Below are 48,120 nucleotides of genomic sequence, written 5' to 3' on the forward strand. Positions count from 1 at the left end.
CGGCGCCGTCGTCGAAGCGGTGCAGTGGGCCGGTCGCGGCGGCGAGGGCCGCGTCGGACCGTTCGTACCGTTCGTCCGAGCCTGACGGGAGGTCCAGCCGTCCCTCGGTGAGGGCGGTGAGGGCCGCCACGGCCTGCGGCGGCCCGGCGGCCGGTTCGGCGCAGTGGAGGCACCGTGGATCGGCGGGCAGCGGTTCGCGGCGGCCGGTCAGGGTGAGCGGGTCCTGGACCACGAGCGCGGATTCGAGACCTGACGGTTCCGCGCCGGCGAGGTGCCGGAACAATTCGAGGGCGAGTTCACTCCCGGCCGCCGCCAGGACCGCCGGATAAATCTCGGGAATTTCCTCCGATGAAATCCCGTGGGACATCCGCGCGAGTTTCTCCCGCGCACACCCCCAACAGGAGGTCCCTTTTCGGGGAACCAGGGGCCCCTTGACGAGAAATCTTCCGGACCGTTCCGCGGAGACGAATACGGCACCGACCGAACGGGTCCAGGAGAAGAGATCCTCGCGGAACTCGGCGTCCCCTTCCCCGGGAGTGAGGATGACGGCGTCCGGGGCTGGTCCGGCGCACCCCCGGTCCGGCGCGCCGACGGAGCCCGCGGGCAGCGGAACGACCCGGGCCGGGGTGCCTGCGCCGGCGAGTCCGGCGAGCTCGGCGTCCCACGGGGCGGGGACGGCCGCTTCGCCGCACCGGCCGCCGACCGTGATGTCCGTCGCCCCGTTGCGCAGGAGGGAGAGGACGGCGCTCGCGGCGTCCGGCCCGTCTCCGACGACCAGGACCCGGGCCGCACGCCACTGGCGGAAGCGCTCCCTGGGGCGTTCGCCGTCGTGCCGGAGGAAGGAGATCTGTTCGGCGAAGCGCTGCTCGACGGGCAGCGGCAGCAGGCCGTCCGGCTCCGGTTCGCGCAGCTCGACGAAGCCGGCGTCGCGCAGCCGGTCCAGGAGCCTGACGACCATGTCACGGCGCGTGGCGTCGAGACCTGCGCACAGCCCGGCCAGGTCACTGCCGACGGCCAGCCGGGGGGCGAGGGCGACGAGCCACCGGTAGACGGTCCGGCCCTTGAGGAAGGATTCACCCTTGGCTCCGCGCAGGAACACCCCGTCCGCGGTCTCGATGAACAGCGAGTCCTGCCGGAGGAAATATTCGATTCTCTCCGCCGAGGCGGATAATGCGATCTCGCTCATTTCCGTCCCCCCGGTCGCGTCTGCCCTTGATCCAGAACTCAACACGACTCGTTGCGATCATGCAAATAGTTCATAAAGCACAAATTTCTGCCGTATGAACAGCGGGACTTTCAGAGGAAGCTACATAAGGCGAGCCTGCGCAAGGGACGGAATTTCTCATTCCTGCGGGCTGCGCCCCGCCGGGGGCCGGCGGGGCGCCCCTGGTCAGCCGACGGTTTCCCGGCGAGCCGTCCAGGACTGGGCGGCCGAACGGGCCAGCCGCAGGCACTCCCGTTCCGAGTCCTCGTCGAGGCCGATCGCCCGGATGTGGTGCATGTGCAGCAGCGAGGCCAGTACCGCGTCCCGGTCCGGTGCCCCTGCACCGTCGAGCCGCTCCGCGTAACCGGCCACCGCCTCGGCGCGCAGCCGCCACGCCCGTACGACCTCCTCACCGCCCGGTGCCGAGCGCAGGACCGCAGGACCGTCGACCGGATCGGTGAGCCGCGCCGTCTCCTCCTGCACGGCCCGCTCCGGGCCGGGACCCGGCGCCCTGCCGACACCGGCGACCAGCCAGCGCGCCCCGGCCCGCGCCCCTCCGGTGAACGCGCGCGCCAGATCGGTGAGTCCGGCGGCCGTGAGTGCCGCGGGACTCACCCCTCCCCGGCCGGTGAGCCGTACCTGGGCGAGCGCGGCCGCGGAGTCGGCCGCGAACACCGCCTCGGCCGCCGCCATCAGAGGCCCCTGCCCGTAGCGCCCGGTTTCCGGGTAGTAGGTGTCCCACTGCACCCGGCCCGCGAGGCCGGCCCGCCGCAGGCCCGCCGTCCACGCGCCGATCCGCTCGAAGGAACCGTCGCCCGGCGAGACGGGGAACCTCAGCCGCAGATGGGGCTCCGGGTCCCGGTAGCGGACGAACCACCATGCGGGCGCCCCCTCCCACTCGTCCAGCAGAGCGGGCAGGTGCCCGGCGAGGATCTCCGCGTGCCGGGCCGGATGCCCGTAGAGCTTGAGGTACGCCCAGGCGGAGGCGCCGGGCAGGTGCCCGAACTCCCGTCCGGCCGCAGTGGCTTCGGCCGTCGGCGCCGACCGGACGGCCGTGGGGGCCGGGGCAGGTCCCGGCTCCGTGGGCCGCGGACCGGCCGTGAACGGCATGGCGATCTCGTGCGCGTGGCCGTCGAACCACCCCAGCGCCCCGGGTTCCGGGGCCTCGTGGAGCGTCACCTGCCCCGTCCGGTCGAGTTCCTCGCGCAACAGCGGAAGGTGGCCCGGTTCGTCGAGGTCGAGGCGCAGGCGGCGGTCGTCGTCCCCGAGGAAGACCGCCGCGGGCATCCGGAACCGGCGGCGCCAGGCTCCGAACGCACGCCCCCAGTCGTCGGAGGGGGAGCCGGTCGCGGGGAGGTCATCGGCCGGCACGGTCCAGCGGGCGGGCGCGAGGACGGTGCGCCCGTACCGGACGCGCGGCAGGAAGGGTGCGCGGCGGGCGGCGCCCCAGACGAACGGCGCGACGGACGCGCCGGCCCGGGGCAGTTCGCACAGGAACCTGGCCAGCGGCTGGGTGAAGCGGGTGGGCTCCACGGCGTTCAGGGTGGTCGGTTCGACGGTCCGTCCGGTGGAGGTGTCCACCAGCCGGAGCCGGTGGCGGTCACCGCTCACCGCGAGGGTGTCGACGCCCATGACCGCTGCCGTGGCCTCGGCGGCCGGTGCCCCGCCGGGGTCGCCGTACTCGGCGAGGGGGATCAAGTGCGGCAGCAGCGCCGGGACGCGGGCGATGTTCTCGGTGGCGACCAGCAGGGGCGGGCTGGACACCTGGGCCGCCCCGGCACCGGGCTCCTCCGTCGGCAGGGCCGCGTACAGCGTACGCGTACGCTCCCGGTCGGGGCCGTCCAGCAGGTCGACGAAGCGTCCGGTCGTGGTGCCCGCGGCCGGTGACAGGGCGCCGATGACGAGACGGAAGTCCCCTCCCGCCAGCGCCTCCCCGGTCGGTGCCTGGAGGTGGAAGTAGAGCTCCGTGTGGGCCGGAGCGCGGAACGCGGCCGGTGCCGGGCCCGCGAGCGCGTCCAGGGCCCGGTCGTCGAGCACCACTTCCCGCGCGCCGTCGACGGCGGCCCGCTGGGCCAGGGCGATCAGGCGCTCGTCGCGGCGGGTCAGCGCCGTACCGGGGGGCTCCAGGACCGAGCCCTGGTATCCGGCGGGCCAGCCGAGACCGGTCTCGCCGTCGAGGAGTTCACGGACCGGGACCACGGCGCCCAGGCCATAGCGCTCCAGGAACCGCTCGTGGTAATCCCGCCACTCCGGCGCGCCGGACGGGTACGGCGTCAGCCGCGTCAGCGCCGCCACCGCCCGCTCGGCCTCCCGGGCCACCGGCTCCGGAAGGGTCAGCGCGCAGTCGAGGAGCAGGTCGACCATCAGCGGGTGGTCCGCGGTGTCCGAGAGCGCCCGCATCCGTGTGACGATCCCGGCCCGGAGCGCCGGACGGTCCTGCGGGGCGACCGTGTTGTGCCGGTCCACGTCACGCCGGAGGGCGGTGAGGTCCGTCAGGATCGGCGCGACGGCGGGAATCGTCCCCGCCGCGGCCTCCGTGAGGTGGTCGACCAGGTGGCCGAGGGCGTCGGTGGCCGTCATGGGCGCGCGCAGAGCGGTGAGCAGGACGCGCCGGGACACGAGTTCGGCCAGGAGCCGCTCGACGGCCTGCGGCGGGGTGCCGGGGTACTCGGCGGCCAGCTTCCCGGCGAGGTCGCCGACGGTGACCGGTAACCGGGCCGCGTCCCGTACCAGTTGCACGGCCCGGGTGTGGCGGACCGTCACCTCCGTCGCGCCCTGCCCCGCTCCGTGGGCCGGCTGCTGGAAGGGCACCACCAGCCGGCCGTTGCGGACGAAGGCCGTGTTGTCCGCCATGACCGGGAGCCTGAGCAGCAGTTCCGGGCAGGCTTCGAGCCGGGTGACGACGCCGGCGAGCCAGCCGGCCCCGGCCCGCACCACGACCCGGTGCCGCTCGCCCCAGCGCGCCTCGGGCACCCCTCCGACGCGGGCGGGCGCGATGCCGGCGAACAGCCCGAAGGGGGTTGCCCGGTGGCCCATCCGCAGCAGGTAGCGGACCATGGACACCACCGTCCGCCGTACCTGTTTGGGCCGTACGGTGCGGCCCGCGCACACCTCGCGCACGCCCCGCGCCAGCGCCGGGCTGGCCACTTCGACGGCGTCTGCCACCCCGTCGTACGTCCAGACCTGCTCCAGCCACCGCCGCCACGGCCCGACCTGCGCCTCCGAGGCGCCGTCGAGCGCGGGCCAGGGCGGGAGTTCCCGGTCGCCCGGCACCGCGGCGGCCCGTACCAGGGCCGCGTCCACGCATCTGTACACCCGCATTCCCCCACATCCTCGCGATGCGGCCGGTGCGGGGGCAGGCTGCCCGGCATCCTCCGACGCCCGGCCGCCGGACGTGCCCGGGACACGCCCTGGGCACCGAGCCCCGACAGTACAACGTTTTGTTGAAAAATAGGCTGCCGGGACGTCCTCCACCGCTCGGCGTACCCGTCGGGAGGAGGCGGCGCGCCGGCGTACGGCCGCCCTACGGCGACGACATCCGGCGCGACGGCACCGGCCGACGAAGCCCTACCCGGCCACGCCCTGCTCCTCGGTCGGCTTCCTCGGCCCGTCCAGCCCCGCGGCCGGGCGGGCCACCCTGTGTTTCCGGCCCGCCGGCCCCCTGGCCTCGGCGGCCTCCGCGTACATCTGGCAGAGCTCCGGGGAGCCGGTCATGGCCCAGGCCACCCCCGCCTCGATCACGTTGAGTTCGCAGCCTCCGGCCAGCCGGACGTAGGGCTGGCCGCCCGGCCAGATCTGCCAGGCCGCGCCCGGCACGGTGCGGACGATCACCGTGCCGAGGTAGAAGCCGGCGTCGTTGCCCAGCCAGGGCGTGTTCTCCGGATCCCGTCGCCAGCGCGGCATCAGCTGGTCCAGGGCCTCCAACGAGCCCGGGCTCCCGTCCAGTTCCAGCCCGTCCGCCCTCGCCTGGACGCGCAGCATCTCGCACTCCGAGAAGAGCTCGCCGATCCCTTCCGGGTCCTCCGCGAGTGCCACGGCCAGCGCCGCACCCCGCCCGGTCTCGTGCCGATTCGTACGATTCAGCCAGTTGTCCAGGAAAGGGATGTTCATAGCCTCCAGCGTCGCATCAGACGTCGAGATCGACAACGACCGGCGCGTGGTCCGATGCGCCCTTGCCCTTCCGCTCCTCGCGGTCGACGTAGGCGTCCTTGACCGCCTTGGCGAACGGCTCGTTGCCGTAGACCAGGTCGATGCGCATGCCCTTGTTCTTCGGGAAGCAGAGCTGGCGGTAGTCCCAGTACGTGTACGGGCGGTCGTACTTCAGCGGCCGGGGCACCACGTCGGACAGGCCGGCGTTGCGCAGCGCCTCCAGGGCGGCCCGCTCGGCCGGGGTGACATGGGTGAGGCCCTCGAAGACCGCCGGGTCGTAGACGTCCTCGTCGGTCGGGGCCACGTTGAAGTCGCCGAGCACGGCGAACGGGCGCGGGCCGGCCGCGTCCTCGGCGACCGCCTCGGCCAGCACGCGGAACCACTCCAGCTTGTAGCCGTAGTGATCGTGCTCGACCTCGCGGCCGTTGGGGACGTAGACCGACCAGAGGCGGACCCCGCCGCAGGTGGCGGAGACCGCACGCGGCTCGTCGGCCCCCTCGTAGAGCGGGCCGCCGGGGAGGCCGGTCACCACGTCCTCCAGGCCGACCCGGGAGAGCAGGGCGACACCGTTCCACCGGCCGGTGGCGTTGACCGCGGCCTCGTACCCCAGCTCGCGCAGCGCGTCGTACGGGAACTGCTCGGCGGAGCACTTGGTCTCCTGGATGCACAGGGCGTCCGTGCCGGAGCTCTCCAGCCAGGCCAGCAGCCGCGGCAGCCGGGCGGTGATCGAGTTGACGTTGAACGTGGCGATACGCATGCCGACCAACCTACCGCCCGGCACCGACAGTCACAGGTCGGCGCTCTCCCCCGCGCTCATCCGGCCGTGCGGGGCCCCGCCCAGGTTGTGCAGTGCGGTGTCGTAGATCGGGCGGGCGATGTCGGCCAGGTAGGCGTCGTGGATGTCGATCGCGCGGGCCGGCTTGACCTCGCGAACGTAGTCGATCACCTCCGCGATCTTGTTCCACGGCGCGTGCACCGGGAGCATCAGGGTCTCCACCGGGGCGCCGGGCACGGTCAGCGCGTCCCCGGGGTGGAACAGGGAGCCCTCCACCAGGTAGCCGACGTTGGTGACGCGCGGGATGTCCGGGTGGATCACGGCGTGCAGCTCGCCGTGCACCCGGACGTCGAACCCGGCGGCGGTGAAGGCGTCGCCGTGGCCGACGGTGTGCACCCGCCCCGGGTAGGCGGGCGCGAGCCGCTCGGCGACGCTGCGCAGGGTCCACAGTCCGGCGGCCGGGTTGGCGTCGAGGGCGGCCCGCAGGCGGCCCTCCTCGAAGTGGTCGGGGTGCTCGTGCGTGACCAGCAGGGCGTCGGCCCCGAGTCCCGCGTCCGGCTCGCTGAAGGCACCCGGGTCGATGACGAGCACGCGCCCGTCCTTCTCCAGCTGGATGCAGGAGTGCAGCTTCTTGGTGAGCTTCATGATCCCCAGGGTAGGGAGTCCCCGGGCGTCACGGGGTGGCGGTCGACACCACGTAGACCCGCGGCTTGGCCGGGTCGGTCAGGTCCACCGTGACGTCCTGGGTGGGCCGGGGGTCGGGCTGGTCGTGGGTGGTGCCGTACCAGTGGCGGTCCGGGGCCCAGCTCCAGCCGGCCACGTGGGCGTCCCGCTCGCCGACGGACACGCCGGGGGTGAGCTCGGACCGGCTGCTGCCGATGGCCTTGAGGAAGAAGTCCAGGTCGACGGGGTTGGTGGTGAACTGCACGTACAGCCGGCTGGTGCGCCAGTTGTTGGTCTCGTAGAAGCCCACCCCGGAGGACCAGTCCGGCACCGGCACCTCGTAGATGCTCCGCTGTACCCGGGACGGCCAGCCGGAGCGCACCTGGTGGGCGGCCACCTTGGCCTCCTTGTCCCGGCCGCTGCTGCGGCTCTGCTCGGCGGAGACCACCAGGTAGCCGGCCGGGACGCCGATCAGCAGCACGATGATGATCGCGGTGAGCCAGCGGCGCCGGACGACGTGCCGGCGGTCCTCGGCGGGCGGGCCGCCGTCGGCGGGCGCGCCCTGGCGGGGCACGGCCGGCCGGCCGCCCTGCGCGGTGGTGGCCTGCGCGGCGCCGGCCGGGGCGGCCTGCGCCGGGGTGGCCGGGGTGGTCTGCGGAGTGCTCGGCGGGGTGGTCGGCGGGGTCAATGCGGTTCCTGTTCCTCGGGCGGCCGGTCGGTGCGGCCGGGCCGGTCGGCGCCGAGCCGGCCCATGTAGCGTTCGTAGCGCTCGTACCGTTCGACGCGGCGGCGCTTGGCCCGCCGGAAGCGGCGGGCGACCAGCCGGGCCAGGTCGGCGGCGCCGACCATACCGGCCTCGGGGCCCAGCTGGGCCTTGGCGATACGGGCCTCCGGCCGGTAGCCGCGGCCGGTGAGGTGGCGCCGGAAGGCGTCCCGGGCCGGGCCGATGAGCAGGTCGTCGGCCGCGCTGACGCCGCCGCCGATGACGAAGCAGGACGGGTCCAGGGCCGCGGCCAGGTTGGCGATGCCGACGCCCAGCCACTGCCCGATGTCCTGCAGCAGCTCCACGCACATGGCGTCGCCCTCGCGGGCCAGCTCGGTGATCAGGGGCCCGGTGATCTCGGGGACGTTCCCGCCGACCCGGGCGATGATGTTGTACGCCACCGGGGAGTCGGCGGCGGCCAGCTCGCGGGCCTCGCGCACCAGGGCGTTCCCGGAGCTGTACTGCTCCCAGCAGCCGCGGTTGCCGCACGGGCAGCGGTGCCCGCCGGGCACCACCTGCATATGGCCGAACTCTCCGGCCACGCCGAACTTGCCCCGCTTGACCTGCCCGTCCTCCAGGATCGCGCCGCCGATGCCGGTCCCCAGGGTGATCATCACCAGGTGGTCCTCGCCGCGGCCGGCGCCGAACCGCCACTCCGCCCAGGCGGCGGTGTTCGCGTCGTTGTCGACCATCACGGGGACGGCCAGCCGGGACTGCAGGGCGTCGCGCAGCGGCTCGTCGCGCCAGGCCAGGTGCGGGGCGAACAGCACCCGGGAGCGGTTGGCGTCGACCCAGCCGGCCGCGCCGATGCCGACGGCGTGCACGTCGTGCCGGTCGGACAGGTCCAGCACCAGCTCGGTGATGGTGTCCTCGACCACCTTGGGGCTCTTGGACTTGTCCGGGGTCTCGGTGCGGATCTTCTCCAGGATGGTGCCGTCCGCGTCCACCACGCCCGCCATCACCTTGGTGCCGCCGATGTCGATGCCGACGGTGGGGACGCGGGGAGCGGTCAGGTGCGAGCGCCGCTCGCGGGTCCCGGCGGTCCGCAGGACGGTGCCGCGCGCCGACCCGCGGTGCGTGAAGTCGCGGTACGTGCTCATCGAGTCCTGTCGTCCCTGTCGTCCCTGTCGTCGGCCGCGTCGCCGTCGAGGCCGGCCGTACTGCTCGATTCTGCCACCCGGGCCAGTTCGTGGCTCAGCTCCTCCAGCTCGCTGCCGCCCGCCATCTGCCGGGTGAGCTCGTCCAGGGTGATCGAGTCCCGGGTGTGCGAGCCCGCCATGACACCGCGTTTGAGCAGGACGAACCGGTCGCCGACCAGATGGGCGTGGTGCGGGTTGTGCGTGATGAGGACCACACCCAGTCCGGCGTCCCGGGCCGCCGCCACGTACTTGAGGACCACCCCGGACTGCTTCACGCCGAGCGCGGCCGTCGGCTCGTCGAGCACCAGCACCTTCGCGCCGAAGTACACGGCGCGGGCGATGGCCACGCACTGCCGTTCGCCGCCGGAGAGGGTGCCGATGGGCTGGTCCACGTCCCGCAGGTCGATGCCCATGCGGAGCAGCTCGGCGCGGGTGGTGCGGCGCATGTGGTCGACGTCGAGACGGCGGAAGGGCCCCCGGCCCTTGGTCGGCTCGGAGCCGAGGAAGAAGTTCCGCCAGACCGGCATCAGGGGGACCACGGCGAGGTCCTGGTAGACGGTGGCGATGCCGCGGTCCAGGGCGGCCCGCGGGTTGGCCAGGACCGTCTCCTCCCCCTCGATCTCGAAGGTGCCGGCGTCGTGCCGGTGCAGCCCCGCGATGATCTTGATGAGGGTGGACTTCCCGGCGCCGTTGTCGCCCAGTACGCAGGTGATCCCGCCGGCCGAGACCTCCAGGGAGACCCCTTCGAGGGCGCGGATGTTGCCGTAATACTTGCTGACGCCGGTCAGCCTGACCAGCGGGGCGCCGGTCTCCGCCGGCGTGGTGGTGCCCGTCTTCGCCGCCGTGCCGCTCATGCCCGTGCCTCCGCCCGCTTGCGCACCCATGCGTTCAGCAGGGTGGCCAGCAGCAGCATCCCGCCGAGGAAGAACTTGAACCAGTCGGGGTTCCACTGGGCGTAGACGATGCCGTTGCTGGTCATGCCGAAGATGAAGGCGCCGACCGCCGAGCCGATGGCGGAGCCGTAGCCGCCGGTCATCAGACAGCCGCCGATGACGGCGGCGATGATGTACAGGAACTCGTTGCCGACGCCCTCGCCGGACTGGACGACGTCGTACGAGAAGAGGATGTGCTGGCCTGAGATCCAGGCGCACAGGGCCACGCCCATGTACAGGCCGACGCGGGTGCGGACCACCGGCACGCCGACCGCCCGGGCCGCGTCGGCACCGCCGCCGACCGCGAAGATCCAGTTCCCGGCGCGGGTGCGCAGCAGGATCCAGGTGGCCACGGCGACCAGGGCCAGCCACCACAGGACGGTGACCTTGAGGGTGACGTCGCCGACGGTCCACTGGGAGGCGAAGAGGGCCTTGGCGGAGGGGAAGCCCTCCATGTCGGCGATGGACTTGGTGGAGACCGTGCCGCTGATCAGCTTGGTGAAGCCGAGGTTCAGGCCGGTCAGCATCAGGAAGGTGCCGAGGGTGATGATGAAGCTGGGCAGGCCGGTACGGGTCAGCATGACGCCGTTGAAGAAGCCGATGGCCAGCGTGACCAGGAGGGACACCGCCACGCCGACCCAGACGTTGGCGGTCATCTGGTAGCTGAACATGGAGCTGACCAGCGCCGAGGTGGTGACCATGACGCCCGCCGACAGGTCGAACTCGCCGCCGATCATCAGCAGCGCCACCGGGACCGCCATGATCCCGATGGTGGAGGCGGAGTAGAGGATCGTGCTCAGGCTGGAGGCCTGGAGGAAGCTGGGCGCGGCGATGGAGAAGAACACGAAGACGGCCGCGGCGCCGACGACCGCGCCGAGCTCGGGCCGGCCGAGCAGCCGCCGTACGAGCGACACGTGCGCGAGGCGTTCGTCGCGGGCGGCGGGGGCCGGGGCGGGCGGCGGGGCGGTGGCCGCGCTCATCGGCTCCCCCTCTTGATGAAGTCCTCCAGCTTCGCGGCCTCGTCCTCGGTGACGATCTGCGGGCCGGTCAGCACGGGGCGGCCGCCGCCGAGCGTGTTCGCGTTGTAGCGGTAGAGCCAGAGCAGGTCCACGGCCTCGTACCCCTGGAGGTAGGGCTGCTGGTCGACGGCGAAGCCGAGCTCGCCGGACTTCAGGCCGCGGGCCACGGAGTCGTTGAGGTCAAAGGTGTCCACCTCGGCCTTGCTGCCGGCGGCGTCCTTGGCCTTGACGGCGGTCGCCGCGAACGGCGCGCCGAGGGTGACCACGGCGTCCACGTCCGGTTCGGCCTGGAGCTTCGCCTGGACGGCCGCCTGGACGGAGGGCATGTTGGTGCCCTCGACGTACAGGTTCTCCATCGTGCCGGGGAAGGTCTTCTTCGCTCCGGCGCAGCGCTGCTCGTGGCCCACGTTGCCCTGCTCGTGCAGGACGCAGACGGCCTTCTTGCGGCCACGCTTGCCGAGCTCGGTGCCGACGGCCTCGCCGGCGATCTCCTCGTCCTGCCCGATGTGGGTCAGCGCCCCGTACTCCTTGGACTGCGCGGAGCCGGAGTTCACGGTGATCACCGGGATGCCGGCCTTCACGGCCTTGGCCAGCACGTCCTTGAGGGCCTCGGGCTTGGCGAGGCTGACGATGATCCCGTCGACCTTCTGGTCGATGAAGCCCTGGACGTACTGCGCCTGCTGCTGGGCCTGGTCGTCGTGGGCGTAGACGAAGTTGATGTTGTCCTTCGCCGCGGCCTCCTTGGCGCCCTTCTGCACGATGTCCCAGAAGGTGTCGCCGTCTCCCGCGTGGGTGATCATCGCGAAGGTCCAGCGCGGGGTGGAGACGGCCGGCCGGCCCTGCGCCGCCCTGGCCCGTTCCTCCGCGCGCTTGCCGCCGGTGCTGCTGCAGCCGGCGAGGGCGGTGACCCCCAGTGCCGCTGCGAGCACGGCGCCGGTCACGCGTGTCCCTGTCCCAACCCTGGTCACGTTCCCGTGCCGTCCCTTCGAGCCGTGTAGGCGGTGCATCCGACGGGTCCCGTGGGGCCCGTGGGTCCTGAGGATCCCGTGGATCCTGTGGGTCCTGTGGGTCCTGTGGATCCCGTGGGCCCCGTGGGTCCCACCGATCTCACGGATCTCATGGGTCGCACGGATCTCATGGGTCTCATGAGTTTCGCGGGTGCCGCGGATGCAAAGCCGGTCATTGTGGTGCCGGCCGCCCAGTATCCGCCACAGTGGACCATGAAGGGCCATCGGGGCAGATTGACAGGCGCCGCGCACCGCGTCACGTTGAGTCCATGCGCATCGGGATCATCGGTACGGGCCGGATCGGTTCGTTCCATGCGGCCGCGCTCGGCCGGCACCCGCAGGCGGGGTCCCTGCTCCTCGCCGACGCCGATCCGGTGCGGGCGGCGAAGGTGGCCGCCCGGCTGGGGGCGACCGCCGCGCCCGGCGTGGACCAGGTGTTCAGCTGGGGCGTGGACGCCGTGGTGGTGGCCAGTTCCACGGCCTCCCACCCCGAGCTGGTGGTCCGTGCCGTACGCGCCGGGCTGCCGGTGTTCTGCGAGAAGCCGGTGGCGCCCGACCTGGCCGGGACCCTGGCGGTGCTGCGGGAGGTGGCCTCGGCCGGCGGAGTGCTCCAGCTGGGGTTCATGCGGCGGTTCGACGCGGGCTACCGCACGGCCCGGGAGCTGGTGCGGTCCGGGGCACTGGGCCGGCTGCACACCGTACGGACCATGACCGCGGATCCGGCACCGCCGCCGGCCGGCTATCTGGAGACCTCCGGCGGCCTGTACCGGGACTGCCTGGTGCACGACTTCGACATGGTGCGGTGGGTGACCGGCCAGGAGGTCACCGAGGTGTACGCGGTGGGCTCGGACGCCGGTCCGCCGCAGTTCCGGGCGGCCGGTGACGTGGACACGGCCGCCTGTGTGCTCCGGCTCGACGGCGGGGCACTGGCGACCTGCTCCGGGACCCGGTGCAACGGTGCCGGGTACGACGTTCGGATGGAGCTGGCCGGGGAGCTGGACCAGGTCTCGTCCGGGCTGGACGACCGTACGCCGATCGCCTCGACCGAACCGCACGGGCCGCCGCCGGCACGGAAGCCGTGGACGGGCTTCCTGGAGCGGTTCGGGCCGGCGTACGAGGCGGAGCTGGCGGCGTTCGTCCGGCTGGTCCGCGGTGAGGGGAGCAATCCCTGCGACGGCCTCCAGGGGCTGGCGGCGCTGCGGGTCGCGGAGGCGTGCGAGATCTCGCGGCGGGAGCGGCGCGCGGTGGGCATGGCGGAGGTCCCGGACCTGTAGCGGCGCCGGGGGCGGCGCGACGGTGCCGGCCGCCCCCGGGTCGGCCCGCCGTGGTCGCGCCGCCTCCGCCATCCCCGCCCCCGCCGCCTCTGCCTCTGCCTCTGCCTCTGCCCCTGCCCCGGCCCCTGCCGTCCCCGCTACCAGCGGACCGGCAGGTGCTTCACGCCGCGGATGAGCGTGCCGGGGATCCACTCCGCCGGGGCGGCGTCCGTGTCCCGGGCCAGGCCGGGGAACCTCTCCAGCAGCGAGCGGATCGCGATCCGGCCCTCCATCCGGGCGAGCGGGGCGCCCAGGCAGAAGTGGATGCCGTGGCCGAAGGCCAGGTGGCCCTGGGGGGCGCGGCGGATGTCGAAGGTGTCGGGCACGGCGAACCGCTCCGGGTCGCGGTCCGCTCCGGCCAGCGACACGATCACGGCCTGGCCCGCGGGGATGCGGGTCCCGGCGAAGACGGTGTCCTCGGTGGTGAAGCGGGTGGTGGCGCTCTCGACCGGGCCGTCGTAGCGGAGGATCTCCTCCACGGCGCCGTCCAGCAGCCCCCAGTCGGCACGCAGGTCGGCGAGCTGGGCGGGGTGGTCGAGGAGGGCCCGTACGCCGTTGGAGATCAGGTTGACGGTGGTCTCGTGGCCGGCGACGAGCAGCAGGAAGGCCATGCCGATCAGCTCGTCGGGGGAGAGCCGGTCGCCGTCGTCCCCGGGTTCGCCGTCCCCTCCTCCCGCGCCACGCTTCAGATCCGCGTCACGTGTCCGGATCAGCGCGCTCATCAGGTCGTCGCCGGGGTTGCACCGCTTGTCCTCGATGAGCTCGGTCAGGTACGCGGACGCCTCCTCCAGCGCCCGGGAGGTGTTCTCGTAGGCCGTGGGCGCGACGATCTCGTTGGACCAGCGCCGGAACGGGCCGCGGTCGAGGTCGGGGACGCCCAGCAGCTCGCAGATCACCGTCATCGGGAGGGGGAAGGCGAGCTCCGGTATGAGGTCGGCGCGGCGGTCAGGATGGCCGGCCAGTTCCTCCAGGAGTTCGTCGGTGGTGCGCTGGACGAGGGGGCGGAGGGCCTCCACCCGGCGGCCGGTGAACTCGCGGGCGACCAGTTTGCGCAGGCGGGTGTGCCGGGGCGGGTCGGAGTCGAGCATGTGGTCGTTGGCGGGGCTCGGGACCAGCCCGACGAAGTAGCGGGAGGCGTCCCGCCAGTTCTTGGAGAAGGCGGGGTGGGTGAGGGCCTGGCGGGCCTCCTCGTGGCCCACGATCAGCCAGGCCCGGTTCCCGCCCGCGATGCTGATCCGGTGCACCGGCCCCGCCTCGCGCAGTTTCGCGTAGTACGGGTAAGGATTCTCGTTGAAGTCGGGTGCGAACGTGCTGATGTCCAGGCTGACCATGTGTGCTGTCCCTTCCCCGCCGCCGTTTCGGGCAGCGTAAGCAGCCGCTCAGCCGACGGGGTCGAGATCCGGACACGCGTGCGCACGGAGGGGTGGTGCCCACCGGACTACTGGGCGGCCGCCCCGTTGATCGCTGCGGCCACACCGTCGAACGGCCTGGGGCGCGGGCTCTTGTAGGTCTGCCAGTGGCGGGGCGGCCCGCACTGGCCGTCGATGCAAGTCACCCGGTACTTCTGGCTGTGCCCGACATAGACGTTGTGCGTGACGAACCCGTCGTCACGGTCCGGATTGGGGTACACGCGGGGCACGGCCCGGGCCGGGTGGGCGGTCGGGGAGGCCAGGGGCTGCGTGGCGGCTTCGGCCGAGGCGAGGGACAGGCTGCCCAGCGCCGCGGTGGTGGCGAGGGCGAGCAGGACGAGGTGTCGGGGCAGGCGCATGGACACGGCGGTGGTCCTTCGACGGTCTGGGGGGGGTGATGACGGCTGCGGTGCGGTCGCCCGGAGCAGCCGTCGCCTGTCCCTCCATTACGCTCCCCGGGGGCGCCGGGCACACGACCCGGAAAGCCGGGGCTTGACGGTGGGCGGTGCGCGTGAGCCGGTCTCGGCCGGCTCAGGAGCCGACGAGGCCGAACGTCGCGCGGCCCGCCGGCCGGTACGTGTGGATCGTCGTGCCCTTCTCCGTGGTGCGGTGCGCGACCAGTTCGCAGGCCGTGGGGAGGCCACCGGTCGGGAACAGCCGGCGGCCCGCGCCCAGGAAGACCGGGAAGACGAGCAGGTGGAACTCGTCCACCAGGTCACGGGCCAGCAGGTACTGCGCGAGCATGCCGCTGCCGTGGACCTGGAGCTCGCCGTCGAGCGCGTCCTTGATCCGGACGACCTCGGACTGGAGCTGCCCGCCGTCGACGACGGTGCTGTGCGCCCAGGACGCGTCCGCCGCCGTCAGCGTGCTGGAAGCGACGTACTTCGGCAGGGAGTTGAGCTTCGAGGAGACCGGGTCCCCGGGATCGTTGTGCTCCGGCCAGTACCCCGCGAAGATCTCGTACGTCCGCCGGCCGAGCAGGAACGCACCCGCCCGGTCGAAGACCTGGGTGATGAAGCCGCCGAACTCGTCGTCCAGGTAGGGGGCGACCCAGCCGCCGTACGCGAAGCCCCCGGTGGTGTCCTCCTCCGGGCCGCCGGGGGCCTGCATCACTCCGTCGAGGGTCACAAAGGTGGTGAGGGTCAGTCGGCCCATGGCTCCGCGCTCCTTGGTCTCGGTCGGGTTCCGTCCATCCGTTCAGACTCCCGCCCCGCCCGGAACTCATCGGTGCGGCGCGCGCGGACACCCGGCCGAATCCGGCCGATGCCGCACCTTAGGCTGCAGTCGGTCAACGACGGTTGACCACTACATCGATCACGACGGTCACGTCGATGACGTCGTTGACGTCGATTGCTTCGATCGGGGGGAGAGCGGTGGACAGCACGGCCGGGGTGTTCGGGGCCCTGAGGGCGGACGATCCGCAGGTGGTCGGCGGCTACCGGATCGCGGCCCGCCTCGGCGCGGGCGGCATGGGGCGGGTCTACCTGTCGCACACCCAGGGCGGCCGGCCGGTGGCGATCAAGGTGGTGCGGCCGGAGCTGGCCGAGGACCCGGCCTTCCGGCGGCGGTTCCGCCGCGAGGTGGAGGCGGCCCGCCGGGTCCGGGGCGCGTACACCGCCGAGCTGATCGACGCCGACACCGAGGGCGAGGTGCCCTGGCTGGCCACCCTGTACGTGCCCGGGCCCTCGCTGGCGGACGCCGTGGCGCTGCGCGGACCGCTGCCGGTGGAGGCGGTGCTGTGGCTGGTCGCCGGGGTGGCCGAGGCCCTGCAGGCGGTGCACGGCGCGGGCATCGTGCACCGGGACCTCAAGCCGTCGAACGTGCTGCTGGCCGCCGACGGCCCGCGCGTGATCGACTTCGGCATCTCGCTGGCCTCGGGCGTCAGTTCGCACACGGTCACGGGCGCCGCGATCGGCACGCCCCAGTTCATGGCCCCCGAGCAGGCCGCGGCCGGTGAGGTCACCGCGGCCACCGACGTCTTCGCGCTGGGCCAGACGGCGGCCTACGCGGCCCTGGGCGAACCGCTGTACGGCGACGGGCCCCACCTGAGCGTGCTGTTCCGGATCGTCCACGAGGAGCCGGACCTCTCCGCCCTGCCGCCGGCGCTCCGGCCGCTGTTCGCGCTGTGCCTGGCCGCCGATCCGGCGGACCGGGGCACCCCGGCCGAGATCGTGGAGTGGTGCCGCAAGCACCTGGGCGGGGGCGCCGACGGCGGGGGCGGCCCGGCCGTGTGGCGGGAGGTCATGGGGCCGGAGGTGGTCGTCCCCGGTCCGGTTCCGGATCCCACCCCCGTCGGTACGCTCGCGGCCGGCACCCTGCCGCAGGGGCCGTGGGCTCCCCCGGCGGCGGCACCTGCGGCGGCCGGGGCGCCGGACCGGCGCTCCCGCAGGCGGCGTACCGCGCTGATCGCCGCGGTGGCGGTGGCCGCCGGGGCGCTGCTGCTGACCGGGGCCGTCCTGACGGTGCGGGACGCGGCCGACCGGTTCCGGGACCGCGGCGCAGGGCCGTCGCAGTCGTCGGGTCAGAGTACGCAGCCGGGCGGTCAGGCGGTGCAGCCGGGCGGCCGGCAGTCGGGCGGCCGGACCGCGCAGCCGGGGACGGCCGACGGGTCGAAGGGCGGCGGGGCCCGGGCGTCCTCACCCGCGCCGGGCCCGTCCGGAGGGCCGCGGCCGGCCGCGTACCCCGTCCTCCTGCTGGACGCACGGAACTCGGCGGACATCAGGCAGTCCGGCACCCGCGACGACCGCTCCGGCGACATCCGCTTCACCTGCGAGGGCGAGAGCAAGGTGGGCTGCGCCCTGGAGAGTCCCGGCAGCACGTTCGCCATGCACTGGGTGGAGGACGGCGCCACCCTCGACAGCTGCCGCGCCGCCCTCGCCGTGGCCGACGCGCTCGGACAGTCCGCCGAGGAGGCGCGCAGGCTGCCGCTGGCCGGGGCGGCGGCCGGCAGCCAGATCTGCGTCCGCCACCCGTCGGGGGACATCGCCCTGCTCGTGGTCCGGACGAAGTCGACCGCACTGAAGCAAAGCGCCTTCGTGAACCTGGAGATGTCGGTCTGGCGGGTCTGAGCGGCCCGGAAACGCGAGGTCGGATTCCTGCCAGCGCGCAATTCCGCGCCCCTGTTCCATAGAACTCGTTGAACGGGCAACCAATCGCGAGGAGAGATCATGAACAGCAGGACCGCGGTGGTCACGGGCGGCAGCCGGGGCATCGGAGCGGCGATCGCGCTGCGGCTGGCCGAGGAGGGCATGGACGTCGCGATCACCTACGCCGGTAACGAGCAGGCCGCCGCCGATGTGGTCCGCCGGATCGAGGCCCTCGGCCGCCGGGGGTACGCCGTACGCGCCGACTCCGGCGACGCCGCCGAGGCCGCGGGCTCCGTGGAGTGGGCCGCGGACACCCTCGGCCGGCTCGACGTACTGGTCAACAACGCGGGGGTCGGGGTGCTCGGCCCGATCGGCGGGCTCAGCCTCGCCGACATCGACCGGGTGCTCGCCGTCAACGTCCGCGGCGCGTTCCTGTCCGCACAGGCCGCCTCGGAGCGGATGGGACCGGGCGGACGGATCGTCACCATCGGCAGCTGTATGACGCAGCGGGTGCCCGGTCCGGGCGGAACCCTGTACGCGATGAGCAAGTCGGCGCTGTCCGGCATGACCAAGGCGCTGGCCCGCGAGCTCGGCGGGCGCGGGATCACCGCGAACCTGGTGCACCCGGGGCCGGTGGACACCGACATGAACCCGGCGGACGGGCCGTACGCCAAGAGCCAGGCCGACATGACGGCGGTGGGCCGGTTCGGCCGGCCCGAGGAGGTCGCCTCGATGGTCGCCTACCTGGCGGGCGAGCAGGCGGCGTACGTCACCGGCGCCGAGTTCTCGGTGGACGGCGGCCACGCGGCCTGAGCGGGCGCACCGCCCGGCCGGCCACGGCGGTGGGGCACAGGGCCGTACGGCGTGCGGCGCGTGTCCGGAAAAGCCGACGGGGCGCACCCGAGCGGAATGCTCGGGTGCGCCCCACGGGCTGTCCGGGGCCGGTCGAGGACCCCAGTCCCCCGGAGGTGTCGGCCTCCGGGGACGTCGTCAGGGCAGCGTCAGCCGCCCAGCTCCTGGTTGCGGGCGGTCAGCGCGGCCGCGCCGTTCTCCGTCAGCGAGCCGAACAGGCGCAGCCGGGAGAAGCCGCCGTCCGGGTAGATGTCGATCCGGACGTGGGTGCCGACCGCCGGGGCGTCCAGCACGAACCGGTGGTTGGTGTCGGGCTGCAGGCGGGTCCGGGGCAGGAACTCCTGCCACTCGCCCTCCTCGCCGGTCTTGACCGAGAGGGAGGCCCAGCCGGCCGAGTTGCCCTTGAGGTAGGCGGTGTCGATCTCGACGGCGCGGATCTCGGACTCGGCGACCAGCTGGTAGCGGATCCAGTCGTTGCCGTTGTCACGGCGGCGGGCGGTCTCCCAGCCGTCGTCCATCTTGCGGGAGCGGCCCGGGTTGATGGTGTTGGTCGGCGGGGAGTAGAAGCGGTTCGACGCGTCCTGGACGGCGCCGCCGTTCTCCAGCGCGACCACGTCGAAGGAGCCGAGGGCCGCGAGCCACTTCGGGTCCGGGAGGACCTCGCCGTAGACGCGGAGGCGGGCGATGCCGCCGTCCGGGTGCTGGTTGACGCGCAGGTGCGTGAAGCGCTGCTCCACGGTGATCTCGAAGCCGTTGGCCGCGTGGCCGCCGACCGGGGTGCGGGCGACGATGGTCGTCCACTTCACGTCGTCGCCCTGGAGCTCCTCCGGGGTCGGCGCCAGGGCGCCCTCCCAGTTGGTGGCCTCGATGGAGACGGACTGCGGCATGTTGCCGCGGAAGTGGGCGGTGTCCACGACGATGCCGCGGATGACGCCGGGGGCGCCCAGGCGTACGAGCGCCCAGTCGTGGTCCTCGGCGGCCGGCCACGGGTGCTCGGCGGAGACGCCGCGGCGGCGGCGGGTCTCCCAGCCGTCCATGACCTTGCCCTTGTGCCCGAAGTCCTCGGGGTCGAAGTGCGCGGCCTCGGAGATCAGCAGGTTCTCGCGCTGGGCGAAGAACTCGTCGTTGGCGGCGATGACACCGGCGCCGAGCTCACGGGCGGCGAGGTTGGCGTACTGGGTGAACGGGAACTCGGCCGAGCGGTAGTCGGCGTACGGGTCGCCGCCTCCGTACGGGTTCGCGTTGCCGGTGAAGGAAGGGATCGCCACTTTCAGTTCTGCCTTTCGAGGAGGAGGCCGGTGGGCTCGGACGGGGTGCCGTGGTCGGCGATCTGCCGCCCCCGCAGCCAGGTGGACTTCACGACGCCGTGCAGGGTCTTGCCCGCGTACGCCGTGACCTGGTTGCGGTGGTGGAGCTCGGCCGGGTCCACAGTGAACGTTTCTTCAGGGGCCAGGACCGCGAAGTCGGCGTCACGGCCGGCCTCGATGGCGCCCTTCTGCGACAGGCCCGCGAGCCGGGCCGGGGCCGCGGACATCCAGCGGACGACGTCCTCCAGGGAGTGTCCGCGCTCGCGCGCCTCGGTCCAGATCGCCGGGAGGCCCAGCTGGAGGGAGGAGATGCCGCCCCACGCGGTGGAGAAGTCGTCGGTCTTCAGGTCCGCGGTGGAGGGCGAGTGGTCGGAGACGATGCAGTCGATGGTGCCGTCGGCGAGCGCGCCCCAGAGCAGGTCCTGGTTGGACGCCTCGCGGATGGGCGGGCAGCACTTGAACTCGCTGGCGCCGTCGGGCACTTCCTCGGCCGTCAGGGTGAGGTAGTGCGGGCAGGACTCGACGGTGATCTGCACGCCCTCGGCCCTGGCGGCGGCGATCAGCGGCAGCGCGTCGCTGGAGGACAGGTGCAGCACGTGCACCCGGGCGCCGAGCCGCTTGGCCTGGGCGATCAGGTTCTCGATCGCGGTGTTCTCGGCGTCGCGCGGGCGGGAGGCCAGGAAGTCGGAGTACTTCGGGCCGGGCACGACGGGCGCGGAGTCGAGGTGGTGCGGGTCCTCGGCGTGGACGATCATCAGCCCGCCGAAGCCGGCGACCTCGGCGAGGGAGGCGGCCAGCTGCTCCTGGTCGAGCTCGGGGAACTCGTCGACGCCGGAGGGCGAGAGGAAGCACTTGAAGCCGAAGACGCCGGCGTCGTGCAGCGGGCGCAGGTCCTTGACGTTGTCCGGCAGGGCACCGCCCCAGAAGCCGACGTCCACGTGGGCCTTCGCGCGCGCCACGTCCTGCTTCACGACCAGGTTGGCGGTCGTGGTGGTGGGCGGCAGCGAGTTGAGCGGCATGTCGAGGATCGTGGTGATGCCTCCGGCCGCGGCGGCGCGGGTGGCCGTCCAGAAGCCTTCCCACTCGGTGCGGCCCGGGTCGTTCACGTGGACGTGGGTGTCGACCAGGCCGGGCAGCAGGACGTCCTCGCCGAGGTCGACCAGGCGGGCACCGGCCGGCACCTCGGCATCGTGCGGCAGCACGGCCGCGATCTTCCCGCCGGCGACGGCCACCGAAGCGGCGCGCGTCCCCTCGGGGGTGATGACGCGCGTCGAGCGCAGTACCAGTTCCACGGCCTCGGACACCCGGAACCTCCCCATCTACTTCCACAGAGCGAAATTCAACGTTCTGTTGACGGAGTCTTCACCCCGATTCGTGACCAGTCAAGACCGCCCGGAGGGACTGCCCACATGCCGGAAGCGCTCTTGGAGGTTTCCACAGAATGGAATTAAGATTTCACTCTACAGAACGTAGGTACCGCCACGGGTAGTCCGGCAGGTACCGCCCGGAGGATGTCCACCACCCGGACAAACCCCCTCTGACCGGCAAGGACGCGATCTCCCCGGCACTAGGGCCGACGCCCGGCGCCGGGTAGGCTGCTTCCTTGCCTGCCAGCACCGAAAGGACCGCGCCGTGCCGACGTCCAGCGCCAGCACCACCGACGCTTCCGCCAAGACGCCCGCCGCAACCGGCGGCGTCCAGTCCCTCGAGCGCGCCTTCGATCTGCTCGAACGGATGGCCGACGCCGGGGGTGAGGTCGGTCTGAGCGAGCTCTCCGCCGCCAGTGGCCTGCCCCTGCCCACCATCCACCGTCTCATGCGCACCCTGGTCGCATGCGGCTACGTACGCCAGCAGCCCAACCGGCGGTACTCCCTGGGTCCGCGCCTGATCCGGCTCGGCGAGTCCGCCTCCCGCCTGCTCGGCACCTGGGCGCGGCCGTACCTCGCCAGGCTGGTCGAGGAGACCGGCGAGACGGCGAACATGGCGCTGCTCGACGGTGACGAGATCGTGTACGTCGCACAGGTGCCCTCCAAGCACTCCATGCGCATGTTCACCGAGGTCGGCCGCCGGGTGCTGCCGCACTCCACCGGCGTGGGCAAGGCCCTCCTGGCGCACACCCCGGCCGAGGAGGTCCGCGCGCTGCTGGCCCGTACCGGCATGCCCGCCGCCACCGAGAAGACCATCACCACGCCCGAGGGCTTCCTGGACGCCCTGGAGCAGGTCCGCAAGGCCGGCTACGCGGTGGACGACAACGAGCAGGAGATAGGCGTGCGCTGCCTGGCGGTGTCGGTGCCGAACTCGCCGACCGCGGCGGCGATCTCCATCTCGGGTCCGGCCGGCCGGGTCACCGAAGCGGTGGCGGAGTCCTTCGTGCCGATCCTGCAGGGCATCGCGGCCGAGCTGTCGGTGGCCCTCGCCAACCAGAACCCGGCGTAACCGTACGGACGTGCCGAAGGCCCCGTACGAGCCCCTGAGGGGGCCGTACGGGGCCTTCCGCACGTGCCGGGCCGTACGCGGGGCCCTCCGCACGGCCCGGGCCGTACGCGGCCTTCCGCACGGCCGGGGCTCCGGCCCCGCCCATTCGGCACGGCAGGGGCCCGGCCGCCCCTCCCCGGGCCGCCGGGCCCCGTCTCATCCGGCCGGGCGGCGCCGGAACCCCCCTGTGGCCCCCGCGCCGCCCCGCTCCGGTCCCTAGGCGGGTGCCGGAGCCGCCGCCGGGTCGGCGGGCCGGCTGCCCTCGGACAGCCGGCCGTCGGTCATCGTCACCGTGCGGTCGACGGCCGCCAGGTGCGACCGGTCGTGGGTGACCAGCACGGTCGCGGTGGAGCGCTCCCGGGTCAGGGTGGCCAGCAGGTCCAGCACGGCCGCACCGCGTTCGTGGTCCAGCGCGCTGGTCGGCTCGTCGACCAGCAGCACCGACGGTTCGTTCATCAGGGCGCGGGCTATGTTCACCCGCTGCCGCTGCCCGCCGGAGAGCTGGTGCGGGCGCCGGTCCGCCTTGTCCGCGAGGCCGACCGCCGCCAGCAGGTCCAGCGCACGGCGGCGCAGCTGCCGGGAGGGCCGCCGCCCGGACAGGTGGGTCATCACCTGGAGCTGCTCCGCCGCGGTCAGCGAGGGCAGCAGGTTGGGGTGCTGGAAGACGATCCCGATCCGGTCCCGGCGCAGCGCGGACTTCTCGGCGGCGGACAGCCCGGTGGTGTCCCGGCCCGCCACCACCACCCGCCCGGAGTCGGGCGTGACCAGCGTCGCGGCGACCGCGAGCAGGCTGGACTTGCCCGAGCCGGAGGGCCCGGCCACCGCGGTCATGGACCCCGCGGGCACGTCGAGGCGGACCCGGTCCAGTGCGGTGAGGCGGCCGTCGCCGTCCGGGTAGGTGAGGGTGACGTCGTCGACGAGGAGGGTCATCGGGCGCTCCCGAGAGCGGTCAGGGGATCGACGGCGGTGATCCTGCGGATGGACAGGGCCGCTCCGGCCGCGCCGAGCACGGTCATCACGGCGGCGGGGACCAGGACGGTGGGCACGTCCAGCACGAAGGGCACGTCGCCGCCGCTGACGACCGCCCCGAGGGCGGCGGCCAGCGCGGAGCCCAGGCCGGTGCCGGCGGCCAGCATGACCAGGGCCTGGCCCAGTGCGTCCCGCAGCAGGTACGGGGTGGACGCTCCGAGCGCCTTCAGCACCGCGACGTCGGCGCTGCGCTGGATCGTCCACACGGTGAAGAAGGCCCCGGTGACCAGGGCGGAGATGGCGAAGAGGAAGCCGCGCATCAGCTGCAGGGAGCTGTTCTCCGCCTGGTAGGAGCCGATGGCGGTGAGCGCCTCGCCGACGGCCTCGGTGCGGGTGCCCGCGGCCTCGTCGCCCGCGGAGACGTCCGCCGCGGACTCCAGGTCGAGGGCGATCACGGTCGCCAGGGTGCCGGCGGAGGTGTTCGCGCCGGCGATGCGCTGCCAGTCCTCAAGGTCCGCCCACACCACGGGGGTGTGGCTGTAGGCGGCGGTGCCGGAGACCCCCGCGACGGTCAGCTCCAGCGGGCCGATCCGGACCTTTCCGCCCTCGCGGACACCGCCGAGCTCCTTCGCCGCCTTCCCGGAGAGGACCACCCGGCCCGGGGCGGGCCGGCCGGGGGCGAGACCGGAGTCCGGCTCGACGCCGAAGACGGACACGGCGGCGGTGCGTTCACCGGCGGCCGCGTTGGTGGTGTGGATGCCGACGGGCGCCGCCGACCGCACGCCGCGGCGCCCGCGCCAGTCCAGCCATGCCTGCTCGGGCACCTGCGAGCCGGTGAACGACACCTTCCGGCCGCCCGGGGGCACGGCGAAAGCGAGGTGGGTGGCGGGCAGGCCGGTGACGGCGGAGACGTTCTCCCGGGCCAGGCCCGCGGTCAGGCCGGACAGCAGGCCCACGAGCAGTGTGATCAGGACGACGACGGCGCCCATGAGGGCGAAGCGGCCCTTGGCGAAGCGTAGGTCTCTCCATGCGACGAACATGATCCCCACCCTGCTCGCGGGTGTGGCGGCGAGGCATCGCGCCACGGGAGCGATCCTCGTATCGAAGGGACCGTGCCGACATCAAACTTTTGGTTGACCGGGCCCCGCGGGGGCCGTTCTAGGCTGTTCGGGTCATGTCTGTGCTTTCGCCCGCCCTCCCCGCCCCCTCCGGTGCCTCAGGTGCCCCACGTGCGCTGACCCCGGTCTCCCGGGTGCTGCGGCTCTGTCTGCACGCGCTGCTGCTCGGGCTGCTCGCGCTGGCCTGCGTACGGGCCCTGGCCGACCGGGCGCCCTGGGCCGGCGCCGCGGTCGCGGCCGCCGTGCTGCTGGCCGCCGTCTACGCGGCCGGCGTACGGGCCCCCGCCGTACGCCGCTCCCCGCGCGCGGCCGCGGTCTGGCTGGCCGCCCTCGGCGCGGCCTGGCTGGCCCTGCTGGCGGTCTCCCCCGACGGGCTGTGGATCGCCTTCCCGCTGTACTTCCTCCAGCTGCACCTGCTGCCGCTGCGCTGGGGCGTGGCCGCGGTCGGGGTCACGGCCGCCGCGGCCATCGGCGGCTTCCTCGCGCACAGCACGGCGGACGCGGTCACCCCGGGCGCGTTCCTGGGGCCGCTGCTGGGCGGGGCGGTGGCGGTCGCCACGGTCCTGGGCTACCAGGCGCTGTACCGGGAGAGCGAGCGGCGGCGCGAGCTGATCGACGAGCTGATCGCCACCCGGGCGGAGCTGGCCGCGGCGGAACGCGGGGCCGGGATCATGGCGGAACGGGAGCGGCTGGCCCGGGAGATCCACGACACCCTCGCCCAGGGGCTGTCGTCCATCCAGCTGCTGCTGCGCGCGGCCGAACGGTCCCTCTCCGAGGGCACCCCCGACCCGGGCGGCCCTCCCGCCGCGCCCTCCGATCCGGCGGCCGGGCCCGCGGCGGCCCTCGCACACATCGCGCGGGCCCGCGAGGCCGCCCAGGAGAACCTCGCCGAGGCCCGCCGGTTCGTCCGCGCCCTCACCCCGCCCGACCTCGCGCAGGGCTCGCTGGCCGCCGCCCTGGAGCGGCTGTGCTCGGCCGCGCCGGGGCTCCGGGCGCAGTTCTCGGTCAGCGGCGGCCCGGTGCCGCTGCCCACCCCCTACGAGGTGGCCATGCTGCGGATCGCCCAGTCGGCGCTGGCCAACGTGGTGCGGCACGCGGGGGCCGGACGCGCCGGGATCACCCTCACCTTCATGGACTCCTCGGTCAGCCTGGACGTCGTCGACGACGGCCGCGGCTTCGACCCGGACTCGGCGGCCGCCTCCGACGACGGGGGCTTCGGCCTGCCGGCCATGCGCTCCCGGGCCGAGTCGCTGGGCGGCACCTTCACCGTGGAGTCCGCCCCCGGCCAGGGCACCGCCGTGGCCGTCACCCTGCCCCTGCCGCTGCCCGTGGAGGCCCCCCGATGACGAACCGGCCCGACCGGCCGATCCGGCTGCTGCTCGCCGACGACCACCCGGTCGTACGGGCCGGGCTGCGCGCCGTACTGGACACCGAGCCCGGCTTCGCCGTGGTGGCGGAGGCCGCGACCGCCGAGCGGGCGGTGGAACTGGCCGCGTCGGAGGAGGCGGCCGTGGACGTGGTGCTGATGGACCTGCAGTTCGGGGCCGGAATGCACGGCTCCGAGGCGACGGCGGCGATCACCGCGCGCCCGGGCGCGCCCCGGGTCCTCGTGCTGACCACGTACGACACGGACGCGGACATCCTGGCCGCGGTGGAGGCCGGCGCCTCGGGCTACCTGCTCAAGGACGCCCCGCCGGAGGAGCTGGCGGCGGCGGTGCGGACCGCCGCCGCCGGGCAGTCGGCGCTGGCGCCGGCGGTGGCGCTGCGGCTGATGGACCGGATGCGGACGCCGGCGGAGGCGCTGACCAAGCGGGAGCTGGAGGTGCTCCAGCTGGTCGCGGACGGCCTGTCGAACCTGCAGATCTCCAAGCGGCTGTTCCTGAGCCAGGCCACGGTCAAGTCCCATCTGGTGCACATCTACGCCAAGCTGGGCGTCGACTCCCGCACGGCCGCGGTGGCCGCAGCCGGGACCCGCCGCCTGATCCGCACGCCGTAGCTCCGCCGCACCCGCCCGGCGGCGGGGTACGGCCGGTCAGGCCACCCAGTACGGCCGGTCCACCGACGGGGGGAGCGGGACGCCGTCGTGGAAGGCGGCCGCGAGGCGGCGGACCGCCTCGTCCAGCTGCCCGGCCGGCAGGGTGTACGGGATGCGCAGGCGGTGCTCGAAGGTGCCCGGGTCCACCCCGAAGCGGGCGCCCCGGCCGATGTGGATCCCGGCGGCGGCCGCCCGTTCGGCCAGGGCCGAGCTGACCGGTTCGCCGAGGTCCACCCAGAGCGACAGGCCGCCCGGGGGCAGGGTCCAGGACCATTCCGGGGTGTACCGGGCCAGCGCTTCGACCAGTGCGGCCCGCTGCTCGCGGAGCCGGTCCAGGCGGGCCGGCATACCGGCCTCCAGGCCCTCCAGCAGCGGGATCGCGACCAGCTGGTCCAGCACCGAGCCGGTCATGTCCGCGGCCACCCGGACCGAGGTCAGCTCGGTGATCAGCTGCGCGGTGGCGCGGACCCAGCCGACCCGGAGCCCGCCCCAGTGGGTCTTGCTCAGCGAGCCGATGGTGATCACGTGGTCGGCGCCGCCGCGCGGTGCGAGCGAGGCCAGCGGCGGCGGCGCGGGCACGTCCAGGGCGATGTCGGCGATGGTCTCGTCGACCACCAGCCGGCTGCCGGCCCGGCGGGTCGCGGCGAGCAGCCTCAGCCGCTGCTCCTCGGGCATCAGCGCGCCCGTGGGGTTCTGGAAGTCGGGGATGGCGTACGTGAGCCGGGGCGCGGTCTGGCGGAGCGTGGACTCGGCGACCTCCATGTCCCAGCCGGTGTCGGAGACGGCGATGGAGGCGGTGCGCAGCCGGGCGTGCCGGACGGCGTCGAGGGCGTTGGCGTAGGTCGGGTTCTCGGTGACCACCCGGTCGCCGGGCCGGCAGAGCAGCGAGAGGACCAGGGCGAGGGCCTGCTGGGCGCCCGCGGTGACCAGGATCTGCTCGTGGCGGGTCGGCAGGCCCCGCGCGGTGAACCGGTCGGCGACGGCCGCGCGCAGGGCGGGCAGCCCGAAGGGGTGGTAGCCGGGCAGCGCGGCGGCCGCGGGCAGCCGGGACGCGGCCCAGGCCAGGGCGTCGGTCAGGCTGCCCTCGGGGGCGCCCATGGCGGCGATGGCCAGGTCGATGCCCTCCTCGTGGTCGCCGCCGGTGCCGAGCAGCATGTGGGCGCCGACCGGCCGGTGCCCTTCGGGCAGCTCGGTCCAGGTGCCGGAGCCGCGCCGGCTGCGCACGTAGCCGCTCTCCCGCAGCAGGTCGTAGGCGCCGGTGACGGTGGCGCGGCTGGCACCGAGCACCTCGGCGAGCTCGCGTTCCGCGGGCAGCCGTACGTGGAGGGCCACCCGGCCGTCGAGGATCAGGGTCCGGACGGCGTCCGCGAGGGTCCGGTAGCCGGGGCGGGCCCGGACCTCCGCGGGCAGCATCGCGGCGAGCTGCCTGCTGCCGATGGTCCTGTCCGCCGTCTGGACGACTCGCCCGTTCGCCATGCCAACCTCCCCCGATTGGCTCTGCCCGCCAGGCCAATCGGGATCCAGACTCGCTGTATTGGCCCCCGATCGGCAAGGAGTTTCAGATATGTACGACATCCTCACGGATCGCACCGAACGCGCCCTCGTGCACGCCGCGGAGAACCGGATCTCCGAGCCGATCCGGATCGGGGCCGCCCTGGCCGCCGTGAGGGGCCTGCTCCGCCGGTGGACACCTGCCGCGCAGGGACGAGAATCGCTGCCATGCCAGCCGAACGAGTCACCCCGGCCACCTCGGTCACCCCGGGCGCTCCAGTCACCCCGGCCCGCGCAGTCGCCCCAGCCGTCCCCGCCGGGCCAGGCGCACCCGGCGGCCCTCTGATCGCGGGCCTGCTGCTCGCCGCCGGGGGCGGCCGCCGGCTCGGCGGCCGCCCCAAGGCGCTGCTCGCCTACCGCGGGCGGCCGCTGGTCGAGAATGCCGTCCGGGTGCTGCGGGAGGCGGGCTGCGACCCGGTCCACGTGGTCCTCGGCGCCTCGGCCGCCGAGGTCCGCGCAACGGCCGACCTGTCCGGCTGCGTGGTGCTGGAGAACCCGGACTGGGCGGAGGGCATGGGGTCCTCGCTCCGGGCCGGCCTCGCCTCGCTGGCCGGTACGGGGGCGTCGGCGGCCCTGGTGTCGCTGGTGGACCAGCCGGGCATCGGGCCGGCCGCGGTGGCCCGGGTGCGGGCCGCGTACCGCTCCCCCGCGAGCCTGGCCGCGGCGGCGTACGACGGCGAGCGCGGGCACCCGGTGCTGTTCGGCGCGGACCGCTGGCCGGACATCGCGGCTACGGCGACCGGGGACAAAGGTGCGCGTGTCCACCTGACAGCGCACGCCTCGGAGCTCACTCTGGTGGAGTGCGCGGATGTGGCGGAGCCCTACGACATCGACGTGCCGGCGGACCTGGCACGCCTCGACCGGGTGTGAGCCGCAGCACGTTCCGCGGTGCCGCCGCGCACCGCCGAACGCCCCCGGAACCGCTCCGCTGCAGGTCCGGGGGTGCAGGGCGTGACCGATGTGGCACTGAGCGCCATACCGGTCCGGGTTTCTGTCGACTCAGAGAATCTCGACATCAACAAACCATTGAACTTCCACCATGAGGAAATTACTATCCACTGGTCAGAAGCGCCCTGAACCAAACAGACGGCGCCCGCGACCGTTTTTGGAACTCTCCACACTCGACGGCACTCCGTGCCGTCCGCGCGCGAGCATTCCCCGCGGCCGCCAGGCACCGCCGCTGCAAGGAGTGACAGATATGTCCGCACCAGCGCCGTCATCGCTGGCCATCGTCGATGCCGAACCCCTGCCCCGACAGGACGAAGTCCTCACAGAAGCGGCGCTGGCCTTCGTGGCCGAGCTCCACCGGCGGTTCGCCCCCCGACGGGCCGAGCTCCTCGCCCGCCGCGCCGACCGGCGCGCCGAGATCGCCCGCACCTCCACGCTCGACTTCCTCCCGGAGACCGCACAGATCCGCGAGGGTGACTGGAAGGTCGCGCCGGCCCCGGCCGCGCTGAACGACCGCCGCGTGGAGATCACCGGTCCGACGGACCGCAAGATGACCATCAACGCCCTGAACTCGGGCGCGAAGGTCTGGCTCGCCGACTTCGAGGACGCCTCGGCCCCCACCTGGGAGAACGTGGTCCTCGGCCAGGTCAACCTGATCGACGCCTACGAGCGCCGGATCGACTTCACCGACGCGCGCACGGGCAAGTCCTACGCCCTCAAGCCCGCCGAGGAGCTCGCGACCGTCGTGATGCGGCCCCGCGGCTGGCACCTGGAGGAGCGCCACATCCGGTTCGAGGGCGCCCCGGCCTCCGGCTCGCTGGTGGACTTCGGCCTGTACTTCTTCCACAACGCGCAGCGCCTGATCGACCTCGGCAAGGGCCCGTACTTCTACCTGCCGAAGACGGAGTCGCACCTGGAGGCCCGCCTCTGGAACGACATCTTCGTCTTCGCCCAGGACTACGTCGGTATCCCGCAGGGCACCGTCCGCGCGACCGTCCTGATCGAGACCATCACGGCCGCGTACGAGATGGAGGAGATCCTCTACGAGCTGCGCGACCACGCCGCCGGCCTGAACGCGGGCCGCTGGGACTACCTCTTCTCCATCGTCAAGAACTTCCGTGACGGCGGCGAGAAGTTCGTCCTCCCGGACCGCAACGCGGTGACGATGACCGCCCCGTTCATGCGGGCGTACACCGAACTGCTGGTCCGCACCTGCCACAAGCGCGGCGCGCACGCCATCGGCGGCATGGCGGCCTTCATCCCGTCCCGCAAGGACGCCGAGGTCAACAAGGTCGCCTTCGAGAAGGTCAAGGCCGACAAGGACCGCGAGGCCGGCGACGGCTTCGACGGCTCCTGGGTCGCCCACCCCGACCTGGTGCCGATCGCGATGGCCTCCTTCGATGCGGTCCTCGGCGAGAAGCCGAACCAGAAGGACCGGCTCCGCGAGGACGTCTCGGTGGCCCCCGGCGAGCTGATCGCGATCGACTCGCTCGACGCCAAGCCCACCTACGACGGCCTGCGCAACGCCGTCCAGGTCGGCATCCGCTACATCGAGGCCTGGCTGCGCGGCCTGGGCGCCGTGGCCATCTTCAACCTGATGGAGGACGCGGCCACCGCCGAGATCTCCCGCTCCCAGATCTGGCAGTGGATCAACGCGGGCGTCGTCTTCGAGAACGGCGAGACGGCCACCGCGGACCTCACCCGCAAGGTCGCCGCCGAGGAACTGGCCGCCATCCGCGCCGAGGTCGGCGAGGACGCCTTCACCTCCGGCAAGTGGCAGCAGGCCCACGACCTGCTCCTCCAGGTCTCCCTGGACGCGGACTACGCGGACTTCCTGACCCTGCCCGCGTACGAGCAGCTGGTCTCCCGCTGACCCGCTTCGACTGACTCGCACAGCAGTCGAATCGAACGCCTCCGCCCCCGGTGCCCACGGCACCGGGGGCGGAGGCGTTTCCCTGGGCGCGCCTGCCCGGGGGCGCACGACCGGCGCAGGGATTCGCGCCCGTGCTTCCGCCGCCTCGTCCCGCTCCGCACCGGTACGGCGCTACCGTGGTGGCGGATCCGCGGTGGCGGAAATCCATCCCGTCGAAGGGGGAACGGGCCGTGCTGGAACCGGAGTTGGTGGAGCTGGCCACGCTGGCGGGAGCCGCGGTGGTCCAGGCCGCGGGAACGGACCTGTGGAGCGGGATGCGGCAGGCGGTGGCCGGCTGGTTCGCGCGGGGCGACGGCGGCCGGGAGCGGGCCGCGCTGGACCGCCTCGACGAGACCGCCACCGCCCTGGACTCCGCGGAGGGCACCGACACCGAACGGGTGTGCCTCCGGCACGAGACCGCGTGGCAGACCCGTGTGGAAACCCTGCTGGAGGACCTGGACGACGCCGAACGGGCCCGCGCCGCGGAGGCGCTGCGCACCCTGCTGGCCCGGTACCGCCCGCCGGAAGGCCCGCCCGCGGCACGGGGCGGACTGACCGCCGGCGGCGACGTCCGCATCAGCGCCCGCGACCACTCGGCAGCGGCCGGGATCGTCCACGGGGACGTGAGCGTCAGCCACCCCCGGACGCCGGATCCGGACCGGGGCTGACCGGACCGGCGTCCCTCCCCAGCCCGCCACCGGCACGGCCGGCACCCCCCACACCCGCACCCACACCCGCACCCGCACCCGCACCACCCACACCCGCACCGCCGCCGCCCGCCGACGACGTACGGCCGCACCTCACGGTCCACGCCGAACACCACGGCATCGCGTTCGGCAGCGCCCGCGACGTCACCGTCAACACCCGGCGGGCGGCCCCCTCGGGGCGCCCCGAGGTCCCCGTCCTGTGGCGGGAGAGGGGACGGCGGCTGATGGCAGCGGCGGTCGAGCCCTGGATCGACCCCAGGATCGGGAACGCGCTCACCCGGCTCCCGCGGATCATCGACCTGCCCATGACCGTGTCCACCGGCGGCGGCCCGGTGGCCGCCGTCGCCGCCGGCACCCAGCCGCTCGACCTGTTCGAGCGGTGCGGCAGGCGGATGCTGATCCTGGGCGCGCCGGAGGCGGGCAAGTCGATCCTGATGCTGCGCGTGATGCGCGGCCTCCTGGCCGCCGGCGCCGGGCCCGGCGCCGGGCCCGGACCCGTACCGGTCCCGGTCGTCCTGCCGGCCCGGCGGCACCCGCCGAAGAACCTGCTGGACTGGCTGACGCCGCAGGTGGCCGGGTCGTACAACGGCGACCTCGCCGACGCCTCCGACCTGTTGAAGCTCGGCCTGGTCGTCCCGTGCCTGGAGGGCCTGGACTCCGTCGCGGAAGAGCACCTGCGGGGCTGGGTGGCGGCGATCCACCACCACCCCATGAGCCTTCCCCTGCTGCTGACGTGCCGGGAGGCCCGGGCGGACGCGATCGGGCTGGGTCCGGCGCTCACCGGCACGGTCCGGATCCTCCCCCTCTCCCCCGCCCTGATCGACGAGACGGTGCTCCGGCTCGGTGAACACGGCAGGCACCTGGGTGAAGTGCTGCGGGACAACCCCGGCGTACGGGAGTGGTGCCGCACCCCCCTGATGCTCTCGGTGCTCTCCGTGGTGGACGTGTCCGGGCAGTGGGACCTGCCGTCCGGGGCCGAGGTCGACGCCTTCGCCGAGGCGTCGGACGACCCCGCGATCCATGACGCGGTGCTGCTGAGGCCCACGGCGCGGTCCGTGCAGGAGGTACGGGAGCAGTACGCGGCCCTCCGGCAGTACGTGCTGGACCTGCGTGACCGGCCGCCGCCGGCGCTCCGGCCCTCGCCCGGGTCCGCCGGACGGGCCCTGCCGGCGCCGAGGCTGGCCCGTGGGCTGCGCGGGCTGGCACGCGCCGTACGGACGGCCGGGCAGGAGTACTTCGACACGGTGACGCTGCTGGCCGATTCGGACCCGGCCGCGGCCCGCCGCCAGGGGATCCGCCACCACGCGCCGCGGGAGCTCCAGGAGCTGGCGATGCTCCTCACCGTCGGCGGGCTCGTGGTCACCCGCCGGGGCCTCCCGCTGGCTCCGGGCGTCCTGCTGTTCTTCGGCTGGTCCCTGCTCATGCTGTGGTACGTCCAGGTGTACGGCGGGCTGCTGGAGGCGCCGGCCCTGCGCTGGGTGGGGCGCTGGACCCATGCGCTGGCCGGGCGGTGGCGCACCCCGCTGTCCGTGGCGGCCACCGCGTGGGGGGTGACCACGGTGTACGCGGACATGGCCGGGGTCCCGTTCGGCCGGGCCGCGGCCATCGGACTCGTCATGGCCGGCGCACTGCTGGCCACCGGGCTCGGTGCGGGGCTGGTCGGCCTGCGGGTCCGGAGCGTCGCGGACGAGCCGCGGCGCGGTCTGCCGAAGGTCCTGCTGCGCGCCTCGGCGGCCGGGGCGGTGCTGGGTCCCGGCCTCGCGGCAGCGGCGTCCCGGTGCGGGGACCTGGCCGGCCCGCACGGGACTCCGGCGCCCGCCGGGGCGGGCAACGCGGTGATGGCCGGCCTCTTCGTGTTCAGCGTCGCCGGCGGCTTCGCGCTGCTGCGGCACCTGATGGACCGCGTGGTCCTGCTGGCCCACCGCGTGCCCTGGCGGCTGCGGGAGTTCCTGACCACCGCGGCCGAACACGGTCTGCTGGTGAACGCGGGCGGCACCTACTCCTTCGCCCACCCCACGATCCGCTCCGCCGTCGAAGTGGTCTTCGCCGGCGGTCCGCCCGAGCCTCCCCGGCCGACCGCCGACGACGGCCCCTGGGCGGGTGGCGGCGACGAACCCGCAGCGGTGTTCGAGGACGTGCTCGACGACGTGCTGGCCCGCCGGAGCGTCCGCGGCCGCCTCGCCGCCGCCCGCCCCGGCACCACCGGCACCGGCACCGGCACCGGCACCGGCACCGGGGAGGACGACCTGCGTGCGGCCCTGACGGCCCGGCGGATCGCCCTGCTGGACGAGGTGGCGGGCTTTGAGGACGCCTACCTGGGCGTGCTGCGGGACGCCCGGGACGCCGAGGACGCGGACCGCGGCCACCGGGTCGCCGTACCCCTCGTCCTGGTGTGGCTGCTCCTGGGCACCGGCCCGCTCTGGCAACTGGCCTTCCGGACCGGGGAACCGCCCGGACCGCTCGACGTGGCGGGGATCGCCGGCTGGACGCTCCTGCTCCTCTACACCCCGGTCCGGCTGCTGCGCCGCCGGAGGAGCGACGCGGGCTGCGCCCTGACGGTGGCGGCCGGGTTGGGGTACCTGATCGCGAGCCTGCTGTTCGGTTCCTTCGCGATCCGCGCGGTGCTCGACCACCACTTCGGTCCGCCCCCGCCCGACGAGGTCGGCGGATGGCGCGTGTTCGTCGCCCTGATCGGGCCGGAGGTCCTGGTCGTCCTGACCGCGGTGGTCGGCCACCTGGTCGGCCGGGTCCTCGACCGCGTGCCCTCGCGCTCCCGCGTCGCCTGGGCGGAGGCCGAGGAGGCGTTCCTCGCATGGTGGACCGCCCTGGAGGACCTCGTACTGGCCGAGGCCGAGGACCGGCTCGACGGCGCCCGGGAATGAGCCGCCGCGGGGCGCCCGTTGCGGGGCACCGGCCGCCGATCCCGAACGACCGGTCGGTCGTTACTCACTCGTAACCTGACGCTACCTAGCGGTAACAACTCGCCGCGTGCCACATTCCGGTTGCCACCGGCCGGAGGTATCCCCCACTCACCAAGCCACGCACCGGAGTTGTTGCTGTCTTCGGCGTGGCCGGACGCAGGAGTTCCGAAGTGACCGGATTCCGCAATGCGAGCAAGGACCGGCCGGCAGCCCGTCGCGGGCGACGACTGGCCGGCGCGGCACTGGCCCTCCCCCTGGCCCTGACCGGCCTGCTGACCGCGGGCGCAGGGACCGCGGTGGCCGGCCCCGGCCAGGGTCCCACCGCCGTCGTGGCCATGGGCGACAGCTACATCTCCGGCGAGGCCGGCCGCTGGAAGGGCAACAGCCTCACCAACAGCGGGAACCGCAACGGCACCGACCGCGCCTGGACCACCGGGTCCTCGTACGACCCGGCGAAGGTATACGGCACCACGGCCGCGAACGGGTGCCACCGCTCGGACTCGGCCGAGGTGCGCAGCGCCGGGCCGATCGCCGACGTGGCGGTGAACCTGGCCTGCTCGGGTGCCGTGACCGACAACGTCTTCCGGTCCGCCGCCGGCGGGGTGGCCCTCAAGGGCGAGGCCCCGCAGGCCGACCAGCTGGCCGCGGTGGCGGCGAGCCACGACGTCCGCGTGATCACGCTGTCCATCGGCGGCAATGACCTGGGCTTCGCGGACATCATCGAGAACTGCGCCTACGACTTCGTGCTCTGGGGCTCGTACTGTTACGACGACCAGCAGTACGCCGTCGACCAGAAGATCGACGGGGCGATGGCCAAGGTCGGCAAGTCCGTGGACGAGATCCGGGCGGTGATGCGGGCCGCCGGTTACGCCGACTCCGCCTACCGGATCGTGCTGCAGTCCTACCCGTCCCCGATCCCGCGCGGCGCGGAGAACCGCTACACCCAGAGCGACTGGAGCCGCTACAACACCGGCGGCTGTCCGTTCTGGAACCGGGACTCGGACTGGGCGCGGGACTCCCTCGTGCCGCAGATGGCGAACCGGCTGAAGGCGGTGGCGACGGCCAAGGGGGTGCAGTTCCTGGACCTGCGGGACATGCTCCAGGGGCGTGAGGTGTGCGCCAAGTCGAGCAAGCTGGTGAGCTCCACCGTTCCCGCTTCCGCCACCACCGGCGAATGGGCGCGCTGGATCGACAACAACGAGACGCAGGGGCCGGTCCAGGAGTCCATGCACCCCAACTACTACGGCCAGCTGGCCCTGGGCCGCTGTCTGGCCCTGGCGGTGGCGCAGCCGGCCGGGTCCGCGTCGTCCTGCAGGAACACCGCGGGCCAGGACCACACCGGAATGTACCTGACCGCGGCGCCGTAGGCCGCGGACGTACGGCGGGCCGCCGCCGGTGGACTCAAGGCGGCCCGCCGGGGTCAGCGCGCGCGGCCGGACACGGCCCGGTCGACCAGCGGCGAGCCCAGCGCCCGGGCCACGCGCTGCTGGTGGAGCAGTTCGGCCGCCAGCTCGGGCGGACAGGTGGCCAGCGGAGTGGCGGCCGGGCGGGCGGGCGGCTCGTCGCGGGCCTTGGCCGCGAGGGCGGCACGGAGCTGGGCGGCCTCCACCACGGCGGCCGTCTGCTCCCCGGTGAGACCGGCCCGGCCGGCCTCCCGCCGGGCCGCCCCGGCGACGTCCTCGTCCATCCAGGTGCGCAGCTCCCACTGGGCGTCGCGGATCTCGATCAGGGTGCGGTAGAGCCGGGTCCGCAGGTCCGCACGGCGTCCCATCGGGATCACCGGACCGGGCACCTGCGCGGTCAGGGTGCGGTGCAGCGGCATCAGGACCCGGTGCGCCCGCCGGTACCGGATCCGGTCGGCCGCGGCGGTGAGGTGCGGACCCCAGTCCGGCAGGATCCAGCCGACCGTCTGGGTGCACACGGCCATGGCCACCCCGATCTGCGCGGCCGGTTCCCATGCATGGCCGGTGCCGCCGAACTGGGCGGCGACGATGCCGGCGGCCCGGCTCACCGAGTAGCAGAGCGAGAACGGCAGCGAGAGGGCGACCAGCCGGAGCCCGCGGCGCAGCCAGGGCGACGGGGCGATCCGGGAGTACCGCCAGCCCATGACGCCGACACCGATCTGGGTGAGGGTGAACGCCGCCAGGTAGACGGCCAGGTAGGCCGGTGTGTAGTGGGCGCGTACGACGGCGAAGTCGTCCGGGGACTCCCCGTGCGCGGTCGCTTCGAAGAAGAGCACCACCATGGCCACCAGCACCACGCCCAGCAGCACGATGCGGGGCACGGCCGCACGGCGCGCGGCCGCGGGCGACCGGGTGAGTCCGAGCAACACCAGTTGCTGGCAGACGGTCAGCGCGATCACCGAGCTCTGGGAGAGCAGGCCGGAGAAGTTCTCGATGCCGACGGCCCGGCTGACCGCCACCCAGACGGACGGGGTGGAGACGGTGAAGATCACGACCAGGAAGAAGAAACTGCCGATCAGGGCGACCTGGGCCGGGGAGCGGTCCGTGCGCAGCACCCGCGCCTTGTAGAGCAGGGCCACGAGGGCGAGGGCGGCACACAGGGGATAGAGGACGCCGTTGATGTCCGCTCCTTGCTCTCATCGGGTTCCGTCGGGTCCCGCCGGGTCTCGCCGGGCCCGCCAGGTCTCGCCGGGTCCCGCCAGGTCTCGTCGGATCCCGTCAAGTCCCGTCGGGTCTCGCAGGGTCCCGCTCAGTCCTCGGCGCCGGGGCGCCCCGGCGGTTCCAGGAGGGCGAGGCGCGCGACGAGTTCGTGCGCCTCGGGCGGTACGGGGCGGTCGCGGCGGACCGTCCAGCAGCTGAGCCGGCGGCCGATCAGCGAGCCCACCATCTCCGCCTCGACCTCGGCCTCGGAGTCGGTGTGTCCGCGCCCCAGGACGCGGCGTACCAGCCCGGGGTCGAGGGACGGCAGCAGCAGCCGGGACACCTCTGCGGCCAGCACCGGCGAGGTGTCGTGGTCGCACACGAGGTGGCCGATCTCGTGCAGCACGACCTGGTGCTGGTGGATCGGGGCGAGCCGCTCCTCCAGGAAGACGTAGTCGTTGCGGTCCGTCGCCACCCACAGGCCGTGCGGGCTGCCGGTGGGGAGGGCCATCGGAAGCACCAGCAGCGGGCGTCCGCGCCGGGCGCCGACGTGTTCGCAGACTTCCTCGATCGTCATCTTCCGGCGCACGGGCAGGGCGAGTTCACGGAACCGCTCCTCGCACCGCCGTTCCAGAGGGGTCCGTACGGAACCGCGGGCCCGAACGATCCGGCGCACGACGGTCACCGGCCGACGGCCGTGGCCGGCGACTGGGCATGGTTCACGTAGGACTCCCCCGATGAGCTCAACATACGGATCCCAACACAACGATCCAGCCGAGTCCAGGCGAATTCACGCCAGTTTCTGCATTCCGGACAGCGCGCCCCGGAGAACGGACGCAGGTCAGGGGCCGTTCAGGGTGCGGGGTCGTCCAGCGGGGCCTCCGGGAGGCCCTCCAGTTCACGGACCCGTTCGATCACGTCGTTGATGGAGCGGAGACTCTTCTCGGAGAGCCCGGCGGTGCGCAGGGCGACGCGCCGGACCTGGGCGTCCCGCAGCGCCATGAGCAGGGCGAGTTCGGCGCCGATGCTCTCGGTCACCTCGTCGTCGAAGAAGTACGCGGCGGGGACGCCGAAGAACTTGGCCAGGCCCTCGAGGTGACGCAGGGTCGGGTTGTCGCGCTGTCCCTTGCGCAGCAGCCAGATGTAGCTGCCGGAAATGGGGATGCCGTCGGCCGTGATGGCCCGCGCCACGTCCTCGACGCTATAGGGCCCCCGCCCGGCCGGGACCACGTGGGCGAACAGGTGGTTCAGCTTGTCCGCCAGCGATCTCGGCGGCTCTTCCTGCTGTTCGGCCATGGTGCGCCTCCATCCTCGGGCGCACCCTATCACCACACTGGTGTGACACGTAGTGGCTTTCCGTCATCCACATCAGTTGACGCACCGCTCGATTTCGGCCTAGCATCACGCCGTCAACTGGTGTGCGATTCAGCCAGTCTGTGTTCAACACCAGTCGATGATCCATTGAGGTACCGACGCTTGAGGTACCGACGCTTCGTTTCGGCACGACCAACCGAAAGGAAATGCCCCATGGCCAAGATCGCGGCCTTCATGAACCAGCAGGAGCTGGGCCCCATCACCGATTCCGTGGTCCACCGTGACGGCACCCCCGTCATGGCCACCCCGGCGGCGGTCGTCGCGGTGCCCGCCTCCGTCAAGATCACGGCGGCGGTCGTCGCGTTCACCATCCCGGTCGGCGCCTACGTCGCCGGCCGCGTCGTGAACTGACCCCGCCCATTCCGTACTCCGGCACAGGGAGATCCAGGAAATGAACCGAATCACCGAAAGCGTCCGCGTGATCGCCGGCGCGCCCCTCTCCGAGGACACCGGCGAGCGCACCAGCCGGATGATGCCGGTGGCCTTCACCCCGGCCGTCCTCGTGGTCTGCCCGTACGCCGCCGGCGGTCTCGCCGCCGGTTCCGCCGTGATCGCCGCCTACGAGGCCGGCCGCGCCGCGGGCAAGGGCTGATCCAAGGGCCAGTCCAAGGGCCAGTCCGAGGGCTGATCCCGCCGCGGAGCACGCTCCGTACGGCGGGCCTTTATTGAGGTTGTCGGGCCGCGCGCCAATCGCGGCCCGACAGCCGGCCCATGCTAGCCGAACCGCTAGCCGAATCACTGACGAGCCGAGAGGCAGGCACGTTCTTGCGGTACTTAAGGAAACTCGCCTCGGCGGTGTTCTCGCCCGTCCCCGTTTCCCGGGACCGGGCCCTGGGGATTTCCGAACGGCTTTCCGCCCTCACCACCCTTTCCTCTTCCCTGGAATACCTCCACCAGCGCAAACAGCTCGACCCGGGCGGCCTGAACGACTGGGCCATCATGAAGAAGTCCCCCGAGTCGGCGAACTTCGTCGTCCGCCGGCTGAGCAACGCCGTGGCCCACAAGCACGTCACCCTCGGCCTGCACGCGGCCCGCGCGGCGGTGAGCGTCGGCCTGCTGATGCCCGGCAACGGCCGGTGGCGCGGGGCGGGCAGCCTGTTCCTCGGCGGCACCACCTGCCTGCTCTCCGCCCGCCACCGCTACGGCACCGACGGCTCCGACCAGGTCGCCACCCTGGTGCAGGGCGCCACCGGCCTGGCCCGCCTCTCCACCAGCGACCGCACCAAGGACGCCTTCCTCTGGTACGTCGCCCTCCAGGCCAACCTCTCCTACGCGGCCTCCGGCTGGGTCAAGCTGGTCGGCGAGCGGTGGCGCGACGCCTCCGCCCTGCCCGGCGTGATGCGCACCCGCACCTACGGCTCCGAGTCCGTCTACCGGCTGACCCAGCGCCACCCCCGGTCCTCCAAGTACATCCAGCACGGCGTACTGGCCATGGAGTGCCTCTTCCCGCTGGTCTACCTGGCCGGCGGACGCCTCACCCGGCCCTTCCTCGCCTCGGCCGTCGGCTTCCACGTCACCAACGGCTTCGTGATGGGCCTCGGCCGCTTCATGACGGCCTTCCCCTCGATGCACCCGATGGTCGCCTACACCACCGCCCCCGCCTCGCACCCGGCCGTCGCCGGACGGGACGACCGGGCCGTGCGCGCCGCCGCCGTCCTGCTCGCCGCCGGGGTCGCGCTCGGCGCGGCCGTCGCCGTACAGCGCCGCGGCACCGTGCTCGAAGGCTGGCCGACCTCGCGCAAGTTCGTCACCCGGCACGGCAACGAGCTGATGTACGAGTCGGGCGGGGTGGAGCTCTCCGACGAACCGGTGCTGGTCTTCAGCGCCGGACTGGCCTCCACCTCCGAGCACTTCTCCTGGATCACCGAGCGCTTCGTCAACGAGACCCAGCACGCGGTGGTGTCCTACGCCCGGGCCGGCTACGCCGGCAGTCGCCGGCGCACCGGTGCCCCGTACGACCTCACCGAGTCCGTGGACGACCTGGAGGACCTGGTGCGGGGCGTGGTCCCGGCCCACCGCAAGGTGGTGCTCGTCGGACACTCCCTGGGCGGCGAACTGATCCGGCGGGCCTCGGCCCGGCTCGGCGACCGGGTGGCGGGGCTCGTCTACCTCGACCCGGCCCACCCCGCCGAACTCCAGCGCTCGGAACGGCAGAGCAACGGCGCCAAGGACCTGCGCCAGACCATCAGCCACGCCTCGCTCTACCTGCGGCTGGGCACCGGTGTCCTGATGAGCCGGCCCGACTGGCTGGACCGGCTGCCCAAGGGGTACCGCGACCGGGTGTTCGCCCAGTACACCGACGCCCGGCTGTGGACCGCGGGCAAGCGCGAATGGGAGGCGGTGGAGAAGGAGTTCCGCGTCTTCGACGGACACATCGACCCGATCGCCGCCCCCGGCCTGATCATCGCCGCCCAGCAGACCGTGGACCAGGACCCGGAGCAGCTGCTGCTCTACAACGAGCTGTCCCGCGCCCACCAGGGCCACGGCGAACACGGTGGGATCAAGGTCGTGGAGGGATCGGACCACGACTCGCTGCTGACCAACGCACCGCACGCGCACCGGGCGGCCGACCTGATCACCGAGTTCCTCGGCAGCGTGCCCCGCACCGGGGCGCCCGCCGGGGACGACCGGAAGACCGACCCGGCGACGAACCCGGCGAAGGAACCGGCAACGGACGTGGCAACGGACCTGGAAGGAACGGATCGGTGAAGGAAGCCGTCGGAATCCTTAAGTCGGCGTTCACCGGCGAGGGCGCCTGGGCGCGGGTGCTGGGCGCAGGGATGCTGCTGGCCACCGTGGCCGCGCAGCACCCGCACCCGGCCTTCGACCGCTCCCGAAGCAAGGACATCTACTCCCTGATCCCCAACTGGAAGTTCTTCGCCCCCAATCCGGCGGTGCACGACTTCCACTACGTGTACCGGACGCTGGAACCGGGCGGCGCCACCAGCGAGTGGCAGGAGATCGAGATGATCGAACCCCGCCGGCTGCACCAGGCGTTCTGGTTCGCCACCCGGCGGCCGGAGAAGGCGGTGTTCGACCTCTGCACCGCCATCCTCCAGCTGGCCGCGAAGGGCGGGGCCGCCGCGGCCCAGACCAACTCCTCCTACGAGGTCCTGGTCGAGTTCATCCGCAGGACCATCCGGGAGCGGCATGGCGCGGACGCCGTACGCGGCTTCCAGTTCGCGGTCGTACGGGCGGCCGGGCACGACACCGCCGAGGAGCCGGAGCCGCTGTTCGTCTCCCCGTACACCCCGATGAAGCGGCCGCCGGTCGGCGGCCACCTCGTCACCGCCTGATCCCCCACGGCAAGGAAGAGGCCCCGCACATGGCCGGCACCACCGACACCACGGTCGAAGACACCACGGTCGAAGACGTCACGGTCGAGGACACCGCGGTCGAGGACACCACCGTCCGGGACATCGGATACGGAACGCAGTTCTCGTCCTGGTACGACCGCATCTTCCCCAAGGACGCGAGCGCCGAGGCGGTCGCCACCGTCCTCGCCTCGCTGCACCCCGACCCCGGTTCGGGCACCCTCGAACTCGGTGTCGGGACGGGCCGGATCGCCGTCCCCCTTTCCCGGCGGTCCGGCCCGGTCAGAGGTGTCGACTCCTCCCCCGAGATGCTGGCCCTGCTGGCCGCGGACCCCGGGGCGGAGCAGGTCACCGGTGTCCTCGGCGACGTCCGCACCTACGCCGACGAACGGCGGTACGGGCTGGTGTACGCCGTGTGCGGGATCCTCTCCATGCTGCTCACCCCGGAGGACCAGCAGGCGATGGTCCACCGGGCCGCCGCCCTGCTGGCCCCCGGCGGCCGGCTGGTGATCGAGACCGGCAACCGGCCGGCGGTCGAGGCGATGCACGAGGGACAGTCGCGGATGACCCTGTTCACGCCCTACCCCGAGCCGGGCACCGGCCTGCAGACCCACTCCACCCTGCCGCCCGGTTCCGAACTGTGGCAGTGCTCGCACGTCTGGTACGAGGCCGACGGCACCACCCGCGTCGGCAGCGAGCTGTCCCGCCTGACCACCCCCGACGAAGCCGACGCGTACGCCCGGGCCGCCGGCCTGGTCCCGGAGGGCCGGTACGCCGCCTGGGACCTGTCGCCGTACTCGGAGCAGTACCCGCTCTTCCTCACCACGTACGTCCTCCCGGAGAAGGGTCAGTGATGAACACGACGCGCACCCTCTGGTTCCTCTTCTCGTTCGCCGTGGCCGTACCCGTGATGGCGGTGATGTTCCGCGAGGACGGCGAGTTCACGAGCCAGTCCTGGACCAAGGGCGTCCTCTTCGGCGCGGGCGTGGCCGTGGTCGCGGCCATCGCGGCGGGCAAGGCACGCCCGTGAACGTCGGCGCACTCGTCCGCCGGCACCGCCTGCTGCTGGGCGCCGGGGTCCTGCTGGGCCTCGGCGGCACCGCCGCCACCCTGGTGCAGCCGCTGCTGATCGGCGACCTCATCGAGGCCGTCGCCCTGGACCACTCCCTGACCTGGCCGATCCTGATGATCGCCGGGCTGTTCGTGCTCGACGCGGTGCTGGCGGCCACGCACTTCTACCTGATCGGGCGGGCCGGCGAGAACATAGTCCTGGACATGCGGACCACCCTGACGGGCCGTCTGCTGCACTCCCGGATCAGGGCCTTCAACCAGCTGGAACACGGCGACGTGTTCACCCGAACCGTCGCGGACACCTCGCTGGCCCGGGTGGCCCTGTCCTCCTCCGTCTCGCAGCTCATCACCTCCGCACTGAGCACCATCGGCTGCATCGCCGTCATGGCCTGGATCGACTGGCGGCTGCTGCTGGTGACGGCCGGCTGCCTGGGCGCGTCCTCGGCGGTCGCGCTGGGCCTGGCCCGGGCCGTACGCACGGCGGCGGTGGTCAACCGTACGGACACCAGCGACTTCGGGTCCGGGCTGCTGCGGGTGCTGGGCGCGCTCACCACGGTGAAGGCGTCCCGGGCCGAGCAGCGCGAGGCCGAGCGGATCGGCGAACTCGCCGACGCCGCCCGGGTCAGCGGGATCCGGGTGACCCGGCTGTCCGCGCTGCTGATGCCGTCGATGAACGTCGGCACCCAGGTGTCGCTGGCCGCGGTGATCGCCTGGGGCATGGCCCGGACGGCGACCGGTGCGCTGCCGATCGAGGACCTGACGGCGTTCATCATGTACCTCTTCTACCTGGTGAGCCCGCTGGTGATGCTGTTCCTGTCGCTGGGCGAGCTCCAGCAGGGGCGGGCGGCGATCGACCGTGTCAGGGAACTCGCGGAGATCGAGACCGAGGACGGGTACGCGGACGCGGACGCGGACCGGAAGGGGAAGGGGAAGGAGAAGGGGGCCGGCGGCACGGCCGGGACGCCCGCCGTCGAGTTCGAGGACGTGGTGTTCGCCCACGCCGGCGCCACGGGACCCACCCTCGACGGCATCTCCTTCGCGCTGCCGCACACCGGGGTGACCGCCGTCGTCGGCCCCTCCGGTGCCGGCAAGACCACCCTGTTCCAGCTCATCGAGCGCTTCCACACCCCCGACCGCGGCAGCATCCGCCTGGCCGGGACCGACACCGCCGACATGCCCCTGCACGAACTCCGGTCCCGGATCGGCCTGGTCGAACAGGAGGCCCCGCTGATGCGCGGCACCGTCCGGGAGAACCTCACCTACGCACAGCCGGACGCCACCGACGCGGAGATCGCCGAGGCCCTCTCCGCCGCCCACCTCACCGAGGTCGTGGCCCGACTGCCCGCCGGCCTGGACACCGGGCTCGGCGAGGCCGGCACCGGCCTCTCCGGCGGCCAGCGCCAGCGCCTGGCCATCGCCCGCGCCCTGCTGACCCGGCCCGACGTCCTGCTGCTCGACGAAGCCACCTCGCACCTCGACTCCGACTCAGAGGAGGCACTGCGCCGGGCCATCGCCGACATCGGCACCCGCTGCCAGGTGCTCACCATCGCGCACCGGCTCACCACCACCATCGACGCCGACCGGATCCTCGTCATCGAGGACGGCAGGCTCCGCGCGCACGGCTCGCACGCCGAGCTGATGGACCGGGACGCCACCTACCGCCGGCTGGCCGGACGCCAGCTGGCCCCGGCCGCCGGAGCCGCCTCGTGAGCGGCCCGCCCGACGCCGCCATCGTCGGGACCGGACCCAACGGCCTGGCCGCGGCCGTCACCCTGGCCCGGGCCGGGCTGCGCGTGGTCCTCTACGAGCAGGCAGCCACCATCGGCGGCGGACTGCGCACCGAAGCACTGTTCGACAGCGAGGTCCGGCACGACATCTGCTCCGCCGTACACCCCATGGCCGCCGCCTCCCCCTTCTTCCGGGCCTTCGACCTGCCCGGCCGGGGAGTGCCGCTGCTCCAGCCGGACATGCCGTACGCGCATCCGCTGGGCGGCGGCCGGGCGGCGGCCGCCTGGCGCAGCCTCGCCCGGACCGCGGAGGGGCTCGGCGCCGACGGGCCCCGCTGGGCCCGGCTGATGGGACCGCTGGTGCAGCGGTCCGAGGCCGTGGTCGAGCTGCTGCTGTCCGACCTGCGCACCCTCCCGTCCGATCCGGTCGCGGCCCTGCGACTGGCCACCCGAGTGCTGGCGCACTCGCTGCCGCGCAGCCCGCTGCGCACCCCCGAGGCGCGGGCGCTGCTCACCGGGGTGGCCGCGCACGCGGTCGGGCCGCTGCCCTCACCGCCCGCGGCCGCGGTGGCGATGCTCCTGGGGCACACCGCGCACAGCACGGGCTGGCCGCTGCCCGAGGGCGGCAGCGACCGGATCGCGGCGGCCCTGACCGAGGACATCACCGCACACGGCGGCGAGTTCCGCACCGGCCACCGGGTCAAGGACCTGGCCGAGCTGGACGGCGTACCGCTGGTCCTGCTGGACGTCGGGCCGAAGGAGTTCCTGTCCCTGGCCGGGGACCGGCTGCCGCCCCGCTACCGGCGGGCACTCGGGCGCTACCGGTACGGGCCGGGGGCCGCGAAGGCCGACTTCCTGGTCGACGGTCCGATCCCGTGGGCCGACCCGCACTCCGGGCGGGCCGGGACGGTCCACCTGGGCGGTGACGCCGCCGCGATCGCCCGCCAGGAGCGGGCGGTGGCCGCCGGGGACCCGGGCTCCGCCCCGTTCGTCCTGGTGGTGGACCCGGCGGTGACCGACCCCTCCCGGGAGGTCCGCGGCCGGCGGCCGGTCTGGGCGTACGCGCACGTCCCCCACGGCGACACCCGCGACCCGGTGGACCTCGTCCGGCGGCGCATCGAGGAGTACGCGCCGGGCTTCGGCGACACCGTGATCGCCGCGCGCGGCCGGTCCGCCGCCGCCTTCGAGGCGTACAACCCGAACTACGTCGGCGGGGACATCGCGGCGGGCGCCCTCACCCTCCGCCAGTCACTGGCCCGCCCCACCCCGCGCCTCGACCCGTACGCCACCCCGCTGCCCGGGGTGTACCTGTGCTCGGCGGCCACACCCCCTGGGCCCTCGGTGCACGGCATGTGCGGCCACCTGGCGGCCCTGGCCGCGCTCCGCCGCCGGCACGACGTGCACGAGGCGCCGGACCTGTCACCGTCCTCGTCACCGGAGCCCGTCGCGTGATCGTCTGGAAGCGGCACGGCCTGGTGTTCGGCGCGGGCACCCTGTGCGTCCTGCTCAACAACGGCGGGGTGAGCCGGCTGTGGACCGTCGGCGTGGTCCTGCTGGCCGTGGGCGGGGCGATGCGCTGGTCCCTCACCCGCCGGCAGCGCCCGCGCGGGGAGCGCCCGCCGGTGGCCCTGCGGGTCCCGGTGGAGGGCCGCTGGGTGGCCCTCAACGGACCGGCGACCAAGGTGCCCAGCCACACCCACAGCCACGCCCAGACCTACGCCATCGACCTCAAGTACGCCGCCGACGGTCCGGAACCCCCCTTCCGGAACCTCTGGCCGCCCGGCCGGCGCCCGCAGCGGCACCCCACCTTCGGCCGTCCGGTCCTGGCCCCCGCGGACGGCGTCGTGGTGGCCACGGCCGGCCGGATGCGGGACCACCTCTCCCGCTGGTCCCTGCCGGCGTTCGCGTTCATGTACCCGGAGGGCTTCGTCCGCGGCCTGGGCTGGCCCTGCCACGTGTGGGGCAACCACATCCTGCTGGACCTGGGCGACGGCGTGGTGGCCGGCTTCGCCCACCTCCGCCGGGGCTCCCTCCGCGTCTCCGTCGGCGATCGCGTACGCACCGGACAACATCTCGCCGACTGCGGAAACTCGGGCAACTCCTCGGAACCGCACCTGCACTTCCAGCTGATGGACGGCCCCGACCCGGCCACCGCCCGGGGCATCCCCTTCACCTGGACCTACCGGCACGACGACGGCACCGAACACACCGGCGTCCCACCGGACACCACGTTCTTCACGGCCGCCCCGGCCGGTCCCGAACCGACGACTCCCGAACCGACGACCCCCGAACCGACGACCCCCGAACGGACGACCCCATGAACAAGCGCACCTCGACCAAGGCCCTGACCCTGACCGCCGCTGCGGCGGGCGCCGTCCTGCTGGCCGGAGCCCCGGCCACGGCCGCTCCCGCCGCGGCCGCCCCGGCCGCGCCCGCCACCTGGTCCGTCTCCCACGGTCCGGCGGTCGCCGACGGCACCCGCTGGACGGAGCCGAACACCGGCGGCTCCTTCAGCCAAACGGTGTCGCTGCAGGGCGAGTTCCGCAGCACCGGCCCCGACTGCTACTCCCTGCGGGCGATCACGATCACGGACCTGGCCCCGGGCCCGTCCCGCAAGGTTGCCACCCAGTGCGGCGAGGGCGGGCAGCCCGTGTCGTTCAAGGTCACCTTCTTCATGCCCACCACCACGAATTACCTCGTGATCTGCAAGGAGGGCGGCACCAAGACCGACTGCGGCCGTACGGTCCACGTCTCCCGCTGACCGGCACCGGCACCCGGCACCCGGCACCCGGCACCCGGCAAAATTCGCTGGGTCACGCCCCTGCGGGCTGACATGCTCACCGGCATGGCAGCCCGCAGGATCAAACCGAGCCTCTACATCTCCGTCGACATCGAAGCAGACGGCCCCATCCCCGGCCCCTACTCGATGATCAGCATCGGCGCGGCGGTCGCCGGCCGCCAGGACGCCGACGGCTACACCCCGGCGGACCCGGAGGAGCACACCTTCTACCGCGAACTCCGGCCGATCAGCGATGACTTCGTCCCCGAAGCGCTCGCCGTCAGCGGCCTGGACCGCAACCGGCTGCGCACCGAGGGCACCGAACCGGAAACCGCCATGCGGGAGTTCACCGCCTGGGTCCGGCAGGTCTCGGACGGCGCCGGCCAGCCGGTGATGTGCGGCTACCCGGCCTCGTACGACTGGACCTTCCTCTACTGGTACCTGGTCCGCTTCACGGGCGACAGCCCGTTCGGCCACTCCGGCTGCCTGGACATGAAGACCCTCTACGCCACCAAGGCCGGACTCCCGCTCCGCGCGGTCAACAAGGGCACCATGCCCCGCGACCTGCTCTCCCGCCGCCACCACACCCACCACGCCCTGGACGACGCCCTGGAACAGGCCGACCTCCTGAACAACCTGATGGCCTGGCCCCACCCCAGCCCCCGCCCAACAAGCACGTAAACGCAAAACCGCCGACACGACAGCCGAACCCCACCCGAACGAGCCGGGCGGGGCCGGGCGGGGCCGGGGCAGCAACCAAACCCCGCCGGAGGCCAACCGGTCGGCGGGTGGGGGTGTGGGTGTGCCGGGGCGTTGCCTGGACGGAATCGCAGGGGTGCCCGGGGGCTGCCCGTCAGTCCCAGTGTCGTTCCGGGTCCGTCAGCCCTGTCAAGGGCGCTCCTACGTCGCGTCGCCCGGAGGGCGATGGCCCGTTGGGCCACCCTTGACAGACCTGACGGCCCCGGAACGACAAGGACTGTCGGGCGGCCCCCGGGGGA

The 48,120-nt window shown here is 73.4% G+C and carries 42 protein-coding genes and 1 pseudogene (1 of these 43 running past the window's edge); 22 read left to right on the forward strand and 21 right to left on the reverse strand.

The genetic code is table 11. The features are described 5' to 3' along the window. From AB0O36_RS26015 to AB0O36_RS26060, 10 genes and pseudogenes are all read right to left on the reverse strand, one after another. A protein-coding gene (locus AB0O36_RS26015; RefSeq protein ID WP_365114584.1) for a YcaO-like family protein crosses the window boundary here: on the reverse strand, positions 1-1,186 show its 5' portion. It extends 974 nt beyond the left edge of the window; only the first 1,186 of its 2,160 coding nucleotides appear in the window; the start codon lies at positions 1,184-1,186; its stop codon lies beyond the left edge, outside the window. Between the two features lie 204 nt (positions 1,187-1,390). After that, positions 1,391-4,525, reverse strand: a complete 3,135-nt coding sequence (locus AB0O36_RS26020; protein WP_365114586.1) for a lantibiotic dehydratase — start codon at positions 4,523-4,525, stop codon at positions 1,391-1,393. Between the two features lie 345 nt (positions 4,526-4,870). Further along, positions 4,871-5,314: pseudogene (locus AB0O36_RS26025) on the reverse strand (DUF6278 family protein); the annotation flags it as partial. Positions 5,315-5,330: 16 nt separating this feature from the next. Beyond that, on the reverse strand, positions 5,331-6,110 hold the full coding sequence (locus AB0O36_RS26030) for an exodeoxyribonuclease III (protein ID WP_365114588.1): 780 nt from the start codon (positions 6,108-6,110) through the stop codon (positions 5,331-5,333). Between the two features lie 30 nt (positions 6,111-6,140). Beyond that, positions 6,141-6,773 carry an MBL fold metallo-hydrolase gene (locus AB0O36_RS26035; RefSeq protein WP_365114590.1) on the reverse strand — a complete coding sequence of 211 codons (633 nt, stop codon included), beginning with the start codon at positions 6,771-6,773 and terminating at the stop codon, positions 6,141-6,143. A 28-nt stretch (positions 6,774-6,801) separates the two neighbouring features. Beyond that, positions 6,802-7,365: a hypothetical protein gene (locus AB0O36_RS26040; RefSeq protein WP_365114646.1), complete on the reverse strand. Its 564-nt coding sequence runs from the start codon at positions 7,363-7,365 to the stop codon at positions 6,802-6,804. 110 nt (positions 7,366-7,475) lie between these two features. Further along, on the reverse strand, positions 7,476-8,654 hold the full coding sequence (locus AB0O36_RS26045; protein WP_365114592.1) for an ROK family glucokinase: 1,179 nt from the start codon (positions 8,652-8,654) through the stop codon (positions 7,476-7,478). Next, the gene (locus tag AB0O36_RS26050) at positions 8,651-9,547 is read right to left on the reverse strand and encodes an ATP-binding cassette domain-containing protein (RefSeq protein ID WP_365114593.1); all 897 of its coding nucleotides are present in this window, start codon (positions 9,545-9,547) and stop codon (positions 8,651-8,653) included. Before AB0O36_RS26050 ends, AB0O36_RS26045 begins: the two co-directional genes overlap by 4 nt. After that, on the reverse strand, positions 9,544-10,605 hold the full coding sequence (locus tag AB0O36_RS26055; RefSeq protein ID WP_365114595.1) for an ABC transporter permease: 1,062 nt from the start codon (positions 10,603-10,605) through the stop codon (positions 9,544-9,546). Before AB0O36_RS26055 ends, AB0O36_RS26050 begins: the two co-directional genes overlap by 4 nt. Continuing rightward, complete coding sequence (locus AB0O36_RS26060; protein ID WP_365114597.1) at positions 10,602-11,612, reverse strand: sugar ABC transporter substrate-binding protein; 1,011 nt, start codon at positions 11,610-11,612, stop codon at positions 10,602-10,604. Before AB0O36_RS26060 ends, AB0O36_RS26055 begins: the two co-directional genes overlap by 4 nt. 308 nt (positions 11,613-11,920) lie before the next feature. Between AB0O36_RS26060 and AB0O36_RS26065 the strand changes: the two genes are divergently transcribed. After that, positions 11,921-12,925 (forward strand): Gfo/Idh/MocA family oxidoreductase, encoded by a 1,005-nt coding sequence (locus AB0O36_RS26065; RefSeq protein ID WP_365114599.1) that lies wholly within the window; start codon positions 11,921-11,923, stop codon positions 12,923-12,925. Between the two features lie 137 nt (positions 12,926-13,062). Here AB0O36_RS26065 and AB0O36_RS26070 read toward each other — a convergent pair whose 3' ends face one another. The 3 genes from AB0O36_RS26070 to AB0O36_RS26080 all read right to left on the reverse strand — a co-directional run bounded on the left by AB0O36_RS26070 (position 13,063) and on the right by AB0O36_RS26080 (position 15,528). Further along, entirely contained in the window at positions 13,063-14,295 is a 1,233-nt protein-coding gene (locus tag AB0O36_RS26070) for a cytochrome P450 (protein ID WP_365114601.1), read from the reverse strand. Between the two features lie 107 nt (positions 14,296-14,402). Further along, positions 14,403-14,738 (reverse strand): hypothetical protein, encoded by a 336-nt coding sequence (locus tag AB0O36_RS26075; RefSeq protein ID WP_365114603.1) that lies wholly within the window; start codon positions 14,736-14,738, stop codon positions 14,403-14,405. 166 nt (positions 14,739-14,904) lie between these two features. After that, positions 14,905-15,528, reverse strand: coding sequence for a dihydrofolate reductase family protein (locus tag AB0O36_RS26080; protein WP_365114605.1), 624 nt, complete (start codon positions 15,526-15,528; stop codon positions 14,905-14,907). Between the two features lie 218 nt (positions 15,529-15,746). Here AB0O36_RS26080 and AB0O36_RS26085 point away from each other — a divergent pair, with 218 nt between their 5' ends. Together AB0O36_RS26085 and AB0O36_RS26090 are read left to right on the forward strand one after the other, a co-directional pair. After that, positions 15,747-17,441, forward strand: coding sequence for a serine/threonine-protein kinase (locus tag AB0O36_RS26085; RefSeq protein WP_365114607.1), 1,695 nt, complete (start codon positions 15,747-15,749; stop codon positions 17,439-17,441). 99 nt (positions 17,442-17,540) lie between these two features. After that, entirely contained in the window at positions 17,541-18,272 is a 732-nt protein-coding gene (locus AB0O36_RS26090; RefSeq protein ID WP_365114609.1) for a 3-oxoacyl-ACP reductase family protein, read from the forward strand. A 188-nt stretch (positions 18,273-18,460) separates the two neighbouring features. Here AB0O36_RS26090 and alc read toward each other — a convergent pair whose 3' ends face one another. Both alc and allB read right to left on the reverse strand, forming a co-directional pair. After that, complete coding sequence (gene alc / locus AB0O36_RS26095; RefSeq protein WP_365114611.1) at positions 18,461-19,579, reverse strand: allantoicase; 1,119 nt, start codon at positions 19,577-19,579, stop codon at positions 18,461-18,463. Positions 19,580-19,581: 2 nt separating this feature from the next. Further along, complete coding sequence (gene allB / locus AB0O36_RS26100; RefSeq protein ID WP_365114613.1) at positions 19,582-20,922, reverse strand: allantoinase AllB; 1,341 nt, start codon at positions 20,920-20,922, stop codon at positions 19,582-19,584. A gap of 328 nt (positions 20,923-21,250) precedes the next feature. Here allB and AB0O36_RS26105 point away from each other — a divergent pair, with 328 nt between their 5' ends. Then, positions 21,251-22,054: an IclR family transcriptional regulator gene (locus tag AB0O36_RS26105; RefSeq protein ID WP_365114615.1), complete on the forward strand. Its 804-nt coding sequence runs from the start codon at positions 21,251-21,253 to the stop codon at positions 22,052-22,054. A gap of 255 nt (positions 22,055-22,309) precedes the next feature. Here AB0O36_RS26105 and AB0O36_RS26110 read toward each other — a convergent pair whose 3' ends face one another. Next, positions 22,310-23,023, reverse strand: coding sequence for an ABC transporter ATP-binding protein (locus AB0O36_RS26110; protein ID WP_365114617.1), 714 nt, complete (start codon positions 23,021-23,023; stop codon positions 22,310-22,312). After that, positions 23,020-24,102, reverse strand: a complete 1,083-nt coding sequence (locus AB0O36_RS26115) for an FtsX-like permease family protein (protein ID WP_365114619.1) — start codon at positions 24,100-24,102, stop codon at positions 23,020-23,022. Before AB0O36_RS26115 ends, AB0O36_RS26110 begins: the two co-directional genes overlap by 4 nt. Before the next feature lie 134 nt (positions 24,103-24,236). Here AB0O36_RS26115 and AB0O36_RS26120 point away from each other — a divergent pair, with 134 nt between their 5' ends. Both AB0O36_RS26120 and AB0O36_RS26125 read left to right on the forward strand, forming a co-directional pair. After that, positions 24,237-25,526 (forward strand): sensor histidine kinase, encoded by a 1,290-nt coding sequence (locus AB0O36_RS26120; RefSeq protein ID WP_365114621.1) that lies wholly within the window; start codon positions 24,237-24,239, stop codon positions 25,524-25,526. Then, the gene (locus tag AB0O36_RS26125) at positions 25,523-26,176 is read left to right on the forward strand and encodes a response regulator transcription factor (protein WP_365114623.1); all 654 of its coding nucleotides are present in this window, start codon (positions 25,523-25,525) and stop codon (positions 26,174-26,176) included. Before AB0O36_RS26120 ends, AB0O36_RS26125 begins: the two co-directional genes overlap by 4 nt. Before the next feature lie 36 nt (positions 26,177-26,212). On the opposite strand, the gene AB0O36_RS26130 is transcribed toward AB0O36_RS26125, so the two are convergent. Next, a complete protein-coding gene (locus tag AB0O36_RS26130) occupies positions 26,213-27,691 on the reverse strand; it encodes a PLP-dependent aminotransferase family protein (protein ID WP_365114624.1) in 1,479 nt (492 codons plus the stop codon). A 357-nt stretch (positions 27,692-28,048) separates the two neighbouring features. Here AB0O36_RS26130 and AB0O36_RS26135 point away from each other — a divergent pair, with 357 nt between their 5' ends. The 5 genes from AB0O36_RS26135 (at position 28,049) to AB0O36_RS26155 (ending at position 35,621) form a co-directional block, all read left to right on the forward strand. Further along, positions 28,049-28,636: a nucleotidyltransferase family protein gene (locus AB0O36_RS26135; RefSeq protein ID WP_365114647.1), complete on the forward strand. Its 588-nt coding sequence runs from the start codon at positions 28,049-28,051 to the stop codon at positions 28,634-28,636. Positions 28,637-28,964: 328 nt separating this feature from the next. After that, positions 28,965-30,587 (forward strand): malate synthase A, encoded by a 1,623-nt coding sequence (gene aceB, locus AB0O36_RS26140; RefSeq protein ID WP_365114626.1) that lies wholly within the window; start codon positions 28,965-28,967, stop codon positions 30,585-30,587. Between the two features lie 230 nt (positions 30,588-30,817). After that, complete coding sequence (locus tag AB0O36_RS26145; RefSeq protein WP_365114628.1) at positions 30,818-31,294, forward strand: hypothetical protein; 477 nt, start codon at positions 30,818-30,820, stop codon at positions 31,292-31,294. 263 nt (positions 31,295-31,557) lie between these two features. Next, positions 31,558-34,215, forward strand: a complete 2,658-nt coding sequence (locus AB0O36_RS26150; RefSeq protein ID WP_365114629.1) for a hypothetical protein — start codon at positions 31,558-31,560, stop codon at positions 34,213-34,215. Positions 34,216-34,424: 209 nt separating this feature from the next. Further along, positions 34,425-35,621 (forward strand): GDSL-type esterase/lipase family protein, encoded by a 1,197-nt coding sequence (locus tag AB0O36_RS26155; RefSeq protein ID WP_365114630.1) that lies wholly within the window; start codon positions 34,425-34,427, stop codon positions 35,619-35,621. 53 nt (positions 35,622-35,674) lie between these two features. Here the strand turns inward: AB0O36_RS26155 and AB0O36_RS26160 are convergent, their stop codons facing one another. From AB0O36_RS26160 to AB0O36_RS26170, 3 genes are all read right to left on the reverse strand, one after another. Further along, a complete protein-coding gene (locus tag AB0O36_RS26160) occupies positions 35,675-36,838 on the reverse strand; it encodes an MAB_1171c family putative transporter (RefSeq protein WP_365114648.1) in 1,164 nt (387 codons plus the stop codon). A 128-nt stretch (positions 36,839-36,966) separates the two neighbouring features. Continuing rightward, on the reverse strand, positions 36,967-37,533 hold the full coding sequence (locus tag AB0O36_RS26165; RefSeq protein WP_365114631.1) for an ImmA/IrrE family metallo-endopeptidase: 567 nt from the start codon (positions 37,531-37,533) through the stop codon (positions 36,967-36,969). Positions 37,534-37,709: 176 nt separating this feature from the next. Next, on the reverse strand, positions 37,710-38,153 hold the full coding sequence (locus tag AB0O36_RS26170) for a helix-turn-helix domain-containing protein (protein ID WP_365114632.1): 444 nt from the start codon (positions 38,151-38,153) through the stop codon (positions 37,710-37,712). Between the two features lie 231 nt (positions 38,154-38,384). Here AB0O36_RS26170 and AB0O36_RS26175 point away from each other — a divergent pair, with 231 nt between their 5' ends. From AB0O36_RS26175 to AB0O36_RS26225, 11 genes are all read left to right on the forward strand, one after another. Further along, positions 38,385-38,582, forward strand: a complete 198-nt coding sequence (locus AB0O36_RS26175; protein WP_365114633.1) for a hypothetical protein — start codon at positions 38,385-38,387, stop codon at positions 38,580-38,582. A gap of 40 nt (positions 38,583-38,622) precedes the next feature. After that, on the forward strand, positions 38,623-38,823 hold the full coding sequence (locus tag AB0O36_RS26180; protein WP_365114634.1) for a hypothetical protein: 201 nt from the start codon (positions 38,623-38,625) through the stop codon (positions 38,821-38,823). 203 nt (positions 38,824-39,026) lie between these two features. After that, positions 39,027-40,940 (forward strand): alpha/beta fold hydrolase, encoded by a 1,914-nt coding sequence (locus AB0O36_RS26185; protein ID WP_365114635.1) that lies wholly within the window; start codon positions 39,027-39,029, stop codon positions 40,938-40,940. Beyond that, positions 40,937-41,527: a hypothetical protein gene (locus tag AB0O36_RS26190; RefSeq protein ID WP_365114636.1), complete on the forward strand. Its 591-nt coding sequence runs from the start codon at positions 40,937-40,939 to the stop codon at positions 41,525-41,527. Before AB0O36_RS26185 ends, AB0O36_RS26190 begins: the two co-directional genes overlap by 4 nt. Positions 41,528-41,556: 29 nt before the next feature. After that, positions 41,557-42,399, forward strand: coding sequence for a class I SAM-dependent methyltransferase (locus AB0O36_RS26195; protein WP_365114637.1), 843 nt, complete (start codon positions 41,557-41,559; stop codon positions 42,397-42,399). Continuing rightward, positions 42,399-42,575, forward strand: a complete 177-nt coding sequence (locus AB0O36_RS26200; protein ID WP_365114638.1) for a hypothetical protein — start codon at positions 42,399-42,401, stop codon at positions 42,573-42,575. Before AB0O36_RS26195 ends, AB0O36_RS26200 begins: the two co-directional genes overlap by 1 nt. Beyond that, complete coding sequence (locus AB0O36_RS26205; protein ID WP_365114639.1) at positions 42,572-44,326, forward strand: ABC transporter ATP-binding protein; 1,755 nt, start codon at positions 42,572-42,574, stop codon at positions 44,324-44,326. The genes AB0O36_RS26200 and AB0O36_RS26205 overlap by 4 nt, the downstream gene beginning before the upstream one ends. Further along, complete coding sequence (locus AB0O36_RS26210) at positions 44,323-45,795, forward strand: NAD(P)/FAD-dependent oxidoreductase (RefSeq protein ID WP_365114640.1); 1,473 nt, start codon at positions 44,323-44,325, stop codon at positions 45,793-45,795. The genes AB0O36_RS26205 and AB0O36_RS26210 overlap by 4 nt, the downstream gene beginning before the upstream one ends. Next, positions 45,792-46,664 carry a M23 family metallopeptidase gene (locus tag AB0O36_RS26215; protein WP_365114641.1) on the forward strand — a complete coding sequence of 291 codons (873 nt, stop codon included), beginning with the start codon at positions 45,792-45,794 and terminating at the stop codon, positions 46,662-46,664. Before AB0O36_RS26210 ends, AB0O36_RS26215 begins: the two co-directional genes overlap by 4 nt. Continuing rightward, positions 46,661-47,104, forward strand: coding sequence for a hypothetical protein (locus tag AB0O36_RS26220; protein WP_365114642.1), 444 nt, complete (start codon positions 46,661-46,663; stop codon positions 47,102-47,104). The genes AB0O36_RS26215 and AB0O36_RS26220 overlap by 4 nt, the downstream gene beginning before the upstream one ends. A gap of 84 nt (positions 47,105-47,188) precedes the next feature. Next, positions 47,189-47,803, forward strand: a complete 615-nt coding sequence (locus tag AB0O36_RS26225) for a 3'-5' exoribonuclease (RefSeq protein WP_365114643.1) — start codon at positions 47,189-47,191, stop codon at positions 47,801-47,803. The last annotated feature ends 317 nt before the right edge of the window (positions 47,804-48,120 follow it).

The organism is Streptomyces sp. NPDC089799 (assembly GCF_040684755.1).
GTDB lineage: Bacteria > Actinomycetota > Actinomycetes > Streptomycetales > Streptomycetaceae > Streptomyces.

Excerpts from the sequence above, each read along its gene's own strand:
- AB0O36_RS26030 (WP_365114588.1), bottom strand. The coding sequence starts at position 6,110 with ATGCGTATCGCCACGTTCAACGTCAACTCGATCACCGCCCGGCTGCCG.
- AB0O36_RS26180 (WP_365114634.1), top strand. The coding sequence starts at position 38,623 with ATGAACCGAATCACCGAAAGCGTCCGCGTGATCGCCGGCGCGCCCCTC.
- AB0O36_RS26175 (WP_365114633.1), top strand. The coding sequence starts at position 38,385 with ATGGCCAAGATCGCGGCCTTCATGAACCAGCAGGAGCTGGGCCCCATC.
- AB0O36_RS26055 (WP_365114595.1), bottom strand. The coding sequence starts at position 10,605 with ATGAGCGCGGCCACCGCCCCGCCGCCCGCCCCGGCCCCCGCCGCCCGC.
- AB0O36_RS26050 (WP_365114593.1), bottom strand. The coding sequence starts at position 9,547 with ATGAGCGGCACGGCGGCGAAGACGGGCACCACCACGCCGGCGGAGACC.
- AB0O36_RS26170 (WP_365114632.1), bottom strand. The coding sequence starts at position 38,153 with ATGGCCGAACAGCAGGAAGAGCCGCCGAGATCGCTGGCGGACAAGCTG.
- AB0O36_RS26125 (WP_365114623.1), top strand. The coding sequence starts at position 25,523 with ATGACGAACCGGCCCGACCGGCCGATCCGGCTGCTGCTCGCCGACGAC.
- AB0O36_RS26225 (WP_365114643.1), top strand. The coding sequence starts at position 47,189 with ATGGCAGCCCGCAGGATCAAACCGAGCCTCTACATCTCCGTCGACATC.
- AB0O36_RS26070 (WP_365114601.1), bottom strand. The coding sequence starts at position 14,295 with ATGGTCAGCCTGGACATCAGCACGTTCGCACCCGACTTCAACGAGAAT.
- AB0O36_RS26080 (WP_365114605.1), bottom strand. The coding sequence starts at position 15,528 with ATGGGCCGACTGACCCTCACCACCTTTGTGACCCTCGACGGAGTGATG.
- AB0O36_RS26035 (WP_365114590.1), bottom strand. The coding sequence starts at position 6,773 with ATGAAGCTCACCAAGAAGCTGCACTCCTGCATCCAGCTGGAGAAGGAC.
- AB0O36_RS26110 (WP_365114617.1), bottom strand. The coding sequence starts at position 23,023 with ATGACCCTCCTCGTCGACGACGTCACCCTCACCTACCCGGACGGCGAC.
- AB0O36_RS26090 (WP_365114609.1), top strand. The coding sequence starts at position 17,541 with ATGAACAGCAGGACCGCGGTGGTCACGGGCGGCAGCCGGGGCATCGGA.
- aceB (WP_365114626.1), top strand. The coding sequence starts at position 28,965 with ATGTCCGCACCAGCGCCGTCATCGCTGGCCATCGTCGATGCCGAACCC.
- AB0O36_RS26195 (WP_365114637.1), top strand. The coding sequence starts at position 41,557 with ATGGCCGGCACCACCGACACCACGGTCGAAGACACCACGGTCGAAGAC.
- AB0O36_RS26020 (WP_365114586.1), bottom strand. The coding sequence starts at position 4,525 with ATGCGGGTGTACAGATGCGTGGACGCGGCCCTGGTACGGGCCGCCGCG.
- AB0O36_RS26200 (WP_365114638.1), top strand. The coding sequence starts at position 42,399 with ATGAACACGACGCGCACCCTCTGGTTCCTCTTCTCGTTCGCCGTGGCC.
- AB0O36_RS26130 (WP_365114624.1), bottom strand. The coding sequence starts at position 27,691 with ATGGCGAACGGGCGAGTCGTCCAGACGGCGGACAGGACCATCGGCAGC.
- AB0O36_RS26065 (WP_365114599.1), top strand. The coding sequence starts at position 11,921 with ATGCGCATCGGGATCATCGGTACGGGCCGGATCGGTTCGTTCCATGCG.
- AB0O36_RS26045 (WP_365114592.1), bottom strand. The coding sequence starts at position 8,654 with ATGAGCACGTACCGCGACTTCACGCACCGCGGGTCGGCGCGCGGCACC.
- AB0O36_RS26220 (WP_365114642.1), top strand. The coding sequence starts at position 46,661 with ATGAACAAGCGCACCTCGACCAAGGCCCTGACCCTGACCGCCGCTGCG.
- AB0O36_RS26120 (WP_365114621.1), top strand. The coding sequence starts at position 24,237 with ATGTCTGTGCTTTCGCCCGCCCTCCCCGCCCCCTCCGGTGCCTCAGGT.
- AB0O36_RS26115 (WP_365114619.1), bottom strand. The coding sequence starts at position 24,102 with ATGTTCGTCGCATGGAGAGACCTACGCTTCGCCAAGGGCCGCTTCGCC.
- AB0O36_RS26150 (WP_365114629.1), top strand. The coding sequence starts at position 31,558 with ATGGCAGCGGCGGTCGAGCCCTGGATCGACCCCAGGATCGGGAACGCG.